Here is a 57,671-nt window from a genome sequence, read left to right as displayed (position 1 = left end):
CGCGCGAGCATCGCGCGAACCTGCACGAGCGCCTGCGCCGGATCGTAGTTCGAGCAGCCGAGCACGAGCGTGATGCCGCGCGCCGCGAACGCCGCCTGCATGCCGCTCACCTGCGAGGCGAACACTTGGTCGTCGAGCGTCGGAATGATGATGCCCGCGATGTGGCTGCGCGTCGATGCGAGCGCGCGTCCCGCCGCGTTCGGGAACCAGTTGAGCGTCAACGCCGCATGTTCGACGCGCTCGCGCACGCGCTCGGAGACCTTGTCGGGCTCGTTGTAGACGCGCGAGACGGTCGCCGTCGATACCCCCGCGAGCTTCGCCACGTCGGAGAGCACGGTGCGGCCCGTGTTGCGGCGGGCGCGTGGCACGGCAGGCGTCGAGGGGTCAATGGAACGAGACATCGGAATCAGAAGAGGATGGGCACGCCATCATACCGTCGCGGGTTTTCGACCGCGGCTGAGCGCCGCGATGCGCGCGCGGAAATGCTCGGTGCCGGCGACGATCTTGTCGAGCACGGCATCGAGCGCCCAGAAGCGCTCACGCACGTCGTAGTCGATCACGCGGCAGCGAATCGAATCGAACGTGCCGATGCGCTGATGGTAGATCTTGGCGAGCGCCGGATAGCCGAGCGATTCCGACACGGCCGCGAGCACGAGAAACGTCGACAGTTCCTCAGCGAGCGCCGGGTCCTGCGCCGAATCGTTGCGCAGCCACTTGTAGAGATCAGGGTGAAAATTCGTGAACACGCCGTTGAAGCCCGCTGAGCCGGCTTTCATCGCGTCCCATGCGATCGCCGCGTTGGCGTTCAGGACCTTCAGCGGCGAACCCTGCGCCATCGCGACGCGCCGCTTGACAGTATCGAGATCGCAGCTCACGTCCTTCAGCATGATGAAGCGGCCGGTATCGATGCACATCTTCAGTTCGTCGTCGGAAAGCAGGCGGCGGTAGGGCGCCGGGCATTCGTAGAGACCGAGCGGAATGTCCGACGGAAGGCGCGCCAGCAGGCGTTTCAGGTTCGCCGAGAAAACCTCCGTCCCTTCGCGCTTCGGATCGAGCCGGTTCGTCACGAGCACGATGCCTTGCGCGCCCGTCGATGCCGCGACGCCGAGTTCTTCCGCTTGCGCGTCCGGATCATCGCTGATGTGGCCGGAAACCACGACGGGAATGCGCCCCGCCACCTTCTCGACGACGAAGCGTCCGAGTTCACCGCGCTCGGCGAGGCTCAGGAACTGCATCTCGCTCGACTGAGCGACGGCGAAAAGCGCGTCCGAGCCGTGCGCGATGTACCACTCGATCAGGCGTTCGAGCCCGGCGTAGTCGATCGCGCCGGACGCGTCGAACGGGGTCAGCATCACGGGCACGATGCCTTCGATTTGGGTAGCGATGGTCATGGTCTTCTCTCGAATAAGGGGTGGAATCAGGCCGGGGCCTGGACGGTATCGGTGTGGGTCGGCTTGTCCTCGATCGGCTTGCGCACGAAAAACAGGTAGCTCAACGCGCCGACGAACGCGATGCCCGCCGCCGTCAGCAGCGCCGGAACGAACGACCAGGTCTGCGCGATGTAGCCGGTCAGGATCGGCGCGAGCGCACCGCCAAGGAAGCCGCCGAAGTTCTGGATCGCGCCGAGCGAGCCGACCCGGTTCGGCGGCGCGGCGGCCGTCGCGAGCGCCCACGAGCTGGCGGACGCGGCATTGGCGAGGAAGATCACCACCGAAATGCACACAATCGCGATCGTGTTGCTCTCGACGAGCGCCGCTGGAATCGTGAACGCGACCATGCCGAGCATCGCGATCACCACCGAGTTGCGGCGGCTTCCGACTGGGTTCGTGCTGCGGCTCGTGATCAGATCGGAGAACCAGCCGGCCGTGAGCGAGCCGAGGAAGCCGCAGAAGAACGGAATCGATGCTGCGACGCCCGTATGCATCAGGCTCATGTGGCGTTCCATCGTCAGGTAGCCGGGGAGCCACGTGAGATACACCCAGTTCAGATAGACCGAGCCGAAGAAGCCGATCAGCATGCCCCACGTCGTGCCGTGCGAAAACAGCGAGCGCCATTCGGCGAAGGTGAGCGAGGGCGCGGGTTTGCGGTCGGCCTCGTCGCCTTCGAGATAGTGGCGCTCTGCCTCGGTCATCGTGGCTTTCACGGGATCGCGGTACACGGCGAGCCACACGACCGCAACAACAAGGCCGGCGATGCCCGTCACGATAAAGGCCCAGCGCCAGTGGAAATTGACGACGAGGATCGAGAGGCAGAGCGGCGCGAGCGCCGTGCCGAGCGGCGACGCCGAGTTGAAGATGCCGGTTGGCTTGCCGCGGGCGCGCAGCGGAAACCAGTTGCTGACGACGCGCGCCGCCGACGGAAACTGCGGCGCCTCGCCGATGCCGAGCACGATCCGCGCGAGGATGAACCAGCCGAACGTCGAGACGAAGCCGCCTGACGCCTGCGCGAGCGACCAGACGATCAGGCCGATGCCGAGCAATTTGCGCGGTCCGACGCGATCGACGAGTCCGCCCACCGGCAACTGGAAGAGCGCGTAGCTCCATGAGAACGCGGAGAGCAGCAGCCCCATCTGTCCGAGCGAGAGGCCGAGGTCGGCGCGGATCAGCGGATTGGCGACGGCGAGCGTCCCGCGGTCGAGATAATTGACGATGCCGCTCACCATCAGCAGCGTGAGCGCCACGATCTGGGCGCGGCGGATTCGCGGCGGGGCCTGCTCGTGGACGGGGGTTGCGCTCATGATCGTTGTCTCCGTTTCATGTCTTGGATGTTAGCGCTTACATTTTGAGGTCTGAAAGGATCGCTGAAATACGATAGCCGGTCATCACTCGTGTGTTAGCGCTTACATTTTGCGTGTCGAGTCTGCGCGTTGCAAGCACGAAAAGGGGTGCAACGGGTAAACACCGGTGCGTTTATTCGTCCGTCAAATAATCTGGATGACTCGTGCGAATCTGGTCGACCTGGCTCAACGTCCCTGAGAGATGCTTGCGCAGCGCCGCCTGCGCGGCGTCGGGATCGCCCGCCTGGATTGCATCGACGATTTCGGTGTGGTCGCGCACCACGGCCATGGTTTTGCCCTCGACCGGAAGATGAAGCCGACGCAGCCGGTCGATGTGCCCGCTCAGCCTTCGAACGAGATCCCAAAGCTGCGGCACGCCGGCCGCCTCGTACATCTGCCGATGAAATGCCTGATCCTGCAGCGAGAACTGCTCGTAGTTGCGCAGGTCGCGCAATTCCATCTGCGCCGCGATCGTCGCGCGCAACTGAAAAATCAGCGCGACGTCATGTTTCTCCGCCAGCGTGCGCACAACTTCCAGTTCGATCGAACGGCGCAGAAAGTGCGCCTGCAACGCCGACGTCACGTTGATCTGGCTGACGACCGTCGCGTGCTGCGGAAAGATATCGACGAGACCTTCCTCGCCGAGCTTCATCAGCGCATCGCGCACGGGAGTCTGGCTCAGGCCGTATTGCGTTGCCAGATCGGCGCGTGAGAGTACCGTACCGGGCGCAAGTTCCATCGACAGGATCATTTCGCGCAGTCTTTCGAAGACTTGCGGCGCGGCATGGCGGGAACGGTCGAGACGGGTCGACGAAGCACTGGTTTTCATGATCGGCGCTAAAAAATCCACTGAGATATTAGTACTATAGCGGCGCTCAGCCGCTTCGGGCATGGCAATCAGCGTTTTCGTGCAGCAAAAGCCGTGTGAGTAGTTTCCCCAGTGACACACTAATACATTAGTGCTTTACTATGCGTCATCACCTCAAAATCACCGGATTGCCACCATGACTCGCGACATCACCGTCACTCAAGTCCGTATTACGCCGATCGCCTTCCGTGACGGCCCGCTGCTCAACGCCGCGGGCATCCACGAACCGTGGGCGTTGCGCGCGATCGTCGAACTGGAGACGAGCGACGGCCGAGTCGGCATCTCCGAAACCTACGGCGACGAGCCGATGCTGCGCGTGCTCGAGCAGGCCAGAACGCTCGTCCTCGGCCTCTCGCCATTCGATCTGAACCGGATGGAAGAGCGCGTGCGTGGCGCGATCAAGCCGAGCCCCGGCGCCGTCGAGTTCGAACTGGCTCCCGGCTCGCACACGGCGAAGAACGCGGCGAAGGTCATCAGCACGCTCGAAGTCGCGATGCTCGATCTGCAGGGCCAGATCGTCGGCGCGCCGATCGTCGATTTGCTCGGCGGTAAAGTGCGCGACGCCGTGCCGTACAGCGCCTATCTCTTTTTCAAGTACGCGGAGCACGTCGACCAGCCCTACGCGCCCGATGCCTGGGGCGAAGGCCTGAGCCCGCAGCAGATCGTCGCGCAGGCGCGCCGCATGATCGACCTGTACGGTTTCCAGAGCATTAAGCTGAAGGGCGGCGTGTTCGAGCCGGCGCATGAAATCGCCTGCATGCGCGCGCTGTACGAAGCCTTCCCCGGCCTGCCGCTGCGCCTCGACCCGAACGCGAACTGGACGCTCGAAACAAGCATCGCGGCCGCGCCCGAACTCGACGAATTGCTCGAATACTACGAAGACCCGTGTCCGGGACTCGCCGGCATGGCCGAGCTGGCCAAGCACACGCGCCTGCCGCTCGCGACGAACATGGTCATCACGACGATGGACGATTTCCGCCGCGGCGCCGAAATGGGCTCGGTGAAGGTACTGCTGTCCGATCACCACTACTGGGGCGGGCTGCGCGCGACACAAACGCTCGCGCGCATGTGCAAGCTGTGGGACCTGGGGATGTCGATGCATTCGAACTCGCACCTCGGCATCAGCCTGATGGCGATGACGCACGTCGCGGCGAGCATCCCGAATCTCACCTACGCCTGCGACACGCACTACCCGTGGCAGGAGGAAGAAGTGATCAAGGGCGGCCGCGTCGCGTTCGATAACGGCGCGGTACGCGTGCCGACGACGCCGGGTCTCGGCGTCGAACTCGATCGCGAGCGTCTCGCCGAACTGCACGCGCAATATCTCTCGTGCGGCGTGCGCAATCGCGACGACCTGACGCAAATGCGCAAGTACGAGCCGGGCTTTACTGGCAAGAATCCGCGCTTCTGACCTGTGCAGACGTCAATACGCGACAAGGCAATGCCAATTTAGGAGACACAGAATGAGCAGTTCTCATCCCGAGCGCGCCGACGTGCTCGCGCGCGCCGTCAGCAAGGTCAAGTGGCACGTGCTGCCGCTTTTCGTGGCGATGTTCATCGTCAATTACATCGATCGCGTGAATATCGGGTTCGTGCGGCAGCATTTGAGCGCGGATCTGGGCATCGGCGCCGCGGCTTACGGGCTCGGCGCGGGGCTCTTTTTCGTCAGCTACGCAGTCTTCGAAGTGCCGTCGAACATGCTGCTGCAGCGCTTCGGCGCGAAGGCGTGGCTCACGCGCATCATGATCACGTGGGGGCTTGCCGCTGTCGGCATGGCGTTCGTAAAGGGCGAAATGTCGTTCTACGCGATGCGGCTCGTGCTCGGCGCGGCCGAGGCGGGTTTCTTCCCCGGCGTGCTGTTCTATTTCACGAAGTGGCTGCCGCGCGACGAACGCGGCAAGGCGATGGCGATCTTCCTGAGCGGCTCGGCGCTTGCGTCGGTGCTCTCTGGCCCGATCTCCGGCGGACTGATGCTGATCACGGGTCTTGGCCTGCACGGCTGGCAGTGGATGTTCGTGATCGAAGGCATGGCTTCCGTCGTGCTCGCCGCCTTCGTCTGGTTCTGGCTCGACTCGAAGCCGCGCGACGCGACGTGGCTCACTCGTGAGGAGCAGGACGCGATCGTCCACGAGATCGAGGAAGAGCAGCGTCAGCGCGATGCGGTGCATGCCGTGAAGCCGTCGGTGTGGAGTCTGTTGCGCGATCCGCAGATCGTGATCTTCTGCCTGATCTATTTCTCCGTCTCGCTGACGATCTACGGCGCGACGTTCTGGCTGCCGAGCATCATCCGCAAGATGGGCCACTTCAACGATTTCCAGGTCGGGCTCTTCAATTCGATCCCGTGGATCATTTCGATCGCAGCGATGTACCTCTTCGCGATGCTCGCCGCACGCTTCAAGTTCCAGCAGGCGTGGGTATCGTGCGTGCTGCTGATCGCGGCGCTCGGCATGTACGCCGCCGGACAGGGCAGCCCGCTGTTCTCGTTCGTCGCGATCTGCTTTGCGGCGATCGGCTTCAAGGCGGCGTCGGCGTTGTTCTGGCCGATTCCGCAGGGCTATCTGGACGCACGGATCACGGCGGCAGTGCTGGCGCTGATCAATTCGATCGGCAATCTCGGCGGGTTTGTCGCGCCGGCGACGTTCGGGTTTCTCGAGCAGAAAACGGGGTCGATCGAAGGCGGGATGACCGGGCTCGCGGTGATGTCGGTTGTCGCGGCGGCAGTGGTTTTCTTCGCGCGGATGACGCCGAGGGAGAAGCCGGCGGTATTGGTGGGGCGCGCGCACTGAAGTCAGATGCGGAAAGCGAAGCGCTCGCCGGAGACGGCGAGCGCTTTTAAGCTGCCAGCACGGCGGCGAACACGCTCACCGGCATTGCTGACTTATTTCGCTGCCTACGCTGCAGCGAACCTCGGCTTCATTTTTAATCAAAAAGACGATACCGCTCCTACTCGCCCCGCACCGCGCCGGTACATTCGTCCATGACGCCCAGCAACGCCCGCTTCGCGGCATTATCGAGATCGGTATAAGCCAGCCCAATCCCCGCCCGATGATCGCGCAACTCCAGCGGCCGGGCCACCACCTTCGGCGGCAACGCGATCGCCGCAGCAGCCGGAATCATCCCGATCCCCAGGCCCGCCGCGACGAGCGCCAACATCGTCGTGAATTCACCGAGTTCCTGCGCGATGTTCAGATCGGCGCCCTCGCGCTTCAACGCGACCAGCATCTCGTCGTGAAAGCCCGGCGCATAACGCCGCGCGAGCACGAACGCCGGACAGCCCTGGAGATCGACCGGTCTGATCAACTCCTGCGCCGCTAACGGATGATCATCGGGCAGCGCCACGACGAACGGTTCTTCGAGCACCGTGCGAATCTGCAATCCCGTCCCCGCGACGGGCAGGCGTATCAGCCCGAAATCCAGCTTGTTGTCTTGCAGGGCGGCGATCTGGTCCGGCGTAGGCATGTCCTTCAATTCGAGCGTCACGAGCGGATAGCGCGCGTGCATCATGCGGATGAGCGTGGGCAGGAGCTTCGGCAGCACCGACGACACGAACGCGATCCGCAACGTCCCGATCTCCCCGCGCGCAGACAACCGCGCCGTCTGCTCCGCGCGCATCGCCTGATGCAGCGTGGCGCGCGCCTCGGGCAGAAAGAGCCTGCCGGTCTCGCTCAGCGCGACCTTGTGGCGATCGCGCTCGAGCAGCCGCACGTCGAGTTCCTCTTCCAGCGCCTTGATCTGCATGCTCAGCGCGGGCTGAACGATGCATAGCCGTTGCGCGGCCCGCCCGAAGTGCAGTTCTTCGGCGAGCGCCACGAAAGCGCGCAGATGCTTCAGCTCCATGATCGCTCTCCATCGGCGGGCGTAATCACGAATCATGATAACAGCGTCATGAAAGACTATTGGCGTGATTGCGGCGCTTCGGTTGAACTGTGAGCATTGGAGACAGCACAGGGCGCATCGAATGCGCCAGATAAAAATGGACGAGACACTAAAGCTATTTAGCCTCAACGGACGGCGCGCCTTGATCACCGGCTCCGGACGCGGCATCGGACTGGCCTTGGCGCGCGGCCTGGCGGGCGCCGGCGCGGCGGTCGTCATCAACGATCGCAATGAGCAAAAGGCCCTCGCGGTCGCCGCTCGATTGCGAGAAGAAGGCGTCATCGCGGATATCGCGGTTTTTGATGTGACAAAACGCGAAGAGGTCGCCGCCGCGATCGATGAAGCCGAAACGCGCATTGGCCCGATCGATATTCTTGTGAACAATGCCGGAATCCAGCGCCGCGCACCGCTCGAAACTTTCAGCGCTAACGATTGGGACGACCTGCTGCGCGTCAATCTCGATGGCGCGTTTCATGTCTCGCAAGCCGTCGCACGGCACATGCTGGCGCGCGGCCGCGGAAAGATCATCAACATCTGCTCGGTTCAGGGCGAACTCGCGCGGCCGGGCATCGCGCCCTATGCGGCGACGAAAGGCGCGATTCGCATGCTCACCAAAAGCATGTGCGCTGAATGGGCCGGTCGCGGCATTCAGGCTAACGCGCTCGCGCCGGGCTATTTCGCCACCGATCTGAACCAGGCACTCGTCGACGATCCCGCTTTCTCCGACTGGCTTTGCAAGCGCACACCGGCGGGTCGCTGGGGACGCGTCGAGGAACTGTGCGGCGCTGCGGTTTTTCTGGCGTCGCCGGCGTCGGATTTCGTGAACGGTCAGACGCTTTTCGTCGATGGCGGTTTGACCAGCGTCGTCTAAAAAATCAACGGAGACATAAACATGCGTTCACTTCGCTGCACACAAGCGCTGGCCGGCTTGACTATCGCCGTCATGGCCTGCACGTCGTACGCCGCCGACTGGATCGTTTCAGGCAACGACGGTAAATACCAGCGCGTCGAAGGCCGCGACACGTATCCGGCCAACCCCAAGCCCGACACGCTCACGCTGCTCGACGCGAGCCGTTTCCCGCCACAGGTCAAGGTTCAGGTCGAAGTCGAAAACGTTATTCAAGGCCCGCCACAGGCCGTCGCGATTACGCCGGACGCAAGCATTGCGTTGGTCGCCGCGCCGACGCGCTACGACTACGACGCCAAGAAGTTGCTGATGGACGCGTTCATACAGGTAGTCGATATGCAAGCGTCGCCGCCGGCCGTCACACGGCTCGATATCGGCAGCCATCCGCAGGGCATCGCCATCGATCGCGCCGGACGCATCGCGCTCGTCACCTGCGTCGATGGCAGTGTCGTCGTGCTCGGCATCGAGGGAACGCGGGTGACGATTGTCGATACGCTCAAGATCGCGCAGAAGCGTCTCTCCGGCGTGAGCTTCACGCACGACGGCGCCCATGCGCTCGTTGCATTGCGCGACGAGCAGGGCGTCGCGGTTCTGAACGTCGCCGACGGCCGCGTCACCGACAGCGGCACGCGTCTTTCGAGCGGCGTCGCGCCGTACACGATCGACGTTTCAAGCGACGGCAAGTGGGCCGTCGTAAGCGATGTCGGACTCGCGGGGCTGCCGGCCTATGCGGGCAAGCTCGCGGGCGATGCCGATACCGTAACGCTCATCGACGTCTCGCGCGTGCCGTTTCGCACGGTGCAGCACATCACGGTGCCGTCGCTGCCCGAAGGCGTTGCGATCTCGCCCGATGGCAAATGGATCGGCGTGCAGTCGATGGACGGTTCGAACCTGACGCCCGACAACCCCGGACGTCACGCGCGCGGCAAGGTGCTGCTCTTCGCGATCCGCGACGGACAGGCGGTGAAAATGTCGGAGGTGGCGGGTGGCGAGGCGTCGCAGGGCATCGTGTTCAGCGCGGACAGCAAGCATCTGATCGTGCAGTACAACGTCGAAAAGCAGCTTGCGTTCTTTGCAGTGAACGGTGGACGTTTAAGCGATACGGGGCAGCGGATCGCCCTCACAGGCGGTCCTTCGTCGCTGCGCACTACGCCGCGTTGAATATCAGGAGCACATCATGTCGATAGCACCCGCAGCCCGCAAGAACGTCGTCGTCTTTCGCAAGCTTCCCGACGACCTGCTCGAACGCATCCGGACGTGGCACGACGTCACCGTCGCCGATCCGCGCAGCGCCGACGACCTGCCGCGCTTTCGCGAAGCGCTGCAAGACGCAGACGGCCTGATCGGTTCGAGCTTCAAACTCGGCGCCGAAGAACTCTCCCGCGCGCCTCACCTGCGCGTGATTTCGAGCATCTCGGTCGGCGTCGACAACTACGATCTCGGCTACCTCAAACAGCGCGGTATCGCGCTCTGCCACACACCCGGCGTCCTCACGGAAACCATCGCCGATACCGTCTTCGCGTTGATCATGGCCGCGTCGCGGCGTCTCGTCGAGCTGTCGGATCATGTACGCAACGGCCGCTGGACGCGCAACATCGGCGAGGACCTGTTCGGCTGGGACGTGCACGGCAAGACGCTCGGCGTGCTCGGCTTCGGGCGCATCGGCCAGGCGGTGGCCCGGCGCGCGGCGCTCGGGTTCGACATGCCGGTGGTCTTCCATGATCCGTTCGACGTGCAGGTGCCCGACAGACTCGCGGGGTACGCGGTGCGCGCATCATTCGACGAAGTGCTCGAACGCGCCGACATCGTCGCGCTGACGCTGCCGCTCTCCGACGAAACCCGCGGCCTGATGGATGCCAAGGCTTTCGCATCGATGAAGCCGGGCGCGGTCTTCGTCAACGGTTCGCGCGGCGCGATCGTGCATGAGGACGCGCTCCTCGCCGCGCTCGATAGCGGCCACTTGCGCGCGGCGGGCCTCGACGTGTTCACTATCGAGCCGCTCCCGCAGGATTCGCCGCTGCGCACGCATGCGCGGGTCACGCCGTTTCCGCACATCGGATCGGCGACGCACGAGACGCGCCGCGCGATGGCCGAACTCGCGACCGACAACCTCTTGCGCGTGCTCGATGGCGAAGCAGCCATCTCCGCGTTCGATCTCTCGAAGGTATAGCGCACCATGCCCCATTCGATTCCGGCCCTGTGCGGCTCGCTCGCCGGCCAGCCGTTCACGTTCAACGTCAAGGTGCACAACGCGGCGTACCGCGCGCTCGGCGTGGACTACACGTTCGTCAGCTTCGGCATCGAGGATGCGGCCGGCGCGATCAACGCGATGCGCACGCTCGGCATTCGCGGACTGAACGTCACGATGCCGCACAAGCAGGCCGTCATGCCGCACCTCGACGCACTCGATGTCACCGCGCGCGAGATCGGCGCGGTCAACACGATCGACAACCGCGACGGAAAGCTCACCGGCTACAACACGGATTGCGAGGGCGCCGTGCGCGCGCTCGAAGAAGTCACGTCGCTGGAAGGGCGCCGCATCGCGCTGCTCGGCGCGGGCGGAGCGGCAAGGGCGATCGCCTGGGGCGTGCGACGCGCAGGCGCGCAGGTGACCGTGTTCAATCGCACGGCGTCGCGCGGAGAGGAACTGGCGCGCGACTTTGGCCTCACTTTCGGCGGCGCGTTGAGCGACTTCAACCCGCACGCATTCGATGGTGTGATCAACGCGACAGCAGCAGGTTTCCGCGCGCCCGACGTCAACCCGCTGAACGCTGAACAACTGGCGCCGCATCTCTTCGTGATGGACGCCGCGTTCATCCCCGTGCGCACGAAGCTGATACGCGATGCAGCGGCTGTCGGTTGCCGCGCGATCGATGGAACGCGGATGCTGCTGCATCAGTTTTGCGGACAGGTCGAGTTGTACACGGGCAAGAAAGCGCCCATCGACGCAATGAGCAAGGCTTTGCTCGACGAGATCGCCCGCGTCGGCTAGTTCGAACAGTAGCAGGATGGCCCGTCAGCTCGCGACAAGACGAGCACGACGCGCCCCAAGCGCCGTGACACACGGCATCCATTTTTGGAGGAGACGAGATGAAACACCATCAAACCATTGCGGTCGCCCCGAACGGCGCCCATCCGGAGCCCGTGACGGCCAAGCAGGAAGTCACGACCTCGGACCTGTACCGCGCCGCCTGGGCCGCATCGCTTGGCAGCGCACTCGAATACTACGATTTCGCGCTGTACAACCTCGCGTCGGCGCTGATCTTCGGGCCGCTGTTCTTCCCGTCGAGCGATCCGAGCATGGGCCTCATTGCGAGCTTCGGCGCGTATTTTCTGGGCTTCGCGATCCGGCCGGTGGGCGGCATCATCTTCGGCACGCTCGGTGATCGCTACGGACGCAAGTTCGTCCTGATGGCGACGATCCTCTTGATGGGCGTCGCGAGCACCTTGATCGGCCTCTTGCCGACGTACGCAACCGCCGGGATCTGGGCACCGATCCTGCTCGTCGGCTGCCGTCTGCTGCAGGGACTCGGCGCGGGCGCGGAACAGGCCGGAGCCGCCGTGCTGATGGCCGAATACGCGCCAGCGAAGCGACGCGGCTACTTCGCCGCGCTGCCCTTCATGGGCGTGCTGCTCGGCACGGTGATGGCAGCGGCGATCTACTTCGCGCTCGTGCGGGTCGAGGACATCTCGCAAAGCTGGCTGTGGCGCGTGCCGTTCCTGTTGAGCGTCGTGATCATCGGCGTGGCGATCTGGATTCGGCTGAAGCTCAAGGAATCGCCGTCGTTCACGAAGCTCGAAGCGCGCCATCAAGTCAACGACAGTCCGCTCAAGCACCTGATCCGCCATTCGAAGCCGACCCTCTTGAAAGTCATCGGCATGCGCATGGCCGAGAACGGCGGTTCGTCGATCTATCAGTCGCTCGCGATCAGCTACATGGTGACGGCCACCGGCCTCAAGGGACCGATCGGGCCGGTCGCGTTGTTGCTTGCCGGTGCATCGGGCGCAGTCATCATTCCGCTCACCGGCTGGCTGAGCGACCGCTACGGACGCATCCCCGTCTATCGCGCGTTTGCGATTTACCAGTTGTTGCTGGCCTTTCCGACCTGGTGGATACTGAGCCAGGGCAACGCGACCGCCAGCATTGCAATGCTCTGCGTCGCGCTCGCGGGTGTCTGGGGCATGTTCGCGACGCAAGGCGCGCTCTTGCCCGAACTCTTCGGCGCGCAGCACCGCTACGCCGGCGTCGCGGTGGGACGTGAAGTATCGGCGGTCATCGCGGGCGGGGTGGCGCCGTTGATCGGCGCGTCGATCATCGCCTGGGCGACCACGCACTGGGGCGGCGCCGAAGGCCGCGTTCTCGCGTGGATTCCGCTTGCTGCGTATGTCGCGATCCTGAGCTTCATCGGCGTCGTGACGACTTACTACACGCCCGAGACACGCGGCCGCGATCTGGACGACCTTCGTGACGCAGCCGACGTGCCGCTCGCTACAGCCGAACGTAACGTGTGACCATGAGGACAACGCCATGCCGCACATGACCTCCGAAAATCTGCAGCAACTCTTTCCCACTATCGGCGAGATCCCCGAGGACGCGCGCCTCGCCGCGCCGATCCATCAACGCGTCTCGCTCGTCGATGGCGAACTGCGGCCCTGGGACGGCGCCTGCAAGACCGTGCTCTCGCCGGTCTGCGTGCGCGAGGCGTCGGGCGACGTCGAGCAGGTCGCGATCGGCAGCTATCCGGTGATGGGCGAAACGGAAAGCGACGCCGCACTCGACGCCGCCGTGCGCGCCTATGATCACGGCCGCGGTGCCTGGCCGACGATGACGGTCGGGCAGCGCATCGCGTGCATGCAGGACTTCATCCGGCGCATGGTCGCGGAGCGCTCGCAGATCGTGAACCTGATCATGTGGGAGATCGGCAAGAGTCTAGCCGATTCGACGAAGGAGTTCGACCGCACCGTCAGTTATATGCAGGACACGATCGAAGCGCTCAAGGAGCAGGACAACAGCAATTCGCGCTTCACGATCGCGGAGGGCACGATCGGGCAGATCCGGCGCACGCCGCTCGGCGTCGTGCTGTGCATGGGGCCGTACAACTATCCGCTCAACGAGACCTTCGCCACGCTGATTCCGGCGCTGCTGATGGGCAACACGGTGGTGTTCAAGCCGCCGCAATACGGCACGCTGCTCTTTTATCCGCTGCTGGCAGCGTTTCGCGAGGCGTTCCCTAAAGGCGTCATCAATACGATCTATGCGCCGGGGGCGGTGGTCGTGCCGCACATGCTCGCGTCGGGCAAGATCGACGTGCTCGCGCTGATCGGATCGAGCAAGGTCGCGGACCATTTGAAGAAGCAGCATCCGAAGTCTCATCGACTGCGCGCGATCCTCGGCCTCGACGCGAAGAACGCCGCGATCATCCTGCCCGATGCCGATATCGGGCTTGCGGTGAAGGAGTGTCTGTTAGGCGCGCTGTCGTTCAACGGGCAGCGCTGCACGGCGCTCAAGATGCTGATGGTGCATCGCTCGATCGTCGATGTGTTCATCGAGCGCTTCACGGCGGAGTTGACGAAGATGAAGGTCGGCATGCCGTGGGAGAAGGGCGTGTCGATCACGCCGCTGCCGGGCATGCATCGCACGGCCTACATGACCGAAGCGATCGATGATGCGAAGGCGAAAGGTGCGAGTGTCGTCAACGAAGGCGGCGGCGTGTTCTGCAAGACGCTCTTCTATCCCGCGGTTGTGTATCCGGTGCAGGAAGGCATGAAGCTGTATCGCGAGGAGCAGTTCGGGCCGATCATCCCGATCACGCCGTTCGACGATGTCGAGACTGCGTTGCAGTACGTGATCACGTCGGACCACGGCCAGCAGGTCAGCATTTTCGGCACTGATCCTGCGCAGATCGGCGCGCTCGTCGATCCGCTCGTGAACCAGGTGTGCCGCGTCAACCTGAACTGTCAGTGCCAGCGCGGCCCCGACGTGTTTCCGTTCGCCGGCCGCAAGGACTCGGCGGAAGGCACGCTCTCGGTCACGGATGCGCTGAGGGCGTTCTCGATCCGCTCGATGGTCGCCGCCAAGCAGACCGACGAGAGCAAGACGCTGCTCGATGCGATCGTCACCGATCACCAGTCGAAATTCGTCAACACAGGCTTCATCTTTTAGGCGGCCAGCGCATCGAGGCGAGCGAGCACGTCGGGGGCGAGGGTCAGTTCCGCCGCGCTCAGGTTCTCCTCCAGATGCGCGACCGACGACGTTCCCGGAATCAGCAGAAGATTCGGCGATCGATACAACAGCCACGCGAGCGCGACCTGCATCGGCGTGGCGTCGAGTTCTTTTGCGATATCCGAGAGCGCGCCGGACTGGATCGGCGTGAAGCCGCCGAGCGGAAAGAACGGCACATACGCGATGCCTTCGCGCGCGAGATGATCGACGAGTTCTCCGTCCTCGCGATGCACGAGATTGTAGTGATTCTGCACGCACACGATCTCGTCGATGCCGCGCGCCTCGTCGATCTGTGCGCGCGTCGCGTTGCTCAGCCCGATGTGCTTCACGAGCCCTTTACGCTTCAATTCAGCGAGTGCGGTGATTTGCGCTTCGACCGGCGCCTCGCTCGGGCTGTGAACGTCGCCCATCATGCGCATGTTGACGACGTCGATCGCATCGAGGCCCAGGTTGCGCAGGTTGTCGTGGACGCTTCGCTCGATGTCCGCCGGTTCCATCGCGGGGAGCCACCCGCCGCTCGCGTCGCGCACGGCGCCCACTTTCGTCACGATGAGCAGATCGTCCGGATACGGATGCAGCGCCTCGCGAATGACCTGATTGGTGACGTGAGGGCCGTAGAAATCGCTCGTATCGATGTGATTCACGCCGGCTTCCACCGCGCGGCGCAGCACGGCGATTGCGGCGGCGCGGTCTTTCGGCGGCCCGAACACGCCCGGACCTGCGAGTTGCATCGCGCCGTAGCCCATGCGGGCAACCTGGCGGCCGGCGAACGAGAAGGGTTGATGTAAGGACATGTGTTCTCTCTCATGTGTGTGAACGTTGAAGCCGAGTATGAAGCACCTTGCGTTGTTCGATAATCCGTCCTAGATTGCACGGGTCGTTCAAAAAAATGCACAGTGATCATGGACTTCAACGATCTGGCGGCATTCGCTTCGGTCGCACGCGCCGGCGGCTTTCGCGATGCGGCGCGTTCGAGCGGCGTGTCCGCGTCAAGCCTGAGCACGGCCGTGCGCCGCCTGGAAACGCGGCTCGGATTGCGTTTGCTCAACCGCACGACGCGTAGCGTGGCGCCCACCGAAGCGGGTCAGCGGCTCATCGACAAGCTCGCTCCGCTCATGGGCGAGATGGAAGCCGCGCTCGACGTTCTGAACGGCTTCCGCGAAAAGCCCACCGGTACGCTCAAACTCAACGTGCCGTCGAGCGCCGCGCGGATCGTACTGCCCGACATTCTCGCGCCGTTCCTGAAGGCGTATCCGGACATCCGCGTGGAGGTCGTGGTGGAAGACGGCTTCGTGGACGTGCTATCGATAGGTTGCGATGCCGGCATCCGCTACGACGAGCGGCTCGAGCAGGACATGATCGCCGTTCCGATCGGCCCGCGCGTGCAGCGCTTCGCCACCGCCGCCTCGCCCGACTATCTCGACGCGCACGGCCGGCCGACGCATCCGCGTGAGTTGCTCGATCACGCCTGCCTGCGCGGCCAGTTCGCGGGCGGTGCTACTCCGACGTGGAATTTCGAGCGCGACGGTGAAACGGTCCGGCTCGATCCTGCCGGCCCGCTGCGGGTTCGGCCGGGCGCGGCCGTGGACCTCGCGGTCAGTGCGGCTGTGGCGGGCGTCGGCATCATTCATCTGTTCGAAGGCATGCTTGCGCCGCATCTGCAGAGCGGCGCGCTGGAGCCGATCCTCATGCCGTGGTGGCAGACCTTCCCGGGGCCGTTCCTCTACTATCCCGGCCGACGGCACGTTCCGGCGCCGCTGCGCGTGTTCATCGACTTCGTCAATGCGGCTGAGCGGTCGCCGTGAATGCAAAGGAAGAACAGGAAGCGCAGAATACGCAACACGTATGGCGCTTTTCTTACGCTCGGGCAGGGGTGCAGAAGCTTCGCGGCGCGTGAACGCGAGGTGAAAGCAGATACGCAGGAGGGGCACATGGGCATCACCAATCCGCAATCGGGTACGAACGTCGAGGAAATTGCCGACGGCTTGTATCGCATCAATACGCCGTTCATCATTCCCGGCGACGCGGGCGGCTTCTCGTTCAACCAGTATCTGATCGTCGACGACGAGCCACTCCTGTTTCACACCGGCCCGCGCAAGATGTTTTCTCTCGTGCGCGAGGCGTTGTCGAGCGTCATCGCGCCGGAGCGGTTGCGGCATATCGCGTTTTCGCACGTCGAGGCGGACGAGTGCGGATCGCTCAACGAGTGGCTGGCGGTGGCGCCGGACGCGGCGCCGTTATGCGGGACCGTTGCGGCAATGGTTTCCATCAACGATCTGGCGGATCGTGCACCGGTCGCACTGGCAGACGGGGAGAGCATCAGCCTCGGACGTCACACCGTGCGATGGATCGACACGCCGCACTTGCCGCATGCGTGGGAATGCGGCTTCCTGATGGAAGAGCGAACCCGCACGCTCCTTTGCGGCGACCTGTTCACGCAGCCCGGCGCGAACCTTCCGGCGCTCACGACATCGGACATTCTCGGGCCGAGCGAAGCGTTTCGACGCAGCATGGATTATTTCTCGCACACGCGTAACGCCGATGCCATGTTCGAACGACTCGCCGAACTCGACCCGACGACGCTCGCCTGCATGCATGGCAGTGCGTGGAGTGGGGACGGCGCGGGGCTCTTGCGATCGTTGGCGCGGAGTGTGCGCGAGTAGATCGCTGGCAGTCATCGTCCCCGCGCTTTCGCGCCCTCATCCCGCAGCGCAATCGGCTCGACAACCGTGAGCAGCAGCACGAGACACAACAAAGACGTCCCGACCATATAGAGGAACACACTGGTCCAGCTATAGCGATCCAGCAAGATGCCCACCGCCAGCGGTGCGCACGCGCCGCCGATCTGACCCAGGCAATTGACGATACCGAATGCCGTCGGATACGTCGATTTGGTCGCGAGCCCCATCGGATACGCGGAGTATCCCGCGAAGCCGATACCCAGCATGAGCCCCGACATCACGAGCGTCACGCCGAGATACGCGACGCTGTCCGGCGCATCGATCAGCAGCACCATCATGACGACGGTGCCGAGGGCGCCCAGCATCATCATCGGCTTGCGGCGTCCGCCGAGCAGGCGGTCCGAGATGATGCCGCCGAGCATGTTTCCGGCCACTGCGCCAATGAACGGCGCCGACGCCAGGAAGCCCATTTTTACGGAGGTGAAGCCCTTGACCGTGACGAGGTAAGTCGGAATCCACGACATGAAGATGTTGCTGATGCCAATCATGCAGCCATAGCCGAGCGCGACTCCGAAGATATTCCACGAGCGGAAGACCTGTCCGATCGTATCGAGTTGCGGCACGCGCTTCGTGCGATTGAACGTGTCGAGATAGGGCATGCGCGCAACGTCATCGGCCCGCGCGGATTTTCTCTCGATGCCGTTAGCCGCTGTCTCGTCGAGGATGTAGCGCCGCTCAGCGGGCGAGCAGAAACGGTTCTCGCTGGGTGAATTCGTCACCATCACCATCCAGACGATCGCGAGCAGGATGCCGGGTATCGCGAAGACGTAAAAGATCTCCCGCCATCCCCACAGCTCGATCACGAGGATGCATACCGACGGCACGATCAGCGGACCGAGCTTCGATGCAGCGATCCACAAGCCGGTCGCCGTGCCTTTCTCGCGCGCGGGAAACCAGCGGTTGATCACGTTCGTGCAGCCGATCCCAAGCGGCCCTTCCGACAAGCCCAAGCCGACGCGGTAGGCCTGCAAAAGAAAGACGGATGACGTCGTGCCCATCAGGCCGGTGAAGATCGACGTGAAGATCATGAAGATAGCGAACAGGAAGCCGGTCGTCTTCTCGCTGAGCCGCTTGTAAATCAGGCCGACCGGAATCTGCACGAAGCCGTATGCAAACGAGAACAGGCTGACGATCAGGCCGGCTTGCGTGTTGGTAATGCCGTATTCCTTCTTCAAGTAAGGCAGGGCGATGCCGAAGTTGGCGCGGTCGGCGCAGGCGATCGCCCAGATGCAAAAAATCAGTCCCATCACCACCCAGCGATAACTGGTGCGTTTCTCCGTGACGGGTTGCGCTTCGGCGGACGTGACAATACCGTCGGCATTATTCATTTGAATTCCTCCCGATGTTCCGGCTTCAGCAATGCTGCGCCGTGGTGGCGCAGCCTGGATGAATCGCGCTGGATTTGTTCAGCGCGTCGCAGCAGGTTGACCAAGAACCGACAGGAATAGGGAAGTGATGCGGTGGAATTTCACGCTGTTGTCTCCGATTTAATTGGAAAGGATTTTTTTGTTTTTTATTTGGAAAGGGCTTTGCCGATGATCGGTTTTCTATTCGCCGATCGCGTAAATCCTCATTCCGACGCCTTGATTGTGGCGATCGGGATATTTCGCGTCCAATCTTTTGTTGCTATTACCTGATTCCCGGATTGAATCGATTGAGGCCGGCAGATCTGTCCATCGATCCGTATATCAACTGATAGCGTTTTGGGATTGGACGTACCCGGCGAAAACGCCGATCATCCGCCGACATTGAGACAGCATGCATGCGTTTGAAGGTGCGCGCAGCTCATCCGCGAAATCGCCAATCAACAGGGAGCGTCCGAATTGAAACCCAGCATCTTGCAACTGAATCCGATCCTCGTCCCCGCTATCAACGACAAGCTGGGCGAGCTCTACACCATGCATCGCCTGTTCGAAAAGGACGATAAGGATGCGTATATCCGCGAACACGGTGCATCGATCAAAGGCGTGATAACCGGCGGACATACCGGCATTTCGAACGACATGATCGAACGCTTGCCTGCGTTGCAAGTGATCGCAGTCAATGGCGTGGGAACGGATGCTGTCGATCTCGCTTTCGCACGCGAACGCGGCATTCCGGTCACCGCCACGTTCGGCGCATTGACCGAGGACGTAGCGGACCTCGCGATCGGGTTGATCCTCGCTGCGTGCCGTCAAATCTGCCCGGGCAACGAATTCGTGAAGACGGGCAATTGGCAGAAGAATTCGCATCCGGGCGCGTTGCCGCTGTCGCGCCGTTTTAGCGGAAAGCGTGTCGGGATCGTCGGCATGGGCAAGGTCGGGCGCGCGATTGCGCAGCGCGCTTCGGCATTTGGTTGCCCCGTTTCCTATACGGACTTGCGCCGCATGGAGGACTTGCCGCATGAATTCGTCGGCGACCTGATTTCGCTCGCGCGCGGTTGCGACATCCTCGTGCTTGCCGCCGCTGCCGACAAAGCGGAAGGCATCGTGAATGCCGCCGTGCTCGACGCGCTGGGCAAGGACGGCTATCTCGTGAACATCGCGCGCGGGAAACTGGTGGTGGAAAGCGATCTGGTGGAAGCGTTGTCCAACGGCGTCATTGCAGGCGCTGGGCTCGACGTGTTCGTCGACGAGCCGAACGTCCCTGAAGCGCTCTTCGACATGGATCGTGTGGTTCTGCAGGCGCATCGCGCGAGCGCTACCGAGGAATCGCGTACCGCGATGGGCGAAATGGTGCTGGCGAGTCTTGCGCAGGCCTTGGCGGGACAGAGGCCCGAGGGCAGTCTCACGACGTGATGGGGCGAGAACGGAAGGAGCCAACCTTATAATGACCGTCGACTCTTTCCTTCCCGGCCCTCAAGAATGCTTGATCTCGGACAAGTGCGTTGCTTCGTCGCTGCCGCGACCGAATCGAATTTCAGGCGTGCTGCGGCGCTGCTAAACATGACGCAGCCGCCGTTGAGCCGGCAAATCCATTTGCTCGAAGACAGCCTGGGCGTGAAGCTGTTCGAACGCATCGGCCGTACAGTGAGACTGACGACGGAAGGGCGCGTCTTCCTCGCAGATGCAACGCGCCTGCTCAGCCTCGCCGAGCAGGCGGAAAGCACGGTCCGGCGCGCGAGCAAGGGGAAGACGGGGCGCGTCCGGATCGGCTTCACGGGCGCGGCCGGTTACGAGCTCATTCCGGAGCTGCTCGTCGCAGCTACGGACGTGTTGCCCGACATCGACGTCGTGCTGCTCGAACTGATCTCCGTGGCGCAGATCGAAGCGTTCTCCGCGAACGCCATCGACTTGGGCTTTCTCCGCCCGTTGCCTTCGAGACAGAACCTCGAATTTCTACTGGTCGATGAAGAACCGCTGATCGTCGCGCTTCCCAAGGGACATGCGCTCTGCCGCCACGAGCAGATCGAACTCAAGCAACTGGACAATCAGCCCTTCATCATGCATTCGCCCACTCACGGCAAGTACTTTTACGACCGGATCATGGGCATGCTCGCGACCGGGAGCGTGACGCTCAACGTCGCTCAATACATCGACCAGACGCCTACGATTTTGTCGCTGATTCGCGCGGGGCTCGGCATCGGGATTCTGCCGGCCTCGGCGCAACGGTTCCATTACGACAATGTCGAATTCAGAATGATCGCCGGCAATTCGGTCCAGGCCGAAATGAGCATGGCCTGGCGTTCCGATCAGGACAATCCTGCTGTCACCGCTTTCAGGCACATGGCGACCGAGTACTTCGCGAAGAAAGCACGCGCTTGAGCGTCACCGGATGTGCGCGAGCACGATCAACGTCAACGTGACGACGATCGCGCCACCGATACGCGTCGCAATCTGCGCAAACGGCATGAGTTGCATGCGATTGGCCGCCGTCAATATGGCGACGTCGCCCGTGCCGCCCTGGCCGCTGTGGCAGGCGTTGACGATGGCCGTATCGATCGGGTACATCTTCAGCATGCGGCCCGTCAAAAAGCCCGTGCCCATCAGCGTTGCTACAGTCGCGACGATCGTCACGATGTTGGCGAGCGTGAACGCAGCCATCAACTTGTCCCATGGCGTCATCGCGACGCCGATCGCGAACAGCAGCGGATAGGTGACCGCCGTCGAGAAGAACTTGTAGACGACGAACGCGCCTTCCTGCAGCGGCGGCGATACCGCACGCGCAAGCTTGACGAGCACCGCGAGAAACAGCATCGCGACCGGCGCGGGCAGCCCGAACAGATTGCGGCACATCAGACCGAGCAGATACAGCGTAATCGCGGTGATGCCCGCGGCCGCGATGTGCGAGACATCGACGTGGCCGCGAATCTCTTCCTGCACCGGGTCCATTTCGTCTTCCTCGCCGACTTGCAGACGGCCTTCGCCTGTCAGATGAGGAAAGCGCTTGCCGACTCGGTCGAGCAAGCCCGCGAAGATGATCGCGGTGAGGCTGCCGAGCATCACCGGCGGCAAGACCTCGGCGAACAGCTCGCCCTGTTGCAAATGCAGGATCTCCGAGTACCCCACGGACAGCGGGATCGCGCCCTCGCCAATACCGCCCGCCATGATCGGCACGACGATATAGAAGAACGTGTGATACATCCCGAGCCCGAGCGCCCCGCCGACCAGCGTACCGACGATCGCCGCCGCCACCGAGCCGAGCGCGAGGGGCACGAAGATCTTGATGAAGCCCTGAATCAGCACGCGCCGGTCCATGCTCAAGATGCTGCCGACGATGATCGACGCGATGAACAGGTACAGGAAATTCGTCGACTTCGTGAAGTCGGTGGTGAGCGTGAGGATTGGCTTGGGCAGCAGGTGATAGTAGGTCAGCGCCGACGGAATGAAGGTCGCGAAGATGGCGGCGGCGCCAATATTGCGCACGATCGGAATACGCTTGCCGATCTCCGCGCACGTGAAGCCGAAGAAGGCGAGCACGGCGATCGCCATCGAGATTTCCCCGGGCACCTTGCCGGTAACGGCGAAGCCCGTGATCAGCGCGAGCAGGATCACGTAGACCGGCAAAGGAATGATGCCGATGCGATATTCCATCAATTTCCACCAGCCTTCGGGCCAGAAGCGGGGCTTGATGGTTTGCTGCAGTGGCGCGGGTGAGGGCGGTGAGCGGTGGGATGTGGGTTGCACGACGTGTCTCCTCGCGGTTGTAGGGCGATGGTGCGTTGCAGCGTGTGCGGGTTTTGGTTTTGCTGACTCGGTGCTTACGCCTTCAATCGTACATCTGCCTGCATCGGGCGCGGGTCGTTTCGGTTGACCTGACGATTGCTACGAATAATTTCGTCCGCACAGCGCGACTCCGTGCATTCGTCATCGCGCATTTCAGGAATGTAACCCCGTAACGCGCGGAAAAATTGCTGTAGCCGAATTGGCAGCTTCGCTTTCTAGGATGCACTCACACGCCGTGGCATCCCTGGAGAACCGAATGCTCAGTCCGCACGAAATTTCGACGCTGCTAATGGTGCAGCGCGCGCCCTATCAGGTGGAAGCGCTGAGCGAGGACACTGCGCGCCTTCGACATGAGCAACTCGTTGAAGTCGAATTGCTCGCGACGGGTGGCGCGCTTCCGCGTCTCACGTCACGAGGCCGCGAAATGCTGCGCAGACTCGATGCATTCTGCAAGCAGCAGGCGTCACCATCAGATGAGAGCCCATGAAGCGCTACGCATCACGCGACGCGACCCATTTCTCCAGAATGCGCACGGCCTCTGCATCGCGCTTTTGTTCGGACGGCTGCGATCGCGTGTCGAGTGTGCCACCCGCTTCGAGACGCAATTCATCGATGTCGATCGGATGGCGTGCAGCTCGCGATACGTTTGCAAACGCCTCAGCCGACTGCGCAAGCGAGGCGCCGTAGTAAAGCTTGCCGATCCCACAAATCTTCATCGCCGCGACACACAGCGCGCAAGGCTCGCACGATGTATAGAGCTCGCATCCGCTGAGATCGACCGTCTTGAGGCGTTGGCATGCATCGCGGATCGCTTCTATTTCGCCATGCGAGGTCGGGTCGAAGTTCGCGACCGAGTGATTGAATCCTTCACCGACCAGCACGCCATTGCGCACGATGACTGCACCGAACGGCTCGGTGCCGGACTCTTTCAAAGCCTGCGCAGATAGCGCAAGCGCGCGATCCATGAATTTGTCTTCGTACATCGGCGTTCTCCTTGAGTTGTTGATTCGTAACGATCGACGTAGTTTATCTCCCGGCGCAGTCCGCCTCGTTGCGTGCGAATAGCAAGTTGCATCGAGATCAAGCTAAGTGTACTTGCCAATGCAAAACCAAAAAAACGTTCGATGACCCGCAGGGAAGCTTGCGTTTGCATGGCTTTCCCCTTTCGAACGAAGGGTGCAATCCGGCACGAATTCGCTGAATGGCGCAGCTAGATCCGGCTCTGCTTCGGATCTGAAACAACCCGGCATGAATGCACGATTCCTGCAATTTTCCCAGACGAGTTTTCATAGCAAGTTTGCAGATCATCGCCTATAAATCTCATGAAACGTATACGGACCCTTTTGGATCGCGGTCCGTTGCGCAAGGCTGTCCGCAACGAAAAGCCCGCGGCTCTTAAGACGCCACGCGCAAGCCAAAGGCATCTCTGGCCTTAGCGGATACGTCGTTAGCGTTGGCGCGTTGTTCTCTCGTTCGAGTACGTTTGCTTAGGGTTCTTGCCCGAGGTTTACATATGGACTTCACGCCGGCTAGCACACGCTTAAGCCATTCACAGGCTCAGCCAGATTGTTCGGCTGCTCCTTTGCGCGCCTGGCCAAAGCCGCCTTTCCGTTGAAACCCGAAAGTCCTGAAGACGCCCGTTCCCTGGGAACGTAGGCGAAGTATCCGGTATCGACCGGCCAACACCGATAAACACTCCGCTAGCAAGGGAAGCCATGAGACCGTCCAACAACGTGATCACGTACCGGGTTTCCACGGCCCGGCCGGCCCTGTCTTTGTTTAGCGAGGCCGGATGGGATGAGACCTCTCATACCGTAACGATCCTGCGCCACGATCCGGACGATCACTCGCACGACGAGTTGTTCGTCGATCATGTTCATATCGAGCGGCGCAACTGGTCGTGGCGTTATCCGGATACCGATCTCGTCTGGGGGCAGGGCGAGGGCGAGGAGCATCTGGGAGGGCATCTCTCCCTATATGGAAATCACGGTCAGGGCGTTACGTCCCGCGGCTCCGTCGTCAGCAAAGTGCAAGTGCAGCGCGTGGCGGCAATGTACAAGTGCAGGATTGCTGCCGACGCGGGCGCTACCGTCGACAAGACGGGTGTTCTGTCATGGGACAGCGATTCCGATCAGTGGAAGAAGGCTTCCTGGCACGACGTTCTGGTCTTCGGTTACTACAGCTTCGAGTATCAGGTTCATTTCGCACCCGCCGATGTAACGGTTTGCGCGTTCATCGACAAGCGTGGCAGCGGATCGTGCTGGGTTCCCTGGACGCCGCCTGAAGAGTATCTGGCGCCGAATCTGTTCAAGGATGTCTGCAAGAGCAAGGAACCCGATAGCGGCAGCCCCGGGTCCTATGCGTTCGCGTTCGCGGATCTTTTGCTCGATTTCCATCTGGCCGATGGCTTCGATCCCGACGTGGATGCGTCCGCTGACGGCGGCGCGATCGGCTCCGTTTTTCCCAAACGGATGACGGTGGAATTCGTCAATCAATTGTTCATGGAGTTCAACGGGGCGATGGCCATCCCCGGGCCGAACCCTTCCGATCCGGCCAAAGTTTATGCAGTCACCGGACGCTCGGTCAACGCAATGACCAGCAGGCTGATCGGCTCCTATCTGGTCTCGCAGCCGTCCAAGCCTGAGAAGGCATTGTTCTCGGTGCATCAGGGGAAGCTGATCGTCGACGGGCAGGCGCATGATCAGTCGGAACTCGTCGGGGATACGTTGAGCTGGACCGATCTGCCTGCTGATCTTGCGGACCAAACGGGTCTTCCGGCGACCGGAAGCGCGACATTCTCGGGCGACGGCACGCACATCATCACGACCTCGTTCGGCGCCACGGGAAAGCGGCTGCCGGCAGCCGAGCTTCACGCTGCACATCGTGATCTGATCCATCGGCAGCCCCGGCTCGCTCGCGCGATGCTGGCAAGCGGCGTGGGCGGGCTGAAGGTGGACGGTCTGCTGACGATGAAGAATTTCGAGCTGCACGAAGTGACCGAGGGTGGGCAGAAGTCCTCCGTCTACGTGGACAAGGTCCAGGCGCCCACCATGACGAGTTACGACAAGATCCTGCGCACCTTCATGACGAAGGACCTGCGCGAGACCTATCTCAGCAACGCCCCCGTCGATCTGGATGACGAGGAAAGGGCGATCTCGCAAAAGAATGCGCAGTTCGCGACCTTCTGCAAAAGCCTCGAAGTTCCGTATCTGGTCAACGTGCTGGCACAGGGCGTCGCGCAAGACGAATACGCAAAGAATTTGAACGCCGCGAGGGCACGGAAATTCCTGAGCAAGCACCCGGCAAAATGCGACGAGTTCAGCGAACTGGTATCGACGCTTTACCAGCATCACTGGGAAAAGCAGTTTCCGCAGATACGCGAGTACCTGAAGGACCAGAATAACGATCACGATCGGGATATCGACAGCATCAGGCAAAAGTGGATCGCGGAGATCCAGGCCGGTGCGGAAAGCATCGCCGATCCCGATCATCCGCAGGCGACGATCAACGAGCAAATCAAGTTCATCGAGGAACTGACGACCCAGGCGAAGACGACCCGCACATACTGGGCTTACATGCTCTACCTGTATCTCACGTCCAACGAGCAACTGCAGGCCTATCGGCTCCAGATCAGTAGTCCGGCCAGGCGGAACATGGCTGACTCGCAGTCGCTCGCGCTCCTGCTGCAGACGAATAACGGCGTGCTCAACGTACTGGATCCGTCCGGCTACTTTTCGCGCCAGTACAGTGAAGTCATGCAGATGTACAACCTCAGTGGCATCGTTTCAGACTGGGTCGACTACGGAGGGAATATGGATAACTTCTGCTATGCGGCCGAGGAAATCCTGAAGGGTTACATCAAAAAGTACGTCAACAGCCTCGATCCCGACATTCAAAAGTCGGTGATGGATCTGCAGAAGGAAATGTCGGCCGCGAACATTCAGCAGATCCGCGAAGCCTACATGCAGGCGCTGTCCCAGATCGGGGTGCAGGGCAGTTGGGGCGAACTGATGGCGATCGCCCAGCGAGACCATTTCTCGAAGTTTGGCGCCGGCATGTCCAAGCTCGCCATGGCCTTCGGGTTCTCGCTCAACATCACGTCGATCGTCATGCTGGTGAACGGCGGCGTCAGCTTCAAGGACCTGTCGGCCGAAACGCAGGCGCGGGCGATCATCGGTGGTATCGATGCGCTCGCGCATGGCATGGCGTTCCTCCTCAAGGGCGGCACGCGCGCCTATTTCTTTCTCGACCGTACCGCATCGTACTGGTCGCAGACCAAGCAGTTGGGCCGCCTGCTGTTCATCGACGAGGAAGTCGCGCAAGCAAGCATCAATGCTTTCGGCAACGCAGGCGTGCGCTGGATCTCTCGTGGTAACGAGGCCTCTAGTGTCGTTGCCATGATGAGCCGTACCGCCACGACCCACATACTGGACGACACGCCCTGGACCCGCGTCATGGGCCGCAGCCTCGACGAATTCGTCGCGGTCCGGCTCGGGACTGTCCTGGCCGTCGCCAATCTCATCATTAGCGCAATCCAGCTCTCCAAGGACAAGAACAAGTACGACAAGGCCGTGGACGGGGTGTTCGTGGCGGCGGCGGCGCTGGACGTCATTGCGCTCACGGCGACATGGGCGCTGTCCTTCATGATCGCTGGCACCACGGGCGCCATGGTGGTCAGCGCGATCGCTTCGATCGCGGGTCCGCTGGCGCTTCTGGCGTCCATCATCGGCATCATTCTGGTGTTCGTCTTCCAGAAGGAGCACGACATCATCTACCGGTTCCTTGAAGACTACGCGCGGCCCAAGGGATATTTCATGGAAGGGACCTCGATCGATTATTTCTCGATCAACCGGACCAACGACGGAAAGGCGCTGCCCGCGGGTATCTCCCTCGTCACGACGCAGCTTGTCTGGGAAAGCCGCATCATCGATGTCCCCAGCGGGCCCGACGGAGGATTCACGAGGGAAACCCTGTACGAACCGAAGATCAGCGATACCGCCAAGGCACTCACGTTTCAGTCCAGCGCTCAGCCTGCCGAGGACAGTTTCACGCATAGCTGGGGCAACGTCTTGTCGCTGGTGGTCGATGAAGCAGGCATAGCGAATTTCATCGCGATCACGCCTGATCGCAAGAACCGGAAACTGCTGGCGCTGGCCGTCGATCAAAAGACCAATGGCGTCGTCTTGCAGGATCTCAGCGCCGAAGGCATGAATACCGAGGAGCAGGCGAAAGCGCGCCAGTGGGACGTCACCATCATTTCTTCCGACAGCGGCGGCGGCGACGACACCTTGCCCAGCAAAGCTCGGGTCCTGCTGCGGCACAAGACCAGCGGAAAGCTCCTGGACACGCTGGGCCTGAAGTTCGTCACCGACTTTTCCAATCCGCAAACGACTTACACGCCGCCATCTCCGGTAACCGACTGGCCTCTCTGGTCGCTCAAACGCTCCGTCGCCGCAGTGGGCAACATCACCTATGAGGATCTGCTGATCTGCCTGGACCCCGCCGACACGAGCCGCAACCTGCAGGTCGGCGGGGCGCTCGACATCGGTCAGTCGGGCCAGGAGCCGTACACCTGGAGTCTAGGCGCAGGGTGGCCCACGTATCTCTCGCTCGACGAGAAACGCGGAACGGTCAGCCTCAAGAAGGATGCGCTGCCGAAGAAACTGAGCGATGCCGAGTTCAAGGCCATGGCCGAAAAGCAATATGCGATCACGGTCGGCAGCAAGCTCGAAGACGGGAGCGCCGTTTCCGCACCCGCGCAACTCAAGGTTCAGGTGCGCCATATCAGCGCACCGTATGAAGTGAGGTACGGGCTGCCGCTCTTGCTCAAGGTAGGGAAGAAATACGACAAACCGACCCTCCCTGGTCTCGTGCCCTACGTCACCGGCACGTTCAGCGTGGCGCCCGCGCTTCCCGGTTTTCTGCACCTGAATTCGTTCAATGGTTCGATCAGCATGGTGGATGCTCCGACGGCACTGATGACACGTCAAACGTTCACCGTGACCCTGAAGAACGAGTTCGGCGAGGCGTCCGGAAAGATCGACATCGAGGTTGCCGCGGCGGCGTGAATACCTCCATGCAGGGTGGTACTGGGAGACTTCGTCATGGCAGACCCACAGGAAAAGCAGGTCTCCGACATGGTCGCGGCGTTACCGGACCGTGCATCCAACCCGACGGGTCATGACGCACGGCGCGCATTCGTGACGTACGTCGAAAGCCTGACGACGGGCGATTTCCCGTTCCCCCGTGCTTTCAGTACGGACTACAAGCCGCTCTTTCCGATCCTTTACGGCAATCAATGGCAGGCCGGCCCGCACATGCCCGAAGTGCCGGCTGTCACGGGAGAGAAGGACGTGTGGAATGGGCTGTGCTTGGCGGCCACCGCTCACGCCATCCATTCGACACAGGCGAACAGTTGGGACCGGGTGAACATCGATGCGGTGCGCACTGACCTCGCTTCGCTCAACAATACGTTGCGCGCAGGCTGCGCATTGAAGTTCTACAGCTACATGCTGCAGCAGTCGTTCGCACCGTTTGCGACGATCTATGCGCAGGCTGGCGACAAGCCGAAGGTCAAGCAGCGCTATATCGAAACGTTGAAGTCCGCGGCATGGCAGCAGGACGTGCTGGGCAAACTCGCCAACCCGATGGGAACCAATCCGAACGATCCCGTCGTGCGGGATTTCGCCTGGTATCTGTTTCATCATTGGGTCAAGCTCCACGCGCTCGGCGCGACGATTGCCGAAGTCAACGCCGTGATCGAGTCACTGCCGGATTCGATCATGTCGAAGGACATTGCGAGCGTCGTCGGAAAGGACGCCTGGGTCGGCTACATGATCTGGCTGACCAGGCCGGGTACCGGCGACTGGATGATAGATGGCACGGACATCGTGAACGACGCGGCTGGGGGCTTGCGCTACTACAATCGGGTCTGGAGGCCCAATGTCGCGACCAGTTTCTCGGACCCGAGCGATACCTACGCATCGCAGGTGTTCATTACCGGTTCGGGCAGCAAATACTATCGTGAAGCCGCGGGCAGCTGCTTTGTCGCAGGGACGAAAGTGGTGCTGCCGGATGGCGCGCTAACGAACATCGAAGACGTGAGGCCAGGCGATCAGGTCGCGGGTCCGGGCGGTCAGCGGCGGGTAATTTTCGTGGCACAGCCGTACCGGGCGGGACGCATGTTGCATGACGTCAACCACGGTGCGTTTCGCTTCGCATCGACCCATCCGTTCTATGACGCGTCGCATGCCGATGAGGACACCCCGTCCTTCGTCGCCATCGAGCCGCACCGGCTCGGCTGGCTGTTGCCCACGCTGTCCGATATGGGCATCGGGCAGATGCGTCCCGGCAGCCGGCTGCTGGCGTATCGAAACGATGGCGGCGACCGGACGGTACTGATCGACACGATCACGTCTCACGATGCCGCCTCACAAGACGATGAAGAGGTGCTCTACGATCTCGTGCTCGAGCCCGATGATTCAGGCTTGTTCCAGTACTACGCCGGCGATACGTCGGTGCAGTATCTCGTCGCCTCGGAAGTACCGCTTGCCGAGCGCGAGCCGCTGACCGCGATCGCATTGATCCGTGCCGTGCTCATCGTCATGCCCGTCTTGCGCGCCAAGGCCGGTCATCTGTCGCGGTGCGCATTCGAGACGCTTTGCCGCGACGTCGTATCGATGTCTTGTTCCATGCCGGAGCTCGTTCATGGTGCGCGTGAATTGCTCGAGGTCCCGCCCACCGGATGGGAAGAAGTGACGCCGGACACGCTGCCCGACGCCATCGGTGCGGCGATGAACGCCTTCATACTGCCTGGCGCTCATACCAGTGAAGCGCACTACGACTGGCGGCTGGGCCGATTCTTCGAATTGCTGATGCTTCATGCAGCGCGGCCGCTGTCTGCGGCGATCGAGCAGGACTGGAGGCATCTTCCGATTTCGGTCGATGCCGATGCGACGGTGCTCGCCGTCACGCCGCACCACCTCGCCGTTTCCGCCGTGCCGGACGGCGAGTGCGTTCTGGTCGAGTGCACCTTGTTGTCAGAAGGGCGGAGCGACACCCATTCGCTCCGAGGGTCCAACGAACGCTCGGGCACGAAGTTCGCCCATCATTTCCCGGACATCCTCTATTTCGACGTGCTCAAGACTCGATCCGACGCGTCCCGGCAGGTGCCCGTCCTGGCCTTGGCCCTGCCGCTCCCGGACGGATCGGCGACCGCTCGCGTGCCGCTGCCCTACCTCGAGGATCAGGCGCATCGCCACATGTCCGTGCCGCTCTTGACGTTGCAGGGGAACACGGCTGGCATGATCAGCCTCGATATTCGCGTCATCACGAAAGCTCACGCGGACGAGGAGCAGGCGGGGCCGCCTGATTCAGGCGCGGGCGGCCGAGATCCCGTCTCCCTGGCGAACGCGATCGGAACCGTGTGGGGAGAGCGCATGGCGGCGCGCTTCGCCCTCGAAGAATCGCCGGCACCAAGATAGCTTCTACAGCCCGCAGACCCGTGAGCGGATATGCAGACACGGTCGGAAGGAGCGAGTCCATTGAAGCACACCGAGCATGGCCGCCTTACAACCAGGTGCCTCCCTGGCGGTCGGTCGGCTCTTGCTCAAGGGCGTCGAAATCGTGGATCCAGTCGAGGTGATGCAGCAAGCTTTCGCGCGCGCTCAGGCGAGCGTTGCGCGCTTGCGCCTCGGGTCCGTCGGGCAGATGCAGCACGTCCGCCGTTGAAATCGATGCGTACTGCACCTTGCGCGTGCGGCCCCGTCGCAACCGCTCGTAAGCTGCCTGTGCCTCACGCCAGCGGCCCGGGCCTGCCTTGGCCAGTTGCGCGGCCAGCACCACGGCATCTTCGATGGACTGATTGGCGCCCTGACCGTGATGTGGCACGAGTGCATGCGCGGCATCGCCGATGAGCGTCACGCGGCCCCGGCTCCATCGTCCGAGCGGCGGACGATGGAAAAGGCCCCAGCGCTGGCTGATCGGCGTCGCCGTGATCATCTGCACCACGGCCGGATGCCAGTCCCCGAACAGACGCAACTGCTCCCCTTCGCTGCCCGGCGTGACCCACTCGCGCGACGGCCACGGTGACGGATGACGTTCTACGAGCAGAAAGTTCTGGTCGCCTTGGTCGCCGATCGGATAGTGAAGCAGATGGCCTTGCGGTCCGATCCAGAACTGGATCGCTTCGGGATCGGGGAGCAGATCCATGCGCTCGGCGGGCACCACGCCGCGAAAGCCCGAGCAACCCGAATACAGGGCGTCGTCGTAGCCGAGCATCCAGCGGCGTGTGATCGAGCGTGCTCCGTCCGCGCCGATCACGAGATCGGCCTCGATGTGTTTGCCGTTGGCGAAACTCAGACTCACACGATCCGGAGACTGCACGAGATCGATCAGCCGATGGCCGAGATGGATGCGTTCGAGCCCGACCGCCTTCGACAGCACCGCCTGCAGATCCGCGCGGTGAATGCCCCAGTACGACCCGCCAAACTGCTGGCGATAGCTCGGGTCCCCGCGATGATGCCCGATGACCTCGCCGCTGCGCCCGTCCCGATAGATCAGCGCCGGTATTTCTGCGCACACGGCAGCGAAGTCTGAGCGCAAACCCATGCGCTCGTAGAACCGCGTCGCGTTCGCTGACAACGCAACGGCCGCGCCCACTTCGCGCAGCTCGTCGGTCTGCTCATAGAGTTGCACGTCGATTCCATGCTCTCGCAGGGCGAGCGCGAGCGTGAGTCCGCCGATGCCAGCACCGACGATAGCGATCCTGAGATCGATCTTGTTCATGTTGCGTCTCCGATAGGCAGTTTTACAGGGTTGAGTCAGCGCGGCATGTGCGATGTATTTGCCGTGACACTATTCTTGGCAAAGTGCCGTCATTCCACAATAAAATGCCGGGAATCTGCTTCATCACTGGATTGAATGAACCGGGGATACCAGCGTCATGGAACTGAGCGAAGTGGACCTCAATCTGCTGCTGCTTTTTCAGCGATTGATGCAGGAGCGGCGCGTCGCGACCGTGGCCGAGCAAATGAACATGAGTCAGCCCGGCGTGAGCAACGCGCTTGCAAAGCTGCGTCGCCGGCTCGGTGACCCACTGTTCGTACGCGGGCCGGGTGGCGTAGTGCCCACGCCGTTTGCGTTGCGTCTGGCGGAGCCGGTGTCGCAGGCGTTATCCACCTTGCACGCGGCGCTCAATCCCGTGACCGGTTTCAATCCACTGCTTGCCACGCGCACGATGACGATCGGAATGACCGATATCGGGGAGGTTGTCTTTCTGCCCGCGCTGGTCGAACGGCTGTCGCGTGAGGCACCGGGCATCGCGCTGAATACCGTGCGCGACACGGGCGTCAATTTGAGCGACGAGATGGCCGACGGCCGGGTCGATCTCGCCATCGGCCTGTTGCCGCAACTCAAGGGCGGCTTCTATCAGCGCCGCCTGTTCGATCAGCGCTACGTTTGCCTCTTCAGGCGCGGCCATGCACTCGAGAACACGCCGCTGACGCTCGCTGCCTGGCGCGAGGCCGAGCATGTAGTCGTAGTGTCGGCCGGCACCGGACACGGTCAGGTCGACAATTGGCTGAAACGCCAGGGCGTGCGGCGCGAGGTACGGTTGACGGTGCCGCACTTCATGAGCGTCGGCTACATCCTGCAGCGCACCGATCTCATCGCCACGGTGCCAGAGCGGCTGGCCATGCAGTTGGCCTCACCGTTCTCGCTCAGCCTGTGCGCGTTGCCGATGAAGTTGCCCGCTGCGCCGATTCATCTGCTCTGGCACGCGAGCGTGCAGCAGGACGAAGGCAATCGCTGGCTGCGCGAACTGGTGATCGATCTTTTCGCAGATACGGGAACGCCCGTGCGCAACAAGAAATCGTGATGGCGAATGCGTTCCGGCGTAACGCTTCAAGTCGAGGCGACGGCATGAACCGGCATCAACTGCCCAGCGCGTTCGGATCGCGCCACGCCCGTTCGAACGGAAGGCGCCACGCCCGAGGCGCGACGAGTTGATGGATGGCATTGGGCCCCCACGAACCCGGCGAGTAGAAACGGACGGGAGTAGGGGATTCGAGCAAGGCCGTCGATACTTCCCATAGTCGCTCGATGCCTTCAGCCGTAGTGAACAGCGTGCGGTCTCCTCGCATCGCGTCGAGGATCAGGCGCTCATAGGCTTCCAGCACGTCTCCGATCAGGCCCGTATCGCGCATCGCGAACTGCAGGCTCAGCTTGTCGAGCCGCATGCCGGGGCCCGGGCGTTTGCCGTAGAACGACAGCGACATCTTCGAGGCGTCCGCCAGATCGAACGTCAGGTGATCCGGACCTTGGGAGCCCACGCCCGAACCCGCCGGAAACATGCTCTTCGGCGGCTCGCGGAACGCGATGGAAATGATGCGTTGTCCTTCGGCAAGCCGCTTGCCGGTGCGCAGATAAAACGGCACACCGGCCCAGCGCCAGTTGTCGATCGAGCATTTCAACGCAATAAACGTCTCGGTTTCCGACTCCGGACTCACGCCTTCCTCGGCCCGATACCCCAGGTACTGCCCCCGAACGACATCGGTGGGCTGGATCGGCAGCATGCTGCGAAAGACCTTGTTCTTCTCCTCGCTGATGGGCGACGGTTCCAGCGACGTCGGCGGCTCCATCGCCATGAACGCGAGAATCTGAAACAGGTGAGTGACGACCATGTCGCGAAAGGCGCCCGTCTGTTCGTAAAAACCCGCGCGCTTGCCGAGGCCTAACGTTTCCGGTACGTCGATCTGAACGTGGTCGATGAAGTTACGATTCCAGATCGGCTCGAACAAACCATTCGCGAACCGAAAAGCGAGGATGTTCTGCGCAGGCTCCTTCCCGAGGAAGTGATCGATCCGGAAAATCTGCTCTTCTTCGAAGACCTCATGCAGCCGCGAATTCAGCGACACGGAACTCGCCAGATCGGTGCCGAAAGGCTTTTCCATGACGATCCGCGAGCGTTCGACAAGGCCCGCTTCCTTGAGCATGCCGACTGCGGACAGCGCGGCGTTGGGAGGCACGCTGAGGTAATGCAGCCGTCGGCACTCGCCGTCGAAGCTTAGCTCCGCCTTGCTTACCGCGACCTTGAGCACCTCGGCGCCTGCCGTCAACGGCACATAGTCGAGGTTGGCGGCGAAAGTGTCCCATTCCGATTGACTAACCTTGCGAGTGGCGAACTCGTCGAGCGCGGCTTGTGCGATTCGGCGGAAGTCGTCGAGGTTAATGTCGTCGAGTGCGACGGCAATGATCTTGCAGCCCGGAATGAAGCCCGCATTCGACAAGTGGAACAGTCCCGGCAAGAGCTTGCGCCGCGCCAGATCGCCCGTTGCGCCGAACAGAACGACGACTTGCGGGAATTTCGGACCTACCCCTGCGGCGATCTTGGCCATCGTGCGAATCCTTTTCTGGTTGTCGACGCTTGGACGATAAACGCGGAAAGTCCTCCGATTCTTTGACAGTATCACTTAACTCTCGCCGATAAAAAAAGCGGGTGCGGCTCGATTGACTCGTTTGCCTGCTGCAATCGCTCCCGGGCATGGAGAACGATTACGGCGCGCAAGTCGTGGCCGCGGCTTGCGGACGGCAGGCCAGCCGATGGCATGGACCCGTTAAAGAACATAAAGCCAGCCGAGCAGCGTGACGACTGAAAAGAGCGTGGTCATCGAGATTACCGCACCCACTACGGTCTTTTCGACGTCGTATTCAACCGCGAGCACGTACGCGCTCTTGGCGGTGGGCACGGCCGAGCACACGACAGCAGCGATGGTCGCCGTCCGGTCGAGGTCAACCGCCAGACAAAGCGCGTAGACCACGAGCGGCATGACGGCCAGCTTGAGTGCCGTCAGCAATGCATAAAGTCCCACACCTTCGCGCAGTTCGTCGATTGTCAGATCGAGTCCGATGGCGAACAGCGCGCATGGCGTCAATGCTTCGCCGAGTATCGTCAGACACGACGCGACCGGTCCGGGCAGTTTCGAGCCGAGGATCGACCAGAGCAGTCCGAAGATCGTGGCAAGGATAACGGGATTGGTCGCGATCTGCCGGATCAGCGCCGTCGTCTGTATGCTGCGCGATGTGTCGTATCGGCCGATCTCGAGCAACAAGACCAGTATCGGAAACATGATCGCGCCGACGAAGACGGTCGCGATGGCTGCTGCAAGAACACCCGGCTGGCCATACAGCGTCTTCAGGATGGGAAGCGCGACGAATCCGGTATTCGTCATCGATACGGCGGCGGCCAGCATTGCGCTCTTTCCGATGCCGGCGCCGCGCGCGACGCGCACGAACATCATCACCGCCGCAAAGCAAATCAGGGAGCCACCGCCGAACGCACCCAGAAAGCGCCAGTCGAGGAGCGCGTGCAGCGACTCATCGGCGATCGTCAGGAAGACCAGCGCGGGCATCGCAACGTAGTAGGCGAAGCGCATCAACGGCGCGGCCAGCGTGCGGGGAATGTAGCCGGTGGCGCCTGCAAGCCACCCGGTGAGGATGATGGCAAAGATCGGAAGTATGGTGCCGGCCAGATGCATGGTGACCTCCCTTCGCGATGGGACGTCGGCGCATTGGCGCGTGTCCCTCGCTGGGCGTCATTATCGGAGAAAAGCTGTTCCCCGCGTGCTAAACCTGTGCCGTACCGGCAGGCCCTTTCCGCTCGCCCAGGTAAATCTTGTGGACGTTCTTCGGGTAAACCCACTCGTGAGCGTTGAACTGGATCAAGTCCATCAGCTTGGGCGGCCCGCTGCAGTAGATTTGCGCGTTGGCGCTGCTGGGGCTCACTGCATGTGAGATGGTTTGAGCTATCTCGTGGGCGTCCAGGCCAACGTGATGATGGACCTTCCCGAACGGCGCGAGCGTCTGCAACTCTTCACGCAGCAGCGTGCGTGCGGTCGATTGTGCAAAGTGATGCAGTTCGAATGATTTCTTTGCGTCGGCCAGGCGCCTCGCAATCCCCGCGATCGTCGCTACGCCCAGCCCGCCGGCAAACAGGATGTATCGCGCATGCTCGTCGATTGCGAGCGGCAGACTCGTCGGCGGACGAACGAGCAGTTCGCTGCCTGGATGGAAAATCGCGTCGTCTGGTCTTGCTTCGAAGCCGGATGCCGATCGGGTGCGAACGCCTACTACGTAGGTTTCTCGTCGCGACGACTCGCGATGCAGCGGCTGGCTCCTGCTCCGGTTTGCATGTGCGTCCAGCACGACGTCCAGAATGGCTCCCTCGTCGAAAGGCGGGAGCGACACGCCCTGTTTCGCGCGCAATTCGACCGCGCGGTATCCCTTGGCCAAATGCCAGGTGCGCGACACCGTAACCTCAAGCAAGCCCTCGTGCATGTCTCCTCCAATGATCTACTGTAGACGGGAGTCGCTGGTGAGGCGGTGATGGGCTGCTGCGCCAAACCGGCTCACGACTATGAGGATCAGGGTAAGAGAGGCGCGCGGATACGACAACCCGCGTGGGCTGTATGTTGGACATATGAGCATGCCGATGCGGACGCTTCGGGCGAAGCGTCATCTGCACACTTTACGACACTGTTCGATCAAGCCGTCGCGTAAATCGAACTGCCCAGCGTCAACGTGGTTGCGCTGTTCGCCGGCGCGAAGCGGATCTCGTAGAGGTCGCGACCGAAATTGCCAGGCACCTTGACCGACATGCCGCCGCGGTCGTCCGAAAGTGGCACGAAGAGCTGATAGCGAAGGTCTTCGTTTCCGTACAGGACGTATCCCGGCAATTCGGCCAGGGTGGTGAGGAGGGCCGGCGGATTGCCCAGGATGACGATCGGCACGGCCGTCGGCGAATCGTTGGTCAAGGTCCATTGCGTGCCGACGCGTTGCTGCCACGCGGTGTCGAGCGGCACAAGCGGTGCGAGTTGCTGCCCGAGCGCCAGCGTGAGAAAGGCGTAGCCCGCGCCCGGCACGACGCGCTTCATCAGGTAGCGGTAGCTGAACGCCTTGCCGCTGCCATCCGTTCCGGACACGACCGTAAAGCGGTACGACGCGGCATCGGTGTTGCTCCAGTACCAACCATCGCTGCGGTATTGGTACGCGCCGATCTGCGTCCACGCATGCGTCGATGCAGTCCATTGGTTCAGTTGCACGCTTCCGTCGGGATTGGCGATCACTTGCAGCGGAGAGTCGGAGTTGCCGTAGATGCCGCCAGCGTTCACGATGCTCGGTCCCGACGCAGCCGGCGGAGCCGTGCTGCTGATCTTGGCCGGCAGCGTGGCGATCGTGCCGTCCTCCTTGAGCGCCGAGAGCACGAGCGTTTCTGCGAGCGCGCGGGCGTCGTAGCCCGAATTGCCCGTCACCATCAACGCGAATTGCGCTTGCGGCACGACGAAGAACTCGCTCGTGTAGAACGCGGTGCCGCCGTCCTTTTCCCATCCGAGGACCCCGGCAGCCGCGAGCGCGGGCTGCTGGACCGAATCCCAGCCGAGACCCGAGCGCCATTCGGGCGACGGGTTGATCAGGAGGCCCGTCGACTGGTCCGTGCCCATCTGAGCGATGCCCGCCGCGGACACCACGCGTTGCCCCTGGAACACGCCGCCGCCGAGAATCATCTGCGCGAGATTCATCATGTCGCCTGGAGTCGAGCTCAGCCCGCCGGTCGCGTACGCATTGACGAATTCCTGATACTGGACACCCTTTGCATACGGATAAGAGAACGAACCGCTGGCAGGCACGCTCGTCAGATAACTGGAGTTCGTCATCTTGCACGGCGCGAGGATCGCCGTTTCGACAAAGCTCGCGAAGCTCTGCCCGGTCATCGCCAGGACGAGCTGCTCGACCATCGTGAAGCCGTCGTTGCAATACACGGCCAGTTCGCCCGGCAGATGCTTCAGATGCGTGTTCGCGAGTTCGGCCTGGGTATCCGCTGCGTAGCCGGGAACCGGGGCGAAGGTGAAAAGATTGCGGCCATTCGTGCCCGGCAGCCCCGACGAATGCGACAGCAGATGACGCGTGGTGATCTGCGTGTACTCGGGTGACAGCATCGTGAACGTCGGCAGGTACCTGACGATCGGCGTATCGAGCGTGATCAGCCCGCGATCCTGAAGAATCGTGGCCGCGAGCGCCGCGAAGAGTTTGCTGACTGATCCGATGTTGAAACGTGTCTGGGTCGTCGCGGTAGTCTGGCTCGGTACGGACGATACGCCGAACGCCTGCTGCCAGACCACACTGCTGCCCTTGAGCATGGCGACGGAAATCCCCGCCACCGGTTGCGCGGAATTGCTGACGGTCTGCTGAATCATCTGTTGACCCATCGCGATCGTCTGCGGGTAGGGCGAGGCGTTGTCGTCGTGGCTGCCGCAGCCGGGCAGCAGCGTGGCGAGCATGCCGGCGCCGGTATAGCCGAGAAATTGCCGGCGACCCGCGCGGAAGGGATCTTCGTTGTTGCAGTTTGATTTGAGCACGGCAGTTCTCCTCCTCGTTGTTCCGGAGACTGGGTTGCGCGGTTTTCGCGTTGACGCGCCGACTGTCAGCGATCCGGACGACGCTGTCAGTGTGGTAGTTACCCTTCGACGGAGAAGTCGTTTTCGTCACCGCTCCCACCCGGGCGATGCAATCACGATCTTCGCGATCGCATCGACAGTCGGCGTCCAAACTGCGCATCTGTCGGAATCGGCGTGGTCGTGCAGCGAACAGCGGTGCCGAACGATTCGAGCCTGTCGCCATTCGGCGATTGCACGCTGACGCCCGGCGCCGCGTTCAGCAACTGGTTGATCTGGGCGCGCGCGGAGGTGGCATACGCGGGCTCTGCGGGTGAATCATCGCTACCGCAGGCGGAGAGAAGAAGCAACAGGGTCAGGACGATGGCATACGCACAGCACGAGGACGCAAATCGCGTCTGAACCATCATGCGGGAAAGCATCATTGCTTTTATTCCTTCTTGGTCGTGGCGCAATGCTGTGAAGTTTGCCGCTTGCCGATCCCGCACATGATGCTTTTCTTAAATCGCTACAGATAAATATACGATAGGAATCGCAGGGAAACATACTCCTTTCGATGAAAAAAAGGGATTCCCGAATTACGCGCCAGATTGGAATATCGGCTGTTGGCTATCCGCGCTTTCTTTTTATTTTATGGAAATCGAAGACGCGGTCGTCGACGCTCGGTCCATAGCGGAAAAAAGAAAGGGCGTCGCATGGCAAACCCGTGCGACGCCCGAAGCGCTTCGCCGATTACATCGCGGCAGAGAGCGTGGAGACGAGATTGAGTATAGCCATCGGCCGCGAGGGCAAAAGGTCGGAAAGCGGGGGAATTCGGCTTCAGTTCGAAGCATTCGTGGAAATTGCGCGAGCGCATAGTGAGGCAAATGCTCGAACGCAAAGACGCCCGCCACTTACTTCCGGGATCGTCGAAGCGAAAATGTGCTGGGGCGTAGCGCTGCAGGGTCACGTGCCCATCATCCCGTATCAACGAGGTCCCTTGTTGGAGGAGCACCATGTACATCGGAATTTTGGTCCCGCAGAGCCGACAAATACAGGATGGCGCCCCGCATCATGCTGACATGTCGCAGGGAGGCGTCCGGCCTGAATTCCGTCCGGTGACCTTCTTGCAAGTGATTCAGCGGTTCCTTGGCAAGATCCTGTAACGAGAGTTGAAGGTCCGACAGGGAAACTGCTGATTCCGCTCTCTCGCAGACCATGCAATAAATCGTAAGTGCGCATTGAGAAGGAACATCGATATAGCCATCGCAGCCCGCTGAAAGAAGTTGCAGTGGGATTATAGGAATGGAGAAAGCGGACAAATGAGAATACGAGCGACGGGGTTGGTGGTCAGCAAGGGCGCGATCCTGCTGGTCAGGGAACACAGCGGAATGTGGTTATTGCCCGGCGGATCGATCGAACGGAACGAGTTGGCAATTGTCGCGGCGATCCGCGCGTTGCATGAAATAACCGGCATTGAAGCGCACGCGGCTGCGTCGCTATTCGAGCACGTTTCGGCGCACCATATCCATCACGTTTTTCGCATCGCGGTTTCCGATAACGCGCGGCCACGAACAGATGCCAGATTCAGCGCTGTTCAATGGGTGGCCCCTCAGGAACTATATCGCCGGCAGATCACGCCCGGCACCGAAGCGATTCTGGCCCGTGCATTGGCGGAATCGTCCTCGCTTCGACGGCACGAGGTCGCTGCGACCGTTTGAGTCGAGGTGTTTGGGGACGGTCGGTATCGATGTCGAGGTCCAGAGGCCTATTCGTAGGCTTCTCTTTGCCACGGTCCCCAATCAGAACCGTCAACTCTGAGCCTGGTGTACGTTGCGCTTTGCCCTGTCGGGACTTGCGATGTGTCGTCAGAAGGCTTTGTATCGGTGGTGTGGAGCGCGAAGGCCTGTTGGTCAGGCGTATCGATGGTCACACGTCCGATTGGCCCCGTTGCACTGCCCTGCGCCGACTCCAGCAGCGCGAGGTACGGCGTCAAGCGCCCCCAAAAAGTGGTCAGTTCTTCCTGCAAGTAACGCGTCATATAGTTTTCTCCGAGTTGGACGCAGCTTACCCTACATTGCCGAAGCCCTCCGAATGCGACACGTTCAGGTCGCACGCGATGCATTTGCGTCAGTAACGATTCTTCAGGTGTCGGAATCCCCGGTGTGCCCTCTCTTTCTTGCGTCAACGTCTGTGCCCGGCACTGCGGCAGCGTTTTTCCTTTTCGTGCGTTTAGCCGATAGCTTCTCCAAGATTTCACTCAAGGCCCCGTCGAGAATCTGTTTCGACAGCTTCGGATCGGACACCGCGCGCGACAACGTAAGCGCGCCGACGCTCGCGCTCAGGATGAGCACAGCCTCGGCTCGTTTTTTGGCGCTCTCCTGTGCGGGCGACGCCCTGGAAATCAGGTTGATGATTTTTTCGACGCGGGCCGAATAGACCTCCCGCGTCTCTTGAGTGCTCCGGCTCATATCGTTGACCAGAGCTGAAATGGGGCACGCGGTCGCCACGTTATCGCGATGCGACTCGGAGATGTATGAACGCATGGCTCGACGAGGTGCGGTCGGGATGGCCGACTCCCACGGTTCGATATCACGCAGTGCGAATTCGAATGCCTCCCGCACCAGTTCGTCCCGAGAATCGAAGTGTTTATAGAAGCCGCCCACCGTGAGTCCGGCCTCCTTCATGAGGTCGGCGATGCTGACCCCTTCGATGCCGTGTTCGCGAAATCGCTTCGCCGCGACCTCGACGATGCGCTGGTGTGTCGCGATCTTGTCTGCCTGAGAATATCCCATCGTTCGTCAGCCTCTGTTTCGGGAGTATGAGTGTAATCCAGATACAGGGTAGATTTCGTTCATATACCGTAAATCAGATATGCTTGACCTGTATGTGGATTATGACTAACATCCAGACATTCAATCATCCCGTTCCGAAGTGACCGCAACGATCAATTCTCTTTGCGGCTATTTATCGGACGAATATGTGTATATGCACATCATGCGAAACACGACACTCGACACCATCGGGTGTCTGCGTCACGGGACGGTGTGATCAACTCATCGACAGGAGCGTCATCATGGAACAACGCAAGATTCTGGTTACAGCAGCAGCCGGCAAGACAGGGGTGCACACCGTTCAAAATCTTCTGGCCAGCGGCCATTCAGTGCGCGCGCTTGTTCGCAGGGAAGATGAGCGCAGTGAGACGCTTCGAAAATCGGGTGCCGAAATCGTGGTGGGGGACCTGCTTTCCCACGATGACGCGATACGTGCCACACAAGGTGTCTCGGCAGCCTATCTCTGCTTTCCCGTGCGTCCCGGTTTCATTCAGGCGACCGCCTATTTCGCTGATGCAGCCCGTCGCGCGGGGCTGGAAGCCGTCGTGAACATGTCGCAAATCTCCGCCCGCGAAGATGCGAAAAGTCACGCCGCGCGCGACCATTGGATTGCCGAGCGCGTTCTGGACTGGTCGGGCGTTCCGACTGTCCACATTCGTCCGACGTTCTTTTCAGAGTGGCTGGTCTTTCCGTGGGTGCGCGATACGATCGTCCAGGACGGCAAGATTGCACTTCCATTCGGGAACGGGCGCCACGCCCCCATTGCGGCCGAGGACCAGGCGCGTTTGATCGCTGCCGTCCTTGCGCAACCGGCTGACCATATCGGCAAGACGTACGAACTTTGCGGTCCCATCGAATTGAGTCAGCAACAGATTGCGGACAAAATCAGCGAAGTCCTGGACCGGAAAATTGTGTACAACCCGACGACACTCGAAGGCTATCGCGAGCACCTGGGCCAATACGACCTTCCGGAATTTACGATCCAGCACTTCATCGAGGTGGCAGTGGACTACCAGAACGGCGTCTTCGAAGGAACCGACGACGTCATCGGTAAGGTGACCGGCAAGGCGCCGCAGAGCATCGAAGAATTCGTTCAGGCGAATCGAAGCGCGTTCGAAAAGCGTGACGTGTAAGGAAGTTTCGTCGCGCGAGCGGGTCGTCCCGAAGCTTGTGCTGCTGGCGGCCCGCCACGATCAACTCAATTGCTCCATGCGAGCAATCGCTGCGACGAGGACCACGCACGGAAAGTCTTTCAATTGCATTAGCAAGTGCCAATCGTCGAACGCGACGATTCGACCTTCCACTGTCTCGCCGTCGTCGACCTCGATCTTGACAGTTGATCGGTTGCGTTGAGCCATGTGCAAGTCCACGCCATGAAGATATTCCATCGTGATGCCCTTTATGATTCTTGCATCCGCCGAAAAGGCGCGGGAGGTTGCATACGGGGTCGCGGGGCCGCGTCTCATGGCGTGACGATGAACGGCGCATGCATGCCCATTGCGTAATGGCCGGGCTGGTTGCAGATGAGCACGTAGTGCCCGGGCGTCAACTTGAGCGTGAGATGCTTGCTCTGGCCGGGCGCCATGTCCTCGACTTCGCCCATCTTTCTGAACTGCTTCTCCGGCACCGCGCCGTTTTTCACCGGCAGCTTGTCAGCGGGCATGTCCGTTTTGAGCACCACGAGTTCGTGTATCTGCTTGTTGACGGAGGCGTTGGTCGCCTCGAACGTAACCGATCCTGCCTTGATGCTGTCTGTGTCGAGCTTGATCGTATCGTTGTCGAGTGTCGCCTTGACCTTCTCACCGGCATGCACCGCATTTGCGAACAGACTTGAGGCCGCAATGAACGCGCATATCGCAATGCGCTGACTTCTGACCGTCATGTTCTTCTCCCGTTGAAACGCACGCAGGGCCGAGCCGAAGCGCGTAGCTTCGGGCGACATCGCTTGCCATGCGAATAGAACGCGCAACGAGGCGGGCGTATTCCCCTATGTTCAAAATATTTCGCGCGTGGACCCGTACGCCCGTTTTTTCACGCAGCGGCGGCGGGAATGGATACGCTGAGATGGGAGCCGCACCGTCGTGCGCCGAGCGTCGCGATTTCCGCGAGCTTCTGAGGGAACACGGCGCGCGAAGTGCCCGCCGTTGTAATACGCGCGCGAGGCGATCTCGCGCGCGAAGAAGCATCGTTTCAGACGCGCCGCTTGTTGGCGGCGCCTCCCCATGCGCGGTAGTCTGTTGGCGTCAAACCTGCGCGCGGCCACCGTCGACGAACATCTCGATACCGGTGATGTAGCTGGCATCGTCCGATGCGAGGAACGATACGGCTTTGGCGATCTCGTCGGCTTCGCCCACGCGTCCCAGCGGTGTCGTTTCACTGACTTGCTGGCGATACGCGTCGATCTGCTCATCGGTCAGTTTCAGTTCGGACTTGTAGGCAGGCGTGACCACCACCCCGGGCGATACCACGTTGACGCGAATATCGCGGCCCTTGAGATCGTTGGACCACGTTCGCGCGAACGAGCGCAGCGCCGCCTTCGTCGCCGCGTAGACGCCGAACGCCGGCACGCCTTGAATCGACGTGATCGAACCGGTGATCACGATCGCGCTGCCGCGTGGCATCAGGGGCAGTGCACCTTGCACGGTGAACAGGGTGCCCTTGACGTTGATGTCGAAATACTTGTCGAACTGCGCTTCCGTAATCTGACCCAGCGGCGAGAACTCGCCGCCGCCCGCGTTGGCGAACAGGATGTCGAGACGCCCTTGATCGTTGGACAAAACCTGAAACATGCGCTGGAGATCGTCGGAAGACGCGATGTCCGCACGAATGGCTTTCGCGCCGTGGCCGATGGTGTTGACGGCCGCGTCGAGTTCCGTCTGGCGTCGCCCGGTGATATAGACGATCGCGCCTTCTTGGGCAAAGCGCGTCGCGGCCGCGAGGCCGATGCCGGAACTGCCGCCAGTGACGAGAACCACTTTGCCGGCGTGCCGCTTCGTATCGATATGGCGGGATGCTGATGCGTTCATTTCGGTGCTCCTGTGTGCAGTAGGTGAGAACGTGAACACAGCATAGTCCGCGCACTGAATGGGATAAAGCCGTATCCTATGCATTCTTTATGCATGATTGTGCATAATCCGGTATGGGCGGTGGAGCATGGATCATCTTCAGGCTATCCGAATCTTTGCGCGCGTTGTTGAGACGGGCAGCTTTACGCAGGCAGCACAATCACTTGCCATGCCTAACACGACGGTCAGCAAGTGGGTGCGCTCGCTCGAGACGCATCTTGGCGTGAAGCTTCTGGAACGCAATACGCGCCGGGTGACCGTCACCACCGATGGCGCAGCCTATTACGAGCGCACGCGTTTTCTGCTGAGCGAACTCGACGATATCGAGGCGACGCTCGGCCGCGCGCACGGCAACCCGCGAGGCCCGTTACGGATCGATACCGGCGGATCGATTGCAAGTGGCATGCTGATACCGGCGCTGCCGTCGTTTCGCGAGCAGTATCCGGGCATCCAGTTGCAATTGAGCGTGACGGATCGAACGGCCGACCTGATCGCCGAGAACATCGATTGTGCGATCAGGAGCACGGCAAACGATCCCGCGCTCGTCACTCAAAGCATCGGCACGTTGCGCTGGACGACCTGCGCCAGTCCGGCGTATCTCGCCACCTACGGCGCGCCGACGCATCCCAATCAGATCGTGGATCGCGGGCATCCGGTCGTCGGCTATTTCTCGGCGAGCAGTGGCGCGATCCAGCCGCTCAGGTTCGCCAACGGCGTTGAGCAGATTACGCTTGGCGACGTACGCAACGACGTGTTGGTCAGCGAAAGCAATGCGCATCTGGCGACAGCGCTCGCGGGGCTCGGCATCATCCATACGCTGGATTTCATGGTGCGCCCCGCGATCGAACGCGGTGAACTCGTTCCGATTCTCGTCGAATGGACGCGCGAGCCGCTCGAAGTCTTTGTGGCTTATCCGCCGAGCCGTCGATACAGCACCAAGGTACGAGTGTTCATCGATTGGGTGAAAGTGCTTTTTGGCGCGGCGGAGGGATTCGCGGGCAGGGATGGGCTGTCCCGGTAGATTTTCCATCACGCAACAACGCGCGTCGGTTGCGGGTGCGATTGCCGGCACGGTGGTGAATCGGCTGGTCAGTGGAACGGCGTCTGATCAGATCCGTATTGGACACCCATCGGGCGTGATGGCCGTCGGCGCAGAGGCGGAGTCGCGCGATGGAACCTGGGTCATGACGAAGGCGAACATAAGCCGGGAGTGCTCGTCGGTTGATGGATGGCTCGGTGTTCGTCGCCTCATCGCTCGATTTTGAGCGCTCCGCTTGAGATTGTCCCGCGTGTGTGTCGTGAGCGCGATCCTCCGGGCTTGTCGGCGTCCGCAATTCGGATATCGCCACGATCTTCGTCAGCGGGGCAGTCAATACGACCAGTAACCGCCATAAACAACGGGGCCCGGAACGTACGCGACAGGAGGCGCGGCATAGACAGGAGCCGTGGAATAGACGGCTGGTTGCGAAATCCTGTTGCCCTTTGAAGCCATGCATTGCGCGTAAGCGGCGTTGTACTGCGCCTGCAGGCTGGAGGAAGTGGCTTGTGCGCTGTTCGCCCCCATAGCGCTGCCGAATAGCAGGCCAGCGCCCGCACCGATCGCTGCGCCGACGCCCGCGTCGCCTGCCGCGGCGCCGAGCAGCGCGCCAGCGGCTGCTCCGCCTACGGTCCCGATCGCGCTGCTGCCGAGGCCCTCGGGTATTTCGCTGTGAGCCGGGACGGGGCGATTGTCCGAGCGGAAGGCGTAGTCCCGGCATGCGTAGTCTTCGTGCTGGAAGACGCTCATCGGCTTGCCACTCGGCGGCAACGCGACGACGGACGGGCCGGTCGGCGGGATGACCGCGCACCCGGTGAGCGCAACCGCGATCAAGCCTGCGGGCAAGGCCATGCGTGTGGTTCTCGAGAGTTTCATGATGTTTGCGTTCCCTGTTTGGACGGACCCATCTTGAACCGGCAGAGTTAACGCTGAATTAGTCCGGATGAACCAGTCCACTCCCGCGACAGGTCTGCTCATTCTTCGCTCATTTTGTGGGCGCACGATGCGTCATGTGGAATTCGAGTTTTGAACCCTATCTCGCACGCAGGAGGTCATCGTGGAAGACAACGGACAAGTAGCTTATCGGCCTTACGTCGATGCATTGCTCGAACGATTGAAGACGCGAGCCGATCAGATGGTGGTGCGTTATCAAGAGCGCGACGTAACGGGAGACGCTCTGCGTCGAGCGATCTTTCGTTATGCACGTGCGCTCAAGGCAGTGGGCATCGGTCGAGGCTCGCTAGTCGCGCAGTTCGCCTCCAACTGCCCTGACGCGCTCGCCATTCGCTACGCAGCGAACCTTCTGGGTGCAGGGACGATGTTCCTGCCCGCGCTCGCCGACGCCAATCGCCGCACGGTACTGCTTGAACGGATTCGGCCCACGCTTCTGGTGGTCTTCGCGGAGACCGCTCAGCTTGTCCCCGTTTCTGTGAAGACGCGCGTCGTCGGGGTGGGCGCTGGTCCCGCATCTGCGCGACTCGACAAGCTCGCAGAGGCGCAATCCGAACTCCCGATGAAGAGCCGCGCCAAGGCGTACGACCTTGCGGTGATCGTCTCGTCAGGCGGCACGACGGGGGTGCCCAAAGGCAGCTATCGTTCGTTTGCTGCGTATTCCGCGATGGTCGGTGTAGCCGTTGACGAGGACAGGCGACAACTCGTCAACGGTCCGCTCGCGTACCTGTCGCAAGTACTGGTCGACAAGACGTTGGTCGGTGGCGGCACGATCGTGCTGGAACGTCGCTACGAACCCGCGCAGACGCTCGCGACGATCGAAGCGGAACGCATCACGGATGTGTTCCTCGTCGAGCCGCAGCTATTCGAAGTCATGGATCATCCGGACGTCCTCCGACGCGACCTCTCCTCACTCCGGTCGATTGCGCACGTCGGCGGATCAGCGCCCGCCATCCTGCGGCGACGCGCGATCGCGCGTCTGGGAACCGCTCTCACCCACATGTACGGAGCGAGCGAGGCAGGTCTCGTCAGCGTGCTGCCGGAAGCTGCCTACGACGCATCCGCGGACGTGCTCGGCAGTTCTGGATGCGTTCTGCCAGGCGTCGACGTGCGCTTTCGCCTCGCCGACGGAACGCTCGCGCGCATGGGGCAGCATGGAAAAATCGAGGTGAGGTCCCGCGCTGTTGCGCAAGGCTACTACCACCAGGAAGTCGAGTCGGCCCAGAAGTTTCAGGACGGCTGGTGTCTCACAGGCGATATCGGTTTCCTCGACAAAGCCAGCAGACTGCATGTTCTCGGACGCGCAACCGATGTCGCCGAAGTCGACGGACGCGCGATCGGTCCTACTCTGATTGAAGAGGTTCTGTGCCAGCTTTCCGGCGTGCGCTATGCAGTGGCTTTCGCTGCGAACTCTGACGCAAACGAGCACGGATGGATCATCGCGATCGAGCCGTGGAATGGAAGGAGGGTGGATGTCGCGCGATGCATGCGCGCGCTTGAAGCAGCGGTTGGCGTGCTCATTGCCGATGCGGTACGTATCTGCATCGTCGATCGCCTGCCTCTCACCGAGCAAGGGAAAGTAGACCGCGCCGCGATTGGGAGTATCGAGTCAGGCGATGCCAACTCTGATTTCGAATCGCAACGTGGACGTGCGATGTGTGCCGATCCGAGCCTTGGGGCGTCTTCCACGAGAGGGTTCGAACATCAAGCGTGACAGCACTATCGCGTTTGCCAGCGCCTCGAAAAGCACTCGTCAAATCATCGCACCGCTCACAGCATGATGAATCGACCGTCCACCACGTTCGACTGACCTGTAAAATAATCAAGAACGCGGCATGCAGGATCGATCCTTGGCGATATACGACAGACGGTCGATGCGCGGGCAATCCCAGGTGCTCGAATCCGGCGATTCAGAGTGCTACGATGCAGAAAAGCAATCGCCGAGGAACGGATGCAAAACCCCGCTCTGTTTCACGTCCTGATGGACTATCTGGAAGCGACCAGCGCAGCTCCAATGGACATCGAGCGCTTCATCGACCGATGGCATCGCCTGAGATCGCACGAGGCGTTTCCGTGTCCAGCCTGCTTCCTCGCGGGAGAAGAGCATCCACTTGCAGCATTGCCGGCGCGAGGCAAATCGGAGCGCGTCGAATGTGCTGCGTGTCGGACGCGGTTCAATATACCCATCGACGAGTAGCCTGAAGGGCAGTACCTCACGCTGGATTCCTTGATGAAAACAGGAGGCGGTCATGCACAAGGAGCTTGAAATTGGCGATTACCTGCTGGTCATAAGGGCAGAGCAGAAAGACGATCCCGCTGATACGGCAAAGGTTATTGGTTTCAATGCCCGCGTGATTGTAACTCGCATTGATCGAAAGCCGATTCACGGTTCCGTGCTGGCTGAGGACTCTGGTGAAATGACCGGTGGCCATGGGCCGTTCGAGACGGTGGGTGACGCCATTGCTCATGGCGAAGCCTGGGGAAGACACTTCGTCGCTCGCGTGTTGGGTGGTCAGTGAAAATCGATGCCGTGAGTTGTTCGCGGCAGCCCCGAACGACAAGGCTGGCATCGGATAAGATGCGCGGTCACGTTCCCTCGTGCCGCTGCGGCAAATTTTGTCACGGCAATCCGGTTGCGTTGGACACGCCCGTGCACAAGGCATCAGTTCGGGAACCTCTCGTAGCAAAGCTATAGGTCATGACACTGACGATATCAAAGGAGCAAAGGTGAGAAGGAAGGCGGAAAACAAGCTGAAAGTGGTCGCGGTACGAGTCGACCCGGAGATCGAACAAAGGCTGCGCTTACTGGCTGAGGTAACGGGACGCAAGCAGTCCTTTTTCCTCCAGCAATTGATCGAGAGCGGCATGGGCGCTATGGAGGAAGTTTGGTTGCCGCCGGCGGTTCTGGCGCAGGTCAGGGAAGGTGTGCTGCCGTCGCCGCTTTCGACGAGCGGCGCCACCTCGGACCTCTTTGCCGACTTGATCGACCAGAACACCTGACGCATTAGCTCGCTTACGCGACCTCGTGCGCTATCACATGACGCGTCTGTTCCATGCCGCAGGAAGACAGGCATGCGGCCTTGACTGCTATCTTCGGACGATACTCATAAGCTGGCATGTGACCGACCCGCTGCCAACATCGTCTAGATCAGGAACGCCAGGCTGCTTCCACACGCACGCGAAGCGCTCATGCTTGTCTCTGACAGGCATTGCATCGCTTTCGCTTTGATGCGCAAAACATTGGCGCTCGCGCCAATCAACGTCGACACGCTACCGCCTCGTTCTGAAGGTCCAGTATCGGAACATTTATGGCATCAAAACCTCGAATGAGGTGTCTGATGCAAAAAAAACTATTACCAATAAGCGCAATAATTCAGCCTGAAATCTCAATAGACATGTGAATATTGGGCGGTCAAATTTCCTACGTTGCTTCGATGTTTCCAGCTCCGCGGCAGCACGGACATGCGTTTTGGCTCCGACTGACCCGTCGTCGGAGCGGGGACGCTCCCATCAAGGTTCGAAGAGGAAATGGCCATGGCAAGAATAGGAGTCGACGTTGGCGGAACCTTCACCGATCTGGTCCTCGAGAGAATGGACAAGAACGATCGTGCGAAGGTTTTCGTCCACAAGGTTGCGAGCACGCCGCATGACCAGTCGGTGGGCGTGCTGCGCGGCGTCCTTGAGATTTGCGAGCTTGCGGGCGTCAAGCCGTCCGACGTCTCGATGATCGTGCACGGTACGACGGTCGCGACAAACATCACGATCGAACACAACGGCGCCGAAGTCGGCATGCTGACGACGCGCGGCTTTCGCGACATCCTGCATATCGGGCGGCACAAGCGGCCCCACAACTTCTCGCTGCAATTCGACGTGCCGTGGCAATCGCATCCGCTCGTGAAGCGCCGCAACCGGATCGCGATCACCGAGCGCGTCATGCCGCCGAGCGGCGAGATCGCCGCGGAACTGAACGAAGAAGAAGTGCTCGAAGCGGCGCGCGTCTTCAAGGCGCGCGGTATCAGTTCGGTGATCGTGTGCTTCCTGTATTCGTTTCTCAACGATACGCACGAACGGCGCGCCAAGGCGCTCGTTCAGTCGGTTCTGCCTGACGCTTACGTTTCATGCTCGTCCGAAGTCGTGAACGTGATTCGCGAGTACGAGCGATTTTCGACTACCGCGATGAATGCGTTCGTCGGGCCGAAAACCGCGCTTTACCTGAACAACCTCGAAACCAAACTGCGCGAAGCGGGCATCAACGCGCACTTGCGGATCATGCAGTCGAACGGCGGGGTATCGACGGTCGAGATGTGCGCGCAACGTCCGGTGTCGATCCTCATGTCGGGACTCGCGGGCGGCGTGATGGGCGGTCGGTGGGCGGGCGCGATGTCCGATGTGCGCGACGTGATCACCGTCGACATCGGCGGCACGTCAGCCGACTTCAGCACGATCCCCGACGGGCAGGTCAAGATCATGAACCCGCGCGACACCTACGTCGGTGCCTACCCCGTGCTCGCGCCGATGATCGACATGGCGACGATGGGCGCGGGCGGCGGCTCGATCGCCTACATCGACGAAGGCGGCGCGTTCCGCGTTGGTCCGCGCTCGGCGGGCGCCGACCCGGGCCCCGCATGCTACGGCCGCGGCGGCACCGAACCGACCGTTACGGATGCGCAGGTCGTGCTCGGCCGACTCGATCCGGATCAGTTCCTGGGCGGCGGCGTGAAGATCGATCCGGAGCTTGCGCATCGCGCGATCGAGGAAAAAATCGCGCGCCCGCTCGGCATGAGCGTGACGGAAGCAGCGCTCGGGATCATCCGGATTCTCAACTCGAACATGTCGCTCGCGATACGCGCGAACTCGGTTGCCAAGGGCTTCGATCCGCGCCGCTTCGCGCTGCTTCCGTTCGGCGGCGCAGGCCCGTTGAACGGCGTGGCACTCGCGGAAGCGGTCAGCGCGCGGGAAGTGATCGTGCCGCCGGCCCCGGGCATCACGGCCGCGATCGGCCTGCTCGTCACCGACATGCAATACGAATTCACGCGTTCGGTGCTGACGGTGCTCAAGGATCTGACGCAGGATGGGGTCGAAAGGATCAACGCCGTCATCAATGATCTGACCACGCAATGCCGCGCGAGCCTCGATGCGGACGGCGTGCCGGGCTATCGCCAGAGCTATTTGCGCATCGCGGAGTGCCGCTACCACGGACAGGGCTTTGAATTACGCGCGGACATCCCGGACGGCGCCGTGAGTCTTGCGAACGTCGAGCAGATCAAGACGAATTTCCACGCGCAGCACAAACGCGACTACGGCTGGGCGTTCGATGACGTCGATGTCGAGATCGTCACGGTGCGCATCATCGGCGTGGCGAAGACGCCCGCGCTCCAGTGGCCCGCGCTGCCGGTCGGGTCTGCGCGTCCCGACGACCGCGCGCTCATGTTCGTGCGCCGCACGACCTTCGACGACGGAGAGACTTACGACACGCCTCGCTATGACCGAAGTCTCCTGCTTGCCGGCAACACGCTGGACGGCCCCGCGATCGTGATCCAGCGCGATTCGACGACGCTCGTGCCACCGGGCTATCGCGCGCGCGTCGTGGCGAACGGCAACATCCATATCAACCGTCAAGCGGCATAAGAGGAGCAGATCATGGAAAACGGACGCGTTGATCCGGTCACCTTGCAGGTGATCAGTGGAGCGCTGCACACGATCGCGGAGGAGATGAGTCATGTGCTGTACCGCATGTCGTTCTCTTCGATCATCCGGGAATCGCAGGACATCGGGGCTGGCCTCTTCGATCTCGGCTTTAATACGCTGACCGAATCGGAGGGCTCGCCGCTGCACATCGGCTCGATTCCCGCCTATCTGCGCGGCATCGATCGATGCCTTCAAGGCGGCAAGTGGGAAGAGGGCGATGTAGTCATCCACAACCATCCCTATTACGGCGCGAGTCACAGCCCTGACCTGTGCATCGTCGTGCCGGTGTTCTGGCACGGCGAACTCGTGGGATTTGCCGCTAACACGGCACACCACGTCGATATCGGCGCGGCGACGCCGGGGCTCATCATCGATATCCCCGACGTATTCGCCGAAGGCATGCTCTTCGCGGGCGTCAAGCTGTACGAGCGCGGCAAGCGCAACGATGGCCTCTGGCAATTCATCAGCTACAACAGCCGCACGGCGCGCCAGACGAAAGACGATATCGATGCACAGATCGCCTCGGCGCAACTCGGCGCGCGGCGCATGCAGGAACTGCTCGAGTCTTACGGACGCGAGACCGTCTTCGGCGCCGCCAACCAGTTGATGGCGTACACGGAAACGATGATGCGCGCCCGCATCGCCGAGATTCCGGATGGCGACTATCGCGCGGAAGGTTTCCTCGACGACGACGGCCTGAACCGCGAAAAACGCTTACCCATCAAAGTGTGCGTGAAGATTCGCGGCAACAGCGTCGAAGTCGATTTGACCGGCTCGGCCGATCAGGTCCCGACGGGCTTCAACGTCCCGTTCGAAGGTTCGACGAAGCCGGCCTGCTACTGCGCGTTCCGGGCAATTCTCACCGACACGGCGCTCATGGACGTCAAGCTGCCGCCGAACGAAGGATCGTTCCGGCCGATCAGCGTCGTCGCGCCCGAGGGATCGATCTTCAACCCGATTTTCCCGGCGGCGGCGGAAGCGCGCTTCACGCAGTGCAACCGCATGATCGATCTGATCATCAAGGCGCTGTCTCCGGTCCTGCCTGGGCGCACAACCGCCGGCAACTCGGCGACGCTCTCGTTCGCGGCTTATTCGGGGATTCGTCCGGCAGGCGACTACTGGGTGTTCCTGGAAGTCAACGAAGGCGCATACGGCGGCCGGCCGGCATCCGACGGCCCGGATTCGATCGACAACCTGATGGCCAACACGCGCAACAATCCGATCGAGGATCTCGGCATGCACTTGCCGATGGTCTGCGACCGGTACGAACTCCGCGATGACGTTCTGCCGGGCGCCGGCATGTATCGCGGCGGCATCGGCGTGGTGAAGACGCAGCGTCTTCTCGAAGGCGGAACGATCACGCACGAATCGGAGCGTCATCTCGACGTGCCCTGGGGCGCGTTCGGCGGGCATGAGGGCCAGGTGGGCAAGGTAGAGATCGTGGGCGCGGATGGTTCGGTCCGTCAGATGCACGCGAAGTTCTCCAACATCGCGTTGCAGCCGGGCGAAGCGATGGCGTACTACGCGCCCTGTGGCGGCGGTTACGGCGATCCGTTGCAGCGGCCACCGCGTCAGGTACTCGACGACGTCCTGGACGATTTCTGCACCATCGATCACGCGCGCGCGGCCTACGGCGTCGTGATCACGCCCGATCTCACGCTCGACGTGCCGGCTACCGAGGCGTTGCGCGCCGAACTTCACGGCTGATCCGTAGCACCGCGAGCCGGGCAACCCGGCTCGCGTCGTCTTTCAAGCCAGTCCCAATCCAATAGCCAAACATGCCAGTCAATGGAACGCCATTGACTGGCGTGACCGCGCGCGTGCGCGCCAGGAGAGCAACGATGAAACGAGAAGAGGCTTTATCAAAGACCATCTGGACGCCGCCGCCCGTCGATGCGCGCGACGTAAGCCGGGCAAGCTGGACGGCGTTCCTTGCGTGGGTGTTCGCGGTCTACGACTTCATCCTGTTCGGGACGCTATTACCCGAAATAGGCACGCACTACGGATGGAGCGAGGCGCAACAGGCCGAGATCGCTACCTACGTCGCGATCGGGACGGCTGTCGTCGCATTTCTCGTCGGCCCGATCGTCGATCGGTTCGGGCGGCGCGCCGGCATGATCACCACGGTCGCGGGCGCCGCGCTGTGCTCGGGACTCACTGCCGCCGCCGGAAACGCGGGGCAGGCGGTACTCGTGCTCGTGCGTTCACTCGCGGGCCTGGGCTACGCCGAGCAGACCGTGAACGCGACCTACCTGAACGAGATGTACGCGGCCCTCGACGATCCGCGCATGGAGCGTCGCAAGGGCCTCTTCTACAGCCTCGTGCAAGGCGGCTGGCCGATCGGCGCGCTGGTCGCGGCTGGATTGACCGCTGCGCTGCTGCCGTTCGTGGGATGGCGTGGTTGCTTCATCTTCGCGACGTTCCCCGCCATCGCGATCCTGCTAATGACCCGCCGTCTCAAGGAGAGCCCGCAGTTTCTTCTGCATCGGCGCATTGTCGAGACGGAGCGCAGCGGAGACAAGTCGGGTGCTCGCGATCTCGCGCGTGCGCACGGCCTCGACTATGAGAAGCATGGCGCTGGCATCAGGGGCGCGTTTCGTGGACGGGCGCTGCGCAGCACGATCGTGCTCGGGCTGAGCTTCATGCTCAACTGGTCCACGATCCAGGTCTTCAGCGTACTCGGGACGACCGTCATCACCAAGGTCCACGCGTTGTCTTTCCAGAGTTCGCTTGTCGTGCTGGTGCTATCGAATGTCGTCGGGTACGCGGGCTATGTCGCGCATGGGTTCATCGGCGATCGCTTCGGGCGGCGCAACACGATCGTGGCGGGATGGTTGCTCGGCAGCGTTTCGTTCCTCGGCATGCTGCTCGCGCCGAGCGACTTCTCCATCGTCGTCGCGCTCTACAGCGCGGGCCTCTTCTTCCTGATCGGGCCGTACGCGGCGGCACTGTTCTTCATTGGTGAAAGCTATCCCACATCGATCCGCGCGACGGGCGGCGCGATCGTAACGGCAATGGGGCCGATCGGCGCGGTGATCGCGAGCGCCGGTGTCACCGCGCTTCTCGCGCATGGCGGGTCGTGGAAGGAGGGCGCGTTGTACTTTGGTGTGCTCCCGTGCCTGGCGTCGGCACTGCTGATGCTGTTCGCGCGCAAAGGCGGCGAGGGCTCGGACAAATGAGGCGATCCAGGGCACTGACACGGCTTGCCGCAGCAGCAATGGTCTCGTTCCATGCGCACGCAGCGCACGCCCAGTCGACGGTTCAGCTTTACGGGCTCGTCGACGCATGGGCCGGCTCGTCGAAGCCGCTCGGCAGCGAGCGAGCGTGGACGGTCGGCGGAGGCGGCATGTCGACTTCGTACTGGGGCATGCGCGGCACCGACGATCTTGGCGGAGGCTGGCGCGCGACCTTCACGCTTGAGGACTTCTTCAGGCCGCAGAACGGGCGCGCAGGCAGCTTCGACGGCGAGCCGTTCTTCGGCCGCAGCGCCGAGGTCGGCATCGGCGGTCCTTACGGGTCGGTTCATCTCGGACGGATCGTCACGCCGTATTTCGTGACGACGGTCCTGTTCAACCCGTTCATCGATTCGTACACGTTCTCGCCTGCGGTTCTGCAAACCTACTTGGGCGTGAACGGACAAGGGCTCGTCGGCGGATACGCCTGGAACAATGCGGTGGCTTATCGCTCGCCGGTCCTCGCGGGGTTCAACGCCAATGTGGTCTACGCGCTCGGCAACCAGGCCGGCGACGGAAACGCCCACAAATGGGGCGGATCGGTTTCGTACGCGGGCGGGCCAGTGTCCATAAGCGTCGCTTTCCAGAGCCAGCCATTCGATACGACGCCAGGCGACCTCGACGCAATCACCCCAGGCTTCTCGCGCCAGACTGCCGTGCAGGCCGCGCTGCTCTGGGACCTGAACGTCGTGCGGTTCTACGGCCAGTATCAACGCATCGCAAACGATATCAGCGGCGCCGACACGACGATCAACGGCGTGCAGCTCGGCCTTGCCGTTCCGATCGGCGAAGGGAAGGCGCTCGCGTCGTACATGCATTCGAAGTCCTCGGGCGGATCGCATGTGAGCCGAAGCACGCTTGCACTCGGCTTCGACTACAACCTCTCGCGGCGAACGGACGCGTACACCGCGATCCTCGCGGAGCGAGCCACTTCGCTTTCGTCGGCATTGACATACGGCGTCGGCATCCGAAGCCGATTCTGACCAAACGTGACTCAGCGTTCGCGGCGGCCCGGTTCCCTCCGGGCCTTTTTCATCGAGGTTCCGAAGCGCTTTTATTGATACCGAATGTGGTAACAAAACGAGCCAAACAGTAATTGGACTCACAATAATGTCGAACCTATAGTTTCCCTGCCGACACACATGGCAAGCACTGTCCCAGAGAACTTTCGGAGATGAAGAGATGAACGCAGGATTGAACGAAATGTTGGCGCAAGCCTTTGCAGAATCGACAAAACTCTATCAGGAGCGTGGTTTTCAGCGGCGCGTGGGATTTGGAAAGAAGCCCGCGCTGATCAACGTCGATCTCGCGAATGCGTGGACCCGGCCGGGCAACCCGTTCACGTGCGAACACATCGACGACCAGATCATCCCCGGCGTGCAGCGCCTGCTCGCCGCGTGCCGTGAGAACAATCATCCGGTCATCCACGTGACGACGTGCTATCAGGTGACCGACCGCAACAACCCGCATACCGACATGGGCCTCTGGCACAACAAGATCCCCGTCGACGTCGTCGATCAGGCGGACGAAAACCTGTGGGCCATCGATTCGCGCATCGCACCGATCAAGGGCGAGCAGGTGCTGATCAAGAAGCGCGCGAGTTCGTTTCATGGCACCTACCTTGCCGGTTTCCTGCGCGCGGCAGGCGTCGACACGATTCTCGTGACCGGCGTGACGGCTTCCGCCTGCGTGCGCACGACACTCTGCGACGGCCTGGCCGAAGGCTTCCGCACGATCGCGGTGCGCGAATGCATCGGTGACCGCGTACCGGGCGCGGTCGCCTGGAACCTCTTCGATATCGATGCGAAGTTCGCGGATGTCGAATCGGTCGATCGCTGTGTCGACTATCTGCAAACGGTGAAAGGCTGAGCGCGAACGCGGGCCGCATGGCGGCTCGCGAAT

48 protein-coding genes (1 of these 48 running past the window's edge) are annotated in these 57,671 nt (G+C 61.8%); 28 read left to right on the top strand and 20 right to left on the bottom strand.

The genetic code is table 11. The features are described 5' to 3' along the window. From AWB65_RS07330 to AWB65_RS07315, 4 genes are all read right to left on the bottom strand, one after another. Positions 1-401, bottom strand: partial view of a LacI family DNA-binding transcriptional regulator gene (locus tag AWB65_RS07330; protein ID WP_200821678.1) — the 5' portion only. 673 nt of this gene lie to the left of the window's left edge; 401 of the gene's 1,074 nt are visible here — the first part of the coding sequence; it begins with the start codon at positions 399-401; its stop codon lies beyond the left edge, outside the window. 27 nt (positions 402-428) lie between these two features. Further along, positions 429-1,391: a Dap2 family DHDPS-related protein gene (locus AWB65_RS07325; RefSeq protein ID WP_087666506.1), complete on the bottom strand. Its 963-nt coding sequence runs from the start codon at positions 1,389-1,391 to the stop codon at positions 429-431. A gap of 26 nt (positions 1,392-1,417) precedes the next feature. Further along, positions 1,418-2,737, bottom strand: a complete 1,320-nt coding sequence (locus AWB65_RS07320) for an MFS transporter (protein ID WP_087666505.1) — start codon at positions 2,735-2,737, stop codon at positions 1,418-1,420. Positions 2,738-2,909: 172 nt separating this feature from the next. Then, a complete protein-coding gene (locus tag AWB65_RS07315) occupies positions 2,910-3,605 on the bottom strand; it encodes a GntR family transcriptional regulator (protein ID WP_087666569.1) in 696 nt (231 codons plus the stop codon). A 175-nt stretch (positions 3,606-3,780) separates the two neighbouring features. On the opposite strand from AWB65_RS07315, the gene AWB65_RS07310 reads away from it, so the two are divergent. Together AWB65_RS07310 and AWB65_RS07305 are read left to right on the top strand one after the other, a co-directional pair. Then, entirely contained in the window at positions 3,781-5,055 is a 1,275-nt protein-coding gene (locus tag AWB65_RS07310) for a glucarate dehydratase family protein (RefSeq protein WP_087666504.1), read from the top strand. A gap of 52 nt (positions 5,056-5,107) precedes the next feature. Continuing rightward, on the top strand, positions 5,108-6,430 hold the full coding sequence (locus AWB65_RS07305) for an MFS transporter (protein ID WP_087666503.1): 1,323 nt from the start codon (positions 5,108-5,110) through the stop codon (positions 6,428-6,430). Positions 6,431-6,587: 157 nt separating this feature from the next. On the opposite strand, the gene AWB65_RS07300 is transcribed toward AWB65_RS07305, so the two are convergent. Continuing rightward, entirely contained in the window at positions 6,588-7,481 is an 894-nt protein-coding gene (locus tag AWB65_RS07300) for a LysR substrate-binding domain-containing protein (RefSeq protein ID WP_087666502.1), read from the bottom strand. A gap of 136 nt (positions 7,482-7,617) precedes the next feature. On the opposite strand from AWB65_RS07300, the gene AWB65_RS07295 reads away from it, so the two are divergent. The 6 genes from AWB65_RS07295 to AWB65_RS07270 all read left to right on the top strand — a co-directional run bounded on the left by AWB65_RS07295 (position 7,618) and on the right by AWB65_RS07270 (position 14,590). Then, positions 7,618-8,391 (top strand): glucose 1-dehydrogenase, encoded by a 774-nt coding sequence (locus AWB65_RS07295; RefSeq protein WP_087666501.1) that lies wholly within the window; start codon positions 7,618-7,620, stop codon positions 8,389-8,391. Between the two features lie 21 nt (positions 8,392-8,412). Beyond that, positions 8,413-9,588, top strand: a complete 1,176-nt coding sequence (locus AWB65_RS07290) for a beta-propeller fold lactonase family protein (protein ID WP_087666500.1) — start codon at positions 8,413-8,415, stop codon at positions 9,586-9,588. A 16-nt stretch (positions 9,589-9,604) separates the two neighbouring features. Then, complete coding sequence (locus AWB65_RS07285) at positions 9,605-10,597, top strand: 2-hydroxyacid dehydrogenase (RefSeq protein WP_087666499.1); 993 nt, start codon at positions 9,605-9,607, stop codon at positions 10,595-10,597. A 6-nt stretch (positions 10,598-10,603) separates the two neighbouring features. Next, entirely contained in the window at positions 10,604-11,419 is an 816-nt protein-coding gene (gene aroE, locus AWB65_RS07280) for a shikimate dehydrogenase (protein ID WP_087666498.1), read from the top strand. Positions 11,420-11,517: 98 nt separating this feature from the next. Continuing rightward, entirely contained in the window at positions 11,518-12,939 is a 1,422-nt protein-coding gene (locus tag AWB65_RS07275; protein ID WP_235007534.1) for an MFS transporter, read from the top strand. 25 nt (positions 12,940-12,964) lie between these two features. After that, positions 12,965-14,590, top strand: coding sequence for an NADP-dependent glyceraldehyde-3-phosphate dehydrogenase (locus AWB65_RS07270; RefSeq protein WP_374729735.1), 1,626 nt, complete (start codon positions 12,965-12,967; stop codon positions 14,588-14,590). Here the strand turns inward: AWB65_RS07270 and AWB65_RS07265 are convergent. Beyond that, complete coding sequence (locus AWB65_RS07265) at positions 14,587-15,444, bottom strand: aldo/keto reductase family oxidoreductase (protein WP_087666496.1); 858 nt, start codon at positions 15,442-15,444, stop codon at positions 14,587-14,589. The genes AWB65_RS07270 and AWB65_RS07265 overlap by 4 nt on opposite strands. A gap of 108 nt (positions 15,445-15,552) precedes the next feature. Between AWB65_RS07265 and AWB65_RS07260 the strand changes: the two genes are divergently transcribed. Both AWB65_RS07260 and AWB65_RS07255 read left to right on the top strand, forming a co-directional pair. Further along, complete coding sequence (locus AWB65_RS07260) at positions 15,553-16,455, top strand: LysR family transcriptional regulator (RefSeq protein ID WP_087666495.1); 903 nt, start codon at positions 15,553-15,555, stop codon at positions 16,453-16,455. Between the two features lie 126 nt (positions 16,456-16,581). Continuing rightward, entirely contained in the window at positions 16,582-17,313 is a 732-nt protein-coding gene (locus tag AWB65_RS07255) for an oxygen-binding di-iron domain-containing protein (protein ID WP_087666494.1), read from the top strand. 11 nt (positions 17,314-17,324) lie between these two features. Here the strand turns inward: AWB65_RS07255 and AWB65_RS07250 are convergent, their stop codons facing one another. Beyond that, positions 17,325-18,719, bottom strand: coding sequence for an MFS transporter (locus AWB65_RS07250; RefSeq protein WP_087666493.1), 1,395 nt, complete (start codon positions 18,717-18,719; stop codon positions 17,325-17,327). Between the two features lie 495 nt (positions 18,720-19,214). On the opposite strand from AWB65_RS07250, the gene AWB65_RS07245 reads away from it, so the two are divergent. After that, the gene (locus tag AWB65_RS07245; protein WP_087666492.1) at positions 19,215-20,168 is read left to right on the top strand and encodes a 2-hydroxyacid dehydrogenase; all 954 of its coding nucleotides are present in this window, start codon (positions 19,215-19,217) and stop codon (positions 20,166-20,168) included. A 66-nt stretch (positions 20,169-20,234) separates the two neighbouring features. Then, a complete protein-coding gene (locus AWB65_RS07240; protein WP_087666491.1) occupies positions 20,235-21,134 on the top strand; it encodes a LysR family transcriptional regulator in 900 nt (299 codons plus the stop codon). 3 nt (positions 21,135-21,137) lie between these two features. Here AWB65_RS07240 and AWB65_RS07235 read toward each other — a convergent pair whose 3' ends face one another. Next, positions 21,138-22,496, bottom strand: a complete 1,359-nt coding sequence (locus tag AWB65_RS07235) for a 2-hydroxycarboxylate transporter family protein (protein ID WP_374729733.1) — start codon at positions 22,494-22,496, stop codon at positions 21,138-21,140. 295 nt (positions 22,497-22,791) lie between these two features. Between AWB65_RS07235 and AWB65_RS07230 the strand changes: the two genes are divergently transcribed. Next, a complete protein-coding gene (locus tag AWB65_RS07230) occupies positions 22,792-23,022 on the top strand; it encodes a hypothetical protein (protein WP_087666489.1) in 231 nt (76 codons plus the stop codon). A 4-nt stretch (positions 23,023-23,026) separates the two neighbouring features. Here the strand turns inward: AWB65_RS07230 and AWB65_RS07225 are convergent, their stop codons facing one another. Next, complete coding sequence (locus tag AWB65_RS07225) at positions 23,027-23,518, bottom strand: nucleoside deaminase (RefSeq protein WP_087666488.1); 492 nt, start codon at positions 23,516-23,518, stop codon at positions 23,027-23,029. 732 nt (positions 23,519-24,250) lie between these two features. Here AWB65_RS07225 and AWB65_RS07220 point away from each other — a divergent pair. Next, entirely contained in the window at positions 24,251-28,603 is a 4,353-nt protein-coding gene (locus AWB65_RS07220) for a hypothetical protein (protein ID WP_125474079.1), read from the top strand. A gap of 36 nt (positions 28,604-28,639) precedes the next feature. Beyond that, positions 28,640-31,018 (top strand): hypothetical protein, encoded by a 2,379-nt coding sequence (locus AWB65_RS07215; RefSeq protein WP_125474078.1) that lies wholly within the window; start codon positions 28,640-28,642, stop codon positions 31,016-31,018. 85 nt (positions 31,019-31,103) lie between these two features. Here AWB65_RS07215 and AWB65_RS07210 read toward each other — a convergent pair whose 3' ends face one another. Beyond that, positions 31,104-32,321, bottom strand: coding sequence for an FAD-dependent monooxygenase (locus tag AWB65_RS07210; protein WP_087666485.1), 1,218 nt, complete (start codon positions 32,319-32,321; stop codon positions 31,104-31,106). 157 nt (positions 32,322-32,478) lie between these two features. Between AWB65_RS07210 and AWB65_RS07205 the strand changes: the two genes are divergently transcribed. Beyond that, entirely contained in the window at positions 32,479-33,411 is a 933-nt protein-coding gene (locus AWB65_RS07205; protein WP_087666484.1) for a LysR family transcriptional regulator, read from the top strand. A 55-nt stretch (positions 33,412-33,466) separates the two neighbouring features. Here AWB65_RS07205 and zwf read toward each other — a convergent pair whose 3' ends face one another. The 5 genes from zwf to AWB65_RS07180 form a co-directional block, all read right to left on the bottom strand. Further along, on the bottom strand, positions 33,467-34,930 hold the full coding sequence (gene zwf / locus AWB65_RS07200) for a glucose-6-phosphate dehydrogenase (protein WP_087666483.1): 1,464 nt from the start codon (positions 34,928-34,930) through the stop codon (positions 33,467-33,469). 219 nt (positions 34,931-35,149) lie between these two features. Next, positions 35,150-36,070, bottom strand: coding sequence for an AEC family transporter (locus tag AWB65_RS07195; protein WP_087666482.1), 921 nt, complete (start codon positions 36,068-36,070; stop codon positions 35,150-35,152). 88 nt (positions 36,071-36,158) lie between these two features. Next, positions 36,159-36,869 (bottom strand): ferredoxin reductase domain-containing protein, encoded by a 711-nt coding sequence (locus AWB65_RS07190; protein ID WP_087666481.1) that lies wholly within the window; start codon positions 36,867-36,869, stop codon positions 36,159-36,161. A 206-nt stretch (positions 36,870-37,075) separates the two neighbouring features. After that, on the bottom strand, positions 37,076-38,947 hold the full coding sequence (locus AWB65_RS07185; RefSeq protein ID WP_087666480.1) for a serine hydrolase domain-containing protein: 1,872 nt from the start codon (positions 38,945-38,947) through the stop codon (positions 37,076-37,078). 152 nt (positions 38,948-39,099) lie between these two features. Then, positions 39,100-39,408, bottom strand: a complete 309-nt coding sequence (locus tag AWB65_RS07180; protein WP_087666479.1) for a hypothetical protein — start codon at positions 39,406-39,408, stop codon at positions 39,100-39,102. An 876-nt stretch (positions 39,409-40,284) separates the two neighbouring features. Here AWB65_RS07180 and AWB65_RS07175 point away from each other — a divergent pair. After that, on the top strand, positions 40,285-40,683 hold the full coding sequence (locus AWB65_RS07175; protein WP_087666478.1) for an NUDIX domain-containing protein: 399 nt from the start codon (positions 40,285-40,287) through the stop codon (positions 40,681-40,683). Between the two features lie 423 nt (positions 40,684-41,106). Here the strand turns inward: AWB65_RS07175 and AWB65_RS07165 are convergent, their stop codons facing one another. Then, positions 41,107-41,757, bottom strand: coding sequence for a TetR/AcrR family transcriptional regulator (locus tag AWB65_RS07165; RefSeq protein WP_087666476.1), 651 nt, complete (start codon positions 41,755-41,757; stop codon positions 41,107-41,109). Positions 41,758-42,038: 281 nt separating this feature from the next. On the opposite strand from AWB65_RS07165, the gene AWB65_RS07160 reads away from it, so the two are divergent. Next, positions 42,039-42,929 carry an NmrA family NAD(P)-binding protein gene (locus AWB65_RS07160; RefSeq protein ID WP_087666475.1) on the top strand — a complete coding sequence of 297 codons (891 nt, stop codon included), beginning with the start codon at positions 42,039-42,041 and terminating at the stop codon, positions 42,927-42,929. A 60-nt stretch (positions 42,930-42,989) separates the two neighbouring features. Here the strand turns inward: AWB65_RS07160 and AWB65_RS07155 are convergent, their stop codons facing one another. The 3 genes from AWB65_RS07155 to AWB65_RS07145 form a co-directional block, all read right to left on the bottom strand. Further along, a complete protein-coding gene (locus AWB65_RS07155) occupies positions 42,990-43,262 on the bottom strand; it encodes an LSm family protein (RefSeq protein ID WP_087666474.1) in 273 nt (90 codons plus the stop codon). Continuing rightward, entirely contained in the window at positions 43,259-43,678 is a 420-nt protein-coding gene (locus AWB65_RS07150; protein ID WP_087666567.1) for a plastocyanin/azurin family copper-binding protein, read from the bottom strand. Before AWB65_RS07150 ends, AWB65_RS07155 begins: the two co-directional genes overlap by 4 nt. A gap of 361 nt (positions 43,679-44,039) precedes the next feature. Beyond that, positions 44,040-44,822 carry a glucose 1-dehydrogenase gene (locus AWB65_RS07145; RefSeq protein WP_087666473.1) on the bottom strand — a complete coding sequence of 261 codons (783 nt, stop codon included), beginning with the start codon at positions 44,820-44,822 and terminating at the stop codon, positions 44,040-44,042. A gap of 127 nt (positions 44,823-44,949) precedes the next feature. Between AWB65_RS07145 and AWB65_RS07140 the strand changes: the two genes are divergently transcribed. Both AWB65_RS07140 and AWB65_RS35455 read left to right on the top strand, forming a co-directional pair. After that, the gene (locus AWB65_RS07140) at positions 44,950-45,882 is read left to right on the top strand and encodes a LysR family transcriptional regulator (protein WP_087666472.1); all 933 of its coding nucleotides are present in this window, start codon (positions 44,950-44,952) and stop codon (positions 45,880-45,882) included. After that, positions 45,866-46,126 (top strand): PrpF domain-containing protein, encoded by a 261-nt coding sequence (locus AWB65_RS35455; protein ID WP_235007533.1) that lies wholly within the window; start codon positions 45,866-45,868, stop codon positions 46,124-46,126. The genes AWB65_RS07140 and AWB65_RS35455 overlap by 17 nt, the downstream gene beginning before the upstream one ends. Before the next feature lie 104 nt (positions 46,127-46,230). Here the strand turns inward: AWB65_RS35455 and AWB65_RS07135 are convergent, their stop codons facing one another. Further along, the gene (locus AWB65_RS07135; RefSeq protein WP_087666471.1) at positions 46,231-46,773 is read right to left on the bottom strand and encodes a glycine zipper family protein; all 543 of its coding nucleotides are present in this window, start codon (positions 46,771-46,773) and stop codon (positions 46,231-46,233) included. Between the two features lie 181 nt (positions 46,774-46,954). Here AWB65_RS07135 and AWB65_RS07130 point away from each other — a divergent pair, with 181 nt between their 5' ends. The 8 genes from AWB65_RS07130 to AWB65_RS07095 all read left to right on the top strand — a co-directional run bounded on the left by AWB65_RS07130 (position 46,955) and on the right by AWB65_RS07095 (position 57,638). Beyond that, on the top strand, positions 46,955-48,562 hold the full coding sequence (locus AWB65_RS07130) for a class I adenylate-forming enzyme family protein (protein WP_087666470.1): 1,608 nt from the start codon (positions 46,955-46,957) through the stop codon (positions 48,560-48,562). Positions 48,563-49,097: 535 nt separating this feature from the next. After that, complete coding sequence (locus tag AWB65_RS07125; protein ID WP_087666469.1) at positions 49,098-49,367, top strand: hypothetical protein; 270 nt, start codon at positions 49,098-49,100, stop codon at positions 49,365-49,367. A 208-nt stretch (positions 49,368-49,575) separates the two neighbouring features. After that, complete coding sequence (locus tag AWB65_RS07120; RefSeq protein WP_087658554.1) at positions 49,576-49,848, top strand: YlcI/YnfO family protein; 273 nt, start codon at positions 49,576-49,578, stop codon at positions 49,846-49,848. Between the two features lie 534 nt (positions 49,849-50,382). Continuing rightward, a complete protein-coding gene (locus tag AWB65_RS07115) occupies positions 50,383-52,476 on the top strand; it encodes a hydantoinase/oxoprolinase family protein (protein ID WP_087666468.1) in 2,094 nt (697 codons plus the stop codon). Between the two features lie 12 nt (positions 52,477-52,488). Further along, entirely contained in the window at positions 52,489-54,243 is a 1,755-nt protein-coding gene (locus tag AWB65_RS07110) for a hydantoinase B/oxoprolinase family protein (RefSeq protein ID WP_087666467.1), read from the top strand. Positions 54,244-54,377: 134 nt separating this feature from the next. Then, positions 54,378-55,715 (top strand): MFS transporter, encoded by a 1,338-nt coding sequence (locus tag AWB65_RS07105; RefSeq protein WP_087666466.1) that lies wholly within the window; start codon positions 54,378-54,380, stop codon positions 55,713-55,715. Positions 55,716-55,753: 38 nt separating this feature from the next. Beyond that, a complete protein-coding gene (locus AWB65_RS07100) occupies positions 55,754-56,752 on the top strand; it encodes a porin (RefSeq protein WP_235007532.1) in 999 nt (332 codons plus the stop codon). Positions 56,753-56,951: 199 nt separating this feature from the next. Continuing rightward, positions 56,952-57,638 (top strand): isochorismatase family protein, encoded by a 687-nt coding sequence (locus AWB65_RS07095; protein WP_087666464.1) that lies wholly within the window; start codon positions 56,952-56,954, stop codon positions 57,636-57,638. The last annotated feature ends 33 nt before the right edge of the window (positions 57,639-57,671 follow it).

This window comes from Caballeronia humi (genome assembly GCF_001544475.1).
GTDB lineage: Bacteria > Pseudomonadota > Gammaproteobacteria > Burkholderiales > Burkholderiaceae > Caballeronia > Caballeronia humi.
Note: the sequence above shows the minus strand (reverse complement) of the source record. Positions and strands in the feature narration are given on the sequence as shown.

What these genes read in the sequence shown, in the direction of transcription:
- AWB65_RS07325 (WP_087666506.1), bottom strand. Translation starts at nt 1,391, where the DNA reads ATGACCATCGCTACCCAAATCGAAGGCATCGTGCCCGTGATGCTGACC.
- AWB65_RS07320 (WP_087666505.1), bottom strand. Translation starts at nt 2,737, where the DNA reads ATGAGCGCAACCCCCGTCCACGAGCAGGCCCCGCCGCGAATCCGCCGC.
- AWB65_RS07315 (WP_087666569.1), bottom strand. Translation starts at nt 3,605, where the DNA reads ATGAAAACCAGTGCTTCGTCGACCCGTCTCGACCGTTCCCGCCATGCC.
- AWB65_RS07310 (WP_087666504.1), top strand. Translation starts at nt 3,781, where the DNA reads ATGACTCGCGACATCACCGTCACTCAAGTCCGTATTACGCCGATCGCC.
- AWB65_RS07305 (WP_087666503.1), top strand. Translation starts at nt 5,108, where the DNA reads ATGAGCAGTTCTCATCCCGAGCGCGCCGACGTGCTCGCGCGCGCCGTC.
- AWB65_RS07300 (WP_087666502.1), bottom strand. Translation starts at nt 7,481, where the DNA reads ATGGAGCTGAAGCATCTGCGCGCTTTCGTGGCGCTCGCCGAAGAACTG.
- AWB65_RS07295 (WP_087666501.1), top strand. Translation starts at nt 7,618, where the DNA reads ATGGACGAGACACTAAAGCTATTTAGCCTCAACGGACGGCGCGCCTTG.
- AWB65_RS07290 (WP_087666500.1), top strand. Translation starts at nt 8,413, where the DNA reads ATGCGTTCACTTCGCTGCACACAAGCGCTGGCCGGCTTGACTATCGCC.
- AWB65_RS07285 (WP_087666499.1), top strand. Translation starts at nt 9,605, where the DNA reads ATGTCGATAGCACCCGCAGCCCGCAAGAACGTCGTCGTCTTTCGCAAG.
- aroE (WP_087666498.1), top strand. Translation starts at nt 10,604, where the DNA reads ATGCCCCATTCGATTCCGGCCCTGTGCGGCTCGCTCGCCGGCCAGCCG.
- AWB65_RS07275 (WP_235007534.1), top strand. Translation starts at nt 11,518, where the DNA reads ATGAAACACCATCAAACCATTGCGGTCGCCCCGAACGGCGCCCATCCG.
- AWB65_RS07270 (WP_374729735.1), top strand. Translation starts at nt 12,965, where the DNA reads ATGACCTCCGAAAATCTGCAGCAACTCTTTCCCACTATCGGCGAGATC.
- AWB65_RS07265 (WP_087666496.1), bottom strand. Translation starts at nt 15,444, where the DNA reads ATGTCCTTACATCAACCCTTCTCGTTCGCCGGCCGCCAGGTTGCCCGC.
- AWB65_RS07260 (WP_087666495.1), top strand. Translation starts at nt 15,553, where the DNA reads ATGGACTTCAACGATCTGGCGGCATTCGCTTCGGTCGCACGCGCCGGC.
- AWB65_RS07255 (WP_087666494.1), top strand. Translation starts at nt 16,582, where the DNA reads ATGGGCATCACCAATCCGCAATCGGGTACGAACGTCGAGGAAATTGCC.
- AWB65_RS07250 (WP_087666493.1), bottom strand. Translation starts at nt 18,719, where the DNA reads ATGAATAATGCCGACGGTATTGTCACGTCCGCCGAAGCGCAACCCGTC.
- AWB65_RS07240 (WP_087666491.1), top strand. Translation starts at nt 20,235, where the DNA reads ATGCTTGATCTCGGACAAGTGCGTTGCTTCGTCGCTGCCGCGACCGAA.
- AWB65_RS07230 (WP_087666489.1), top strand. Translation starts at nt 22,792, where the DNA reads ATGCTCAGTCCGCACGAAATTTCGACGCTGCTAATGGTGCAGCGCGCG.
- AWB65_RS07225 (WP_087666488.1), bottom strand. Translation starts at nt 23,518, where the DNA reads ATGTACGAAGACAAATTCATGGATCGCGCGCTTGCGCTATCTGCGCAG.
- AWB65_RS07220 (WP_125474079.1), top strand. Translation starts at nt 24,251, where the DNA reads ATGAGACCGTCCAACAACGTGATCACGTACCGGGTTTCCACGGCCCGG.
- AWB65_RS07215 (WP_125474078.1), top strand. Translation starts at nt 28,640, where the DNA reads ATGGCAGACCCACAGGAAAAGCAGGTCTCCGACATGGTCGCGGCGTTA.
- AWB65_RS07210 (WP_087666485.1), bottom strand. Translation starts at nt 32,321, where the DNA reads ATGAACAAGATCGATCTCAGGATCGCTATCGTCGGTGCTGGCATCGGC.
- AWB65_RS07205 (WP_087666484.1), top strand. Translation starts at nt 32,479, where the DNA reads ATGGAACTGAGCGAAGTGGACCTCAATCTGCTGCTGCTTTTTCAGCGA.
- zwf (WP_087666483.1), bottom strand. Translation starts at nt 34,930, where the DNA reads ATGGCCAAGATCGCCGCAGGGGTAGGTCCGAAATTCCCGCAAGTCGTC.
- AWB65_RS07195 (WP_087666482.1), bottom strand. Translation starts at nt 36,070, where the DNA reads ATGCATCTGGCCGGCACCATACTTCCGATCTTTGCCATCATCCTCACC.
- AWB65_RS07190 (WP_087666481.1), bottom strand. Translation starts at nt 36,869, where the DNA reads ATGCACGAGGGCTTGCTTGAGGTTACGGTGTCGCGCACCTGGCATTTG.
- AWB65_RS07180 (WP_087666479.1), bottom strand. Translation starts at nt 39,408, where the DNA reads ATGATGCTTTCCCGCATGATGGTTCAGACGCGATTTGCGTCCTCGTGC.
- AWB65_RS07175 (WP_087666478.1), top strand. Translation starts at nt 40,285, where the DNA reads ATGAGAATACGAGCGACGGGGTTGGTGGTCAGCAAGGGCGCGATCCTG.
- AWB65_RS07165 (WP_087666476.1), bottom strand. Translation starts at nt 41,757, where the DNA reads ATGGGATATTCTCAGGCAGACAAGATCGCGACACACCAGCGCATCGTC.
- AWB65_RS07160 (WP_087666475.1), top strand. Translation starts at nt 42,039, where the DNA reads ATGGAACAACGCAAGATTCTGGTTACAGCAGCAGCCGGCAAGACAGGG.
- AWB65_RS07155 (WP_087666474.1), bottom strand. Translation starts at nt 43,262, where the DNA reads ATGAGACGCGGCCCCGCGACCCCGTATGCAACCTCCCGCGCCTTTTCG.
- AWB65_RS07150 (WP_087666567.1), bottom strand. Translation starts at nt 43,678, where the DNA reads ATGACGGTCAGAAGTCAGCGCATTGCGATATGCGCGTTCATTGCGGCC.
- AWB65_RS07145 (WP_087666473.1), bottom strand. Translation starts at nt 44,822, where the DNA reads ATGAACGCATCAGCATCCCGCCATATCGATACGAAGCGGCACGCCGGC.
- AWB65_RS07140 (WP_087666472.1), top strand. Translation starts at nt 44,950, where the DNA reads ATGGATCATCTTCAGGCTATCCGAATCTTTGCGCGCGTTGTTGAGACG.
- AWB65_RS35455 (WP_235007533.1), top strand. Translation starts at nt 45,866, where the DNA reads ATGGGCTGTCCCGGTAGATTTTCCATCACGCAACAACGCGCGTCGGTT.
- AWB65_RS07135 (WP_087666471.1), bottom strand. Translation starts at nt 46,773, where the DNA reads ATGAAACTCTCGAGAACCACACGCATGGCCTTGCCCGCAGGCTTGATC.
- AWB65_RS07125 (WP_087666469.1), top strand. Translation starts at nt 49,098, where the DNA reads ATGCACAAGGAGCTTGAAATTGGCGATTACCTGCTGGTCATAAGGGCA.
- AWB65_RS07115 (WP_087666468.1), top strand. Translation starts at nt 50,383, where the DNA reads ATGGCAAGAATAGGAGTCGACGTTGGCGGAACCTTCACCGATCTGGTC.
- AWB65_RS07110 (WP_087666467.1), top strand. Translation starts at nt 52,489, where the DNA reads ATGGAAAACGGACGCGTTGATCCGGTCACCTTGCAGGTGATCAGTGGA.
- AWB65_RS07105 (WP_087666466.1), top strand. Translation starts at nt 54,378, where the DNA reads ATGAAACGAGAAGAGGCTTTATCAAAGACCATCTGGACGCCGCCGCCC.
- AWB65_RS07100 (WP_235007532.1), top strand. Translation starts at nt 55,754, where the DNA reads ATGGTCTCGTTCCATGCGCACGCAGCGCACGCCCAGTCGACGGTTCAG.
- AWB65_RS07095 (WP_087666464.1), top strand. Translation starts at nt 56,952, where the DNA reads ATGAACGCAGGATTGAACGAAATGTTGGCGCAAGCCTTTGCAGAATCG.